The sequence below is a fragment of the Allofournierella sp. CML151 genome, assembly GCF_027853465.1.
In the GTDB taxonomy this organism is placed as follows: Bacteria; Bacillota; Clostridia; order Oscillospirales; family Ruminococcaceae; genus Allofournierella.
Genome location: NZ_JAPNNW010000009.1, coordinates 1 through 57,671, shown reverse-complemented (window position 1 = coordinate 57,671; position 57,671 = coordinate 1). Strand labels below are relative to the sequence as shown.

At 53.3% G+C, this 57,671-nt stretch carries 49 protein-coding genes, 1 tRNA gene and 1 pseudogene (1 of these 51 running past the window's edge); 12 read left to right on the top strand and 39 right to left on the bottom strand.

The features are described 5' to 3' along the window. The 24 genes and pseudogenes from drmD to PH256_RS08140 form a co-directional block, all read right to left on the bottom strand. Positions 1-2,575, bottom strand: partial view of a DISARM system SNF2-like helicase DrmD gene (drmD, locus tag PH256_RS08255; protein WP_270913744.1) — the 5' portion only. The gene continues 44 nt to the left of window position 1, outside the view; only the first 2,575 of its 2,619 coding nucleotides appear in the window; the start codon lies at positions 2,573-2,575; its stop codon lies off the left edge, out of view. Continuing rightward, the gene (locus PH256_RS08250) at positions 2,553-3,854 is read right to left on the bottom strand and encodes a DNA cytosine methyltransferase (protein ID WP_270913743.1); all 1,302 of its coding nucleotides are present in this window, start codon (positions 3,852-3,854) and stop codon (positions 2,553-2,555) included. The genes drmD and PH256_RS08250 overlap by 23 nt, the downstream gene beginning before the upstream one ends. A 25-nt stretch (positions 3,855-3,879) precedes the next feature. Then, entirely contained in the window at positions 3,880-6,729 is a 2,850-nt protein-coding gene (locus tag PH256_RS08245) for a DEAD/DEAH box helicase (protein ID WP_270913742.1), read from the bottom strand. A 1-nt stretch (position 6,730) separates the two neighbouring features. Then, complete coding sequence (locus tag PH256_RS08240; RefSeq protein ID WP_270913741.1) at positions 6,731-8,830, bottom strand: site-specific DNA-methyltransferase; 2,100 nt, start codon at positions 8,828-8,830, stop codon at positions 6,731-6,733. A gap of 564 nt (positions 8,831-9,394) precedes the next feature. Continuing rightward, positions 9,395-11,620: a DEAD/DEAH box helicase family protein gene (locus PH256_RS08230; RefSeq protein ID WP_270913739.1), complete on the bottom strand. Its 2,226-nt coding sequence runs from the start codon at positions 11,618-11,620 to the stop codon at positions 9,395-9,397. A 62-nt stretch (positions 11,621-11,682) separates the two neighbouring features. Then, a complete protein-coding gene (locus tag PH256_RS08225; RefSeq protein ID WP_118657049.1) occupies positions 11,683-11,847 on the bottom strand; it encodes a transposon-encoded TnpW family protein in 165 nt (54 codons plus the stop codon). 100 nt (positions 11,848-11,947) lie between these two features. Further along, the gene (locus PH256_RS08220; protein ID WP_270913738.1) at positions 11,948-13,810 is read right to left on the bottom strand and encodes an AAA family ATPase; all 1,863 of its coding nucleotides are present in this window, start codon (positions 13,808-13,810) and stop codon (positions 11,948-11,950) included. Continuing rightward, positions 13,807-15,303: a MobQ family relaxase gene (gene mobQ, locus PH256_RS08215; protein WP_270913737.1), complete on the bottom strand. Its 1,497-nt coding sequence runs from the start codon at positions 15,301-15,303 to the stop codon at positions 13,807-13,809. The genes PH256_RS08220 and mobQ overlap by 4 nt, the downstream gene beginning before the upstream one ends. Next, on the bottom strand, positions 15,269-15,604 hold the full coding sequence (locus tag PH256_RS08210) for a DUF3847 domain-containing protein (RefSeq protein ID WP_270913736.1): 336 nt from the start codon (positions 15,602-15,604) through the stop codon (positions 15,269-15,271). The genes mobQ and PH256_RS08210 overlap by 35 nt, the downstream gene beginning before the upstream one ends. A gap of 119 nt (positions 15,605-15,723) precedes the next feature. After that, complete coding sequence (locus PH256_RS08205; protein ID WP_270913735.1) at positions 15,724-16,038, bottom strand: hypothetical protein; 315 nt, start codon at positions 16,036-16,038, stop codon at positions 15,724-15,726. Positions 16,039-16,303: 265 nt separating this feature from the next. After that, positions 16,304-17,317, bottom strand: a complete 1,014-nt coding sequence (locus PH256_RS08200; RefSeq protein ID WP_270913734.1) for a restriction endonuclease — start codon at positions 17,315-17,317, stop codon at positions 16,304-16,306. Further along, the gene (locus PH256_RS08195; protein ID WP_270913733.1) at positions 17,314-18,408 is read right to left on the bottom strand and encodes a DNA cytosine methyltransferase; all 1,095 of its coding nucleotides are present in this window, start codon (positions 18,406-18,408) and stop codon (positions 17,314-17,316) included. Before PH256_RS08195 ends, PH256_RS08200 begins: the two co-directional genes overlap by 4 nt. A gap of 72 nt (positions 18,409-18,480) precedes the next feature. After that, entirely contained in the window at positions 18,481-18,693 is a 213-nt protein-coding gene (locus PH256_RS08190; protein ID WP_270913732.1) for a hypothetical protein, read from the bottom strand. Positions 18,694-18,704: 11 nt separating this feature from the next. Further along, on the bottom strand, positions 18,705-19,052 hold the full coding sequence (locus PH256_RS08185) for a TnpV protein (protein WP_270913730.1): 348 nt from the start codon (positions 19,050-19,052) through the stop codon (positions 18,705-18,707). Further along, entirely contained in the window at positions 19,049-20,917 is a 1,869-nt protein-coding gene (locus tag PH256_RS15265; RefSeq protein WP_333766333.1) for a recombinase family protein, read from the bottom strand. Before PH256_RS15265 ends, PH256_RS08185 begins: the two co-directional genes overlap by 4 nt. Before the next feature lie 83 nt (positions 20,918-21,000). Beyond that, a pseudogene (locus tag PH256_RS15260) lies at positions 21,001-21,960 on the bottom strand (type IV secretory system conjugative DNA transfer family protein); the annotation flags it as partial. Next, entirely contained in the window at positions 21,957-22,442 is a 486-nt protein-coding gene (locus PH256_RS08175) for a PcfB family protein (RefSeq protein WP_270913729.1), read from the bottom strand. The pseudogene PH256_RS15260 and the gene PH256_RS08175, both read right to left, overlap by 4 nt. 43 nt (positions 22,443-22,485) lie before the next feature. After that, positions 22,486-23,919: a DUF5688 family protein gene (locus PH256_RS08170; RefSeq protein WP_270913728.1), complete on the bottom strand. Its 1,434-nt coding sequence runs from the start codon at positions 23,917-23,919 to the stop codon at positions 22,486-22,488. Between the two features lie 75 nt (positions 23,920-23,994). Continuing rightward, positions 23,995-24,918 carry a ParB/RepB/Spo0J family partition protein gene (locus PH256_RS08165; protein WP_270913727.1) on the bottom strand — a complete coding sequence of 308 codons (924 nt, stop codon included), beginning with the start codon at positions 24,916-24,918 and terminating at the stop codon, positions 23,995-23,997. Beyond that, positions 24,875-25,699 (bottom strand): ParA family protein, encoded by an 825-nt coding sequence (locus PH256_RS08160; RefSeq protein ID WP_270913726.1) that lies wholly within the window; start codon positions 25,697-25,699, stop codon positions 24,875-24,877. The genes PH256_RS08165 and PH256_RS08160 overlap by 44 nt, the downstream gene beginning before the upstream one ends. Before the next feature lie 26 nt (positions 25,700-25,725). Next, positions 25,726-26,619 carry a DUF6017 domain-containing protein gene (locus PH256_RS08155; protein WP_270913725.1) on the bottom strand — a complete coding sequence of 298 codons (894 nt, stop codon included), beginning with the start codon at positions 26,617-26,619 and terminating at the stop codon, positions 25,726-25,728. Positions 26,620-26,855: 236 nt separating this feature from the next. After that, complete coding sequence (locus tag PH256_RS08150; RefSeq protein WP_270913724.1) at positions 26,856-27,158, bottom strand: hypothetical protein; 303 nt, start codon at positions 27,156-27,158, stop codon at positions 26,856-26,858. 132 nt (positions 27,159-27,290) lie between these two features. Next, complete coding sequence (locus PH256_RS08145; protein ID WP_270913723.1) at positions 27,291-27,698, bottom strand: helix-turn-helix domain-containing protein; 408 nt, start codon at positions 27,696-27,698, stop codon at positions 27,291-27,293. A 429-nt stretch (positions 27,699-28,127) separates the two neighbouring features. After that, positions 28,128-28,204 (bottom strand) — tRNA-Arg (locus tag PH256_RS08140). A 434-nt stretch (positions 28,205-28,638) separates the two neighbouring features. Here PH256_RS08140 and PH256_RS08135 point away from each other — a divergent pair. From PH256_RS08135 to PH256_RS08125, 3 genes are all read left to right on the top strand, one after another. Then, a complete protein-coding gene (locus PH256_RS08135) occupies positions 28,639-30,060 on the top strand; it encodes a TrkH family potassium uptake protein (RefSeq protein WP_242956097.1) in 1,422 nt (473 codons plus the stop codon). Positions 30,061-30,167: 107 nt separating this feature from the next. Further along, on the top strand, positions 30,168-31,541 hold the full coding sequence (locus PH256_RS08130) for a DUF3329 domain-containing protein (RefSeq protein ID WP_270913722.1): 1,374 nt from the start codon (positions 30,168-30,170) through the stop codon (positions 31,539-31,541). Between the two features lie 10 nt (positions 31,542-31,551). Continuing rightward, positions 31,552-32,949, top strand: coding sequence for a DUF3329 domain-containing protein (locus PH256_RS08125; RefSeq protein ID WP_270913721.1), 1,398 nt, complete (start codon positions 31,552-31,554; stop codon positions 32,947-32,949). A 62-nt stretch (positions 32,950-33,011) separates the two neighbouring features. Here the strand turns inward: PH256_RS08125 and pcp are convergent, their stop codons facing one another. The 4 genes from pcp to PH256_RS08105 all read right to left on the bottom strand — a co-directional run bounded on the left by pcp (position 33,012) and on the right by PH256_RS08105 (position 36,429). Beyond that, positions 33,012-33,656, bottom strand: a complete 645-nt coding sequence (pcp, locus tag PH256_RS08120; RefSeq protein ID WP_270913720.1) for a pyroglutamyl-peptidase I — start codon at positions 33,654-33,656, stop codon at positions 33,012-33,014. Between the two features lie 19 nt (positions 33,657-33,675). Then, the gene (locus PH256_RS08115) at positions 33,676-34,665 is read right to left on the bottom strand and encodes a peptidase (protein WP_270913719.1); all 990 of its coding nucleotides are present in this window, start codon (positions 34,663-34,665) and stop codon (positions 33,676-33,678) included. A gap of 99 nt (positions 34,666-34,764) precedes the next feature. Then, positions 34,765-35,715 carry a DUF979 domain-containing protein gene (locus PH256_RS08110; protein WP_270913718.1) on the bottom strand — a complete coding sequence of 317 codons (951 nt, stop codon included), beginning with the start codon at positions 35,713-35,715 and terminating at the stop codon, positions 34,765-34,767. 18 nt (positions 35,716-35,733) lie between these two features. Then, on the bottom strand, positions 35,734-36,429 hold the full coding sequence (locus PH256_RS08105; RefSeq protein WP_270913717.1) for a DUF969 domain-containing protein: 696 nt from the start codon (positions 36,427-36,429) through the stop codon (positions 35,734-35,736). Between the two features lie 187 nt (positions 36,430-36,616). Between PH256_RS08105 and PH256_RS08100 the strand changes: the two genes are divergently transcribed. Next, positions 36,617-36,775 (top strand): hypothetical protein, encoded by a 159-nt coding sequence (locus tag PH256_RS08100; RefSeq protein WP_270913716.1) that lies wholly within the window; start codon positions 36,617-36,619, stop codon positions 36,773-36,775. A 15-nt stretch (positions 36,776-36,790) separates the two neighbouring features. Here the strand turns inward: PH256_RS08100 and PH256_RS08095 are convergent, their stop codons facing one another. From PH256_RS08095 to pepT, 3 genes are all read right to left on the bottom strand, one after another. After that, positions 36,791-38,452, bottom strand: a complete 1,662-nt coding sequence (locus PH256_RS08095) for a SulP family inorganic anion transporter (protein ID WP_270913715.1) — start codon at positions 38,450-38,452, stop codon at positions 36,791-36,793. Positions 38,453-38,611: 159 nt separating this feature from the next. Then, positions 38,612-38,878 carry a hypothetical protein gene (locus PH256_RS08090; RefSeq protein WP_270913714.1) on the bottom strand — a complete coding sequence of 89 codons (267 nt, stop codon included), beginning with the start codon at positions 38,876-38,878 and terminating at the stop codon, positions 38,612-38,614. A 119-nt stretch (positions 38,879-38,997) separates the two neighbouring features. Beyond that, the gene (pepT, locus tag PH256_RS08085; RefSeq protein WP_270913713.1) at positions 38,998-40,218 is read right to left on the bottom strand and encodes a peptidase T; all 1,221 of its coding nucleotides are present in this window, start codon (positions 40,216-40,218) and stop codon (positions 38,998-39,000) included. Between the two features lie 235 nt (positions 40,219-40,453). Here pepT and PH256_RS08080 point away from each other — a divergent pair, with 235 nt between their 5' ends. From PH256_RS08080 to PH256_RS08045, 8 genes are all read left to right on the top strand, one after another. After that, positions 40,454-41,500, top strand: coding sequence for a polysaccharide biosynthesis protein (locus PH256_RS08080; RefSeq protein WP_087183405.1), 1,047 nt, complete (start codon positions 40,454-40,456; stop codon positions 41,498-41,500). A 21-nt stretch (positions 41,501-41,521) separates the two neighbouring features. Next, positions 41,522-42,646, top strand: a complete 1,125-nt coding sequence (locus PH256_RS08075; protein WP_270913712.1) for a polysaccharide biosynthesis C-terminal domain-containing protein — start codon at positions 41,522-41,524, stop codon at positions 42,644-42,646. 25 nt (positions 42,647-42,671) lie between these two features. Beyond that, a complete protein-coding gene (wecB, locus tag PH256_RS08070) occupies positions 42,672-43,811 on the top strand; it encodes a non-hydrolyzing UDP-N-acetylglucosamine 2-epimerase (RefSeq protein WP_270913711.1) in 1,140 nt (379 codons plus the stop codon). Between the two features lie 30 nt (positions 43,812-43,841). After that, the gene (locus tag PH256_RS08065) at positions 43,842-45,074 is read left to right on the top strand and encodes a glycosyltransferase family 4 protein (RefSeq protein WP_270913710.1); all 1,233 of its coding nucleotides are present in this window, start codon (positions 43,842-43,844) and stop codon (positions 45,072-45,074) included. 1 nt (position 45,075) lies between these two features. Then, on the top strand, positions 45,076-45,795 hold the full coding sequence (locus PH256_RS08060) for a glycosyltransferase family 2 protein (RefSeq protein WP_333766330.1): 720 nt from the start codon (positions 45,076-45,078) through the stop codon (positions 45,793-45,795). Then, positions 45,792-46,160 carry a DUF2304 domain-containing protein gene (locus PH256_RS08055; protein WP_087183409.1) on the top strand — a complete coding sequence of 123 codons (369 nt, stop codon included), beginning with the start codon at positions 45,792-45,794 and terminating at the stop codon, positions 46,158-46,160. Before PH256_RS08060 ends, PH256_RS08055 begins: the two co-directional genes overlap by 4 nt. 122 nt (positions 46,161-46,282) lie before the next feature. Continuing rightward, positions 46,283-47,758 (top strand): MBOAT family O-acyltransferase, encoded by a 1,476-nt coding sequence (locus PH256_RS08050; RefSeq protein WP_087183410.1) that lies wholly within the window; start codon positions 46,283-46,285, stop codon positions 47,756-47,758. A gap of 63 nt (positions 47,759-47,821) precedes the next feature. After that, positions 47,822-49,096 carry a hypothetical protein gene (locus PH256_RS08045; protein WP_270913709.1) on the top strand — a complete coding sequence of 425 codons (1,275 nt, stop codon included), beginning with the start codon at positions 47,822-47,824 and terminating at the stop codon, positions 49,094-49,096. A gap of 75 nt (positions 49,097-49,171) precedes the next feature. Here PH256_RS08045 and PH256_RS08040 read toward each other — a convergent pair whose 3' ends face one another. The 8 genes from PH256_RS08040 to PH256_RS08005 form a co-directional block, all read right to left on the bottom strand. Beyond that, entirely contained in the window at positions 49,172-50,197 is a 1,026-nt protein-coding gene (locus tag PH256_RS08040; RefSeq protein WP_270913708.1) for a siderophore ABC transporter substrate-binding protein, read from the bottom strand. Between the two features lie 40 nt (positions 50,198-50,237). Beyond that, entirely contained in the window at positions 50,238-50,990 is a 753-nt protein-coding gene (locus PH256_RS08035) for an iron ABC transporter ATP-binding protein (RefSeq protein WP_270913707.1), read from the bottom strand. A 2-nt stretch (positions 50,991-50,992) separates the two neighbouring features. Then, entirely contained in the window at positions 50,993-51,970 is a 978-nt protein-coding gene (locus tag PH256_RS08030; RefSeq protein WP_270913706.1) for an iron chelate uptake ABC transporter family permease subunit, read from the bottom strand. Beyond that, positions 51,967-53,004 (bottom strand): ABC transporter permease, encoded by a 1,038-nt coding sequence (locus tag PH256_RS08025; protein ID WP_087183415.1) that lies wholly within the window; start codon positions 53,002-53,004, stop codon positions 51,967-51,969. Before PH256_RS08025 ends, PH256_RS08030 begins: the two co-directional genes overlap by 4 nt. A 191-nt stretch (positions 53,005-53,195) precedes the next feature. Then, the gene (locus PH256_RS08020) at positions 53,196-53,663 is read right to left on the bottom strand and encodes an S-ribosylhomocysteine lyase (RefSeq protein WP_270913705.1); all 468 of its coding nucleotides are present in this window, start codon (positions 53,661-53,663) and stop codon (positions 53,196-53,198) included. Between the two features lie 14 nt (positions 53,664-53,677). Beyond that, a complete protein-coding gene (gene yfcE, locus PH256_RS08015; RefSeq protein ID WP_087292455.1) occupies positions 53,678-54,220 on the bottom strand; it encodes a phosphodiesterase in 543 nt (180 codons plus the stop codon). Further along, entirely contained in the window at positions 54,217-55,554 is a 1,338-nt protein-coding gene (locus tag PH256_RS08010; RefSeq protein WP_270913704.1) for a hypothetical protein, read from the bottom strand. Before PH256_RS08010 ends, yfcE begins: the two co-directional genes overlap by 4 nt. A gap of 73 nt (positions 55,555-55,627) precedes the next feature. Beyond that, the gene (locus tag PH256_RS08005) at positions 55,628-57,253 is read right to left on the bottom strand and encodes a phosphotransferase (protein ID WP_087183419.1); all 1,626 of its coding nucleotides are present in this window, start codon (positions 57,251-57,253) and stop codon (positions 55,628-55,630) included. Positions 57,254-57,671 lie beyond the last annotated feature (418 nt).

Below are 57,671 nucleotides of genomic sequence, written 5' to 3'. Positions count from 1 at the left end.
CCTGAGCTTGATTAAATTTGTCAATCTCAGCTTGGGCTTCGTCTTGGATTACTTTCTGGCGCTTAGGCATCTCTTTCTGAAATTTGTCCATTCGTTTCTTGGCCTCTGCAGTTTTCTTGCGGATATCCTTTTTTTCCAAAATATCGGTGGCCATCACTTCAGCAAAGATCAGGTCTTCAACTTCTTTCTTAGCCTCATCGAACTGAACTTGCAATTGCTCCAATTGTACGACAACCCAGTTTTCAATTTTTTTCTGGTTATACGTCAGAACAGGAGCAACCGTCTTATCATGTTGAGACTGAACTTCCGCAATTAAACGGTTGTAGATTTGCGAAAATCTTTCCTTTTCAGCCTCCGTCGGGTTAAAGAATCTTACATCCGAATCGTTAGCTTCTTCCAAAGCAGATACAATATCGTCCTCTGAAAAATCGATATATTCACCGTTCTCATCACAGAGTAATAATACGGGAAACAACAGCTTTGCATTGTCCAAAAACGCACCAAGGAATAAAGTTCCATGAGATGCAAATACTCGCTCGCCCCAATTATCAATCTGCCAATAATACAACTTTCGTTCCATCTCTGGTTCAGGAATTTGATTCCAATATTCGACATCACGCAAATATTTATCAATATCTGCTTTGGTTTTTTCCAAGGCTTCGCCTTTTGCCTCTTTGCTTTCTGTAAGAAGAATAGAACGCAATTCTGCAGCTTGGGCATTCTTCCTGATATCCAGCTGACGGTTCAGTGCCGCAAAGGCTTTCCTGACTTCGGTAATATTCCTACAATTCTGATAAATATCTAAAATTCGTTTTTCAAAACTCACGCCAGATTCCAATGCACCAAGTGCAACATCAGACGCGCCAAATACGCCTTCAAACAGCTCGAATTTTTTGGACAAAATATCGTATACCCGTCTATCTGCTTCATTATCGGTATTTAGCAAGTTAATAGCTACTACATCGTGCTTTTGTCCATAACGGTGGCAACGTCCAATTCGTTGTTCAATTTTCTGTGGGTTCCACGGCAGATCGTAATTGATAATGGTACTACAAAATTGAAGGTTTAAGCCTTCAGAACCAGCATCGGTGACAATTAATACTTTCGCATGATACTTAAAATAATCGACAATTGCATGTTTGTACTCTACGCTTTTGCCATAATTTGTTTTCTTGAAGTTTTTTACTTGCCAAGCTCTGAAGATTTCTTTTGTCATGACGTCGTCAAAATCTCCATTGAAGAGGAGAATGTCTTCCTCTCCATACCCGGATTTTCTGAGTTCTGCGGCGATATATTTCTGTGTACGTTTAGATTCGGTAAAAACGACAGCTTTTTCATCAAGTCTCTCGGATAATTGATGTTCAAATGCCGAGGTTAGCGCACTCTTTAAAGCCGTAATCTTGGCATTAGTTTTTATGCTTCGGGATAGTTTAAGGATACTCCTTACAATTTTGAGTTCCGCTTGAATGGCCTGCTTCTTCGCTGCGGTTTCCTCGTCGTCGTATTCATTGAAGCCGTCCTCGTCAATTTCATCCTCAACAAAGCCCCAAAATAAATCAAAGCCTTCTTGAGCATATGCGGATTTTGTCCCTTCATATAGTTTCTCAAGACGTCTCTCGAGAACTTCAAAGGTTTCAATCAGTGCATAACTGGAAGATGCAAGGAGCTTACGGATAACCAAAATAACCAGCCCACGATTGGCTGTGGGAATAGAATACAAATGGTCACATCTAAGGAAAGCATTTGTCGCATCGTAGAGTTCTTTCTCTTCTTGGCTAAGATGAAAATCCACCGTGACACATGTTCTCTTACTAAATGACATATACTTGCCGACATCTCTACGAAGTGTGCGGTACAGTACGGGGCGGAGCTCCTGCTTTAATTCGTCATAGTCTCCGCCTTCAATAAATCGTTTGTGGAATATTTTCTCTGGACCGAAAATTCTTGGATCAATAAAGGATACCAATCCATGCAAATCTGTCAAGGAATTCTGCAAAGGTGTTGCTGTGAGCAGGATTTTAGGAATCCCTTTTGTGAGATCATATAAGTTCTTAGCCCTTTTCGTCCCATGAAAAACGTTCCTAAGATTATGAGCCTCATCAATAATAAGGAAATCCCATTTAACCCGTGGGAATCTCTTAATCAACTTCGACGAATAATCATAGGAAGCTATAACAATGCTTACGCCATCTCTGTCTTCGAGACTACGTTGAATATTGACATGGTCACGTTCAACTGTGTATCGGTCCAGGATAACTGCTTGACGTCCAAACTTCTCAATAAGCTCGACCTCCCATTGTTTTCTTAGCGTTGCTGGAAGGGATATGAGAATTTTTTTAGCGCCTGAATCAATAACGTAATTTAAAACGAGACCGGCCTCTATCGTTTTTCCTAAGCCAACTTCATCTGCTAGGATTATTCCTCCAGTTTTTAAAGCCTGGATAGCCGCACAGAAGGCATTAATCTGGTGTGGATTTAGCTTAATATCTGCGTTCAGTAAGCACTTAAACGGAGACTCTGCCAATTGTTGCTTTTTGTACCAACTATATTGTTCAAGTAGGAGATTGCTTTCCATCGCTTTCCTCCACACTTAGCTCTCTGGCTATTCCTTCTGCAATTCCTTTTGCCATAAGTGCTGGAACTGCATTGCCTATTTGTATAAACTGAGCAGTTCTGGGCCCTTCAAAAAAATAATCGTCCGGGAATGATTGAATACGAGCAGCTTCTCTTACCGTAATAGAACGATGCTGGTTGATATCTGGGTGGATGAAATAATGACCATCCTTAGAAATATGGGCCAGCATGGTATGACAACACGCTTCATCGCCTTCAACAACTTTGAATCGATCCAAAAAGGATTTTCGATTTTTATGTGTCTTCAATTCATCTGGAAGATCGTTGTAATTTAATCGTTGATGGCCATCATTCCAAAGTTCAATTGCTTTCTTATAGATTTCGATGTCACGAGGTTTGTTAGGCCTTGCACAATGATGCGTTAATAAATCGCCCTCTTTACGAATGCCGGTTTCTTTAAGATATTCGCTGGCTTCTGTAGAAGCGTACTCAGTGGACCGTTCGCCTGGACGCAATGAAGGAAGGTCGCTCAAAACATCATTGACTGTCGCTTGAAAGGTCTTCGCCTGAAACTTCGGATAAGAAAGACCACTGTCTTTTAACCAACCGACAATGATCATTCTTCTTCTGTTTTGTAAAACTCCGAAATTTTTCGAGTTCTGTTCGTGGAAGTCAATTTCATATCCAACAGTACGTAATGCTTCCTGAATCTTTGTCCATGTAGCCCCCCCGTTAGCCGATTTGATACCCATAACATTTTCAAAGACAAACATCCTCGGCTGGTACTTTTGCAGAAATTTTGCATAAAGTTTATATAAATTATTTCTTGGATCAGCAGACATTGGGGTTTCCATACGCCTGCTTTGGGCTCGCCCAACTAGGGAATACGCTTGGCATGGCGGTCCACCAATGATAACGTCAACCTTTTCAATGCCTTTTTGCAAAAGGATTTCATCAATTGCATTGAACAGCCCGGGAAGGGTTTCATCAGACATAGTCTCACAACACACCGATTTCAAAAGTTCTGCCGGGATATTCTTGAGATACTCATCTCGAGAAATCTTTCCCTGAATGTAGTCGCGATATATATCTAATTTCCCTTGTTCTTTCAGATAATAGTATCCGGTTCTGGTTTCCAGTGTTCTTGCAGCATACGGATTCATCTCCACATGTGCTACAGGTGAAAATCCCGCTTGAATAAAGCCTTCGGATAGTCCCCCGGCTCCAGCAAATAAATCTATGAAGTTGTATGGAGCCTTTGCAGCATCCGTATGTTCCATGCTTAATTACCTTCCTATACGCAAATTAATCTTCAAAGACACCATCTGTGTCGAAAATGTGATCCAACTCGTCTGTATTGATGGCTGCAAGCACCTTATTCCGGATTAACCCTTTAGCCAATTCAAGCCGCTTAAAACGATTGGTTCCTGCAGAGTCTTTTGCCATACGAATTAACTGAATTCTTCCCATTCGCGTTTCTTGAGATGCATAGTGCGCGAGGCCTTTTGCCTTTCCAAGATTATCTTTAAAATCAGGATTATGGGGTTCCAAAATATCCACAATATATCCTAATTGATCATCTTTACGGATGATAAGAAAGTCAGGAAACATTTCTTTACATTTGCCTTCCATCTCGTATGGAATACGCAGCGACCAAGATTGACGAGAAGGGTTGCGCAGCCAGCACGCATAATCCGGTCGCTTCCGCTCTTCCTCAAGTACACCAAGTTCCCAACTATTCAGCTTAATTCGAGCAACCCCCTCTGCATTCGCAAAAAGGTGATCGTGGAACGCAATTCCTCCGTTTTCGACTTTTGCGCTAATAGTTTCAGGAAGCGTAAAGTTGTGTTTGCTAATCTCATCACCATCAGCAACAATATCACTATATTGCTTTTTGCACTTCTCAGGCTTTGCTGCAATATACATCCGATATTGATCATTCAGTTCATGAAATTTCGCCTCTGCATATTGGTTCAACCGCGCAATACATTCACTGTCAAAGGCAAAGAGAATGCAGTCAATCTTAAATGTATTCGGATTATCGAAATCAATGTACTTTCGACCGTAAGCCAGATGAAATCCGCAACCACCCATCTTTGCATCGGCAGCACGAAGCTGACGATCCAAATCGGTCTCCGATGTTGCAAACAAATCAACTAAGTTCTCCGTTTGTATTGCTTCGCCGAATACATCAAAGATCTGTACGGAAAGCTTCAGTTCCATGACCTGCTTCATCAGGTCATCATATTTGCCTTCTTTGCGAAGAGAATCTACATAGTTGTGAATGAGCTCAGTTACATCATTCTTTACATCATCAATTGCAGTGATACAAATGTTATACTGTGTCAGTAAACCGGCTAAACTCATCAAAGACTTGAGATAGCTATTGATCCGAACTGTACGCACCATATAAGTCAAGTAGCCTTGCTCGTTGATGAATTTCGTAATTCCTTCTCGATCAATAGTTGCAAGCAAAGATGTTTGCGGGACTATGGGCGTTAGTTCAGGTTTAATATTCTGGGAAGCCGTTGTAGTAGTACCAGAAGTTTCCTGCGTAGCTGCAGGGACCTTACTTGGGGCGGCGCCAATATCGTTATCATTCGCTTTCTCTAGTTGCACAGAAGACGTTGCCTGTACAGCTGATTCTGTACTTACAGAATCAGCTCCTTGCATAGATGGTTTTGCCATTAGATCCGCCTGAATGCCAGTCTGATAATCAAAGAAACTCATCTGGCCCGGAGCCTGCTGAACTGTTTTCTTTTTGCTTGTATGGACCGTCCATGTATCATAGGTCTGTTCTTCCATGGATTCGCCTTCAATAACGGTTGGGATTTCTCCACCCTCAGTCGCCTGAAGTTCGTCAATAACTTTCTGAACCGTATCTTTATTGAAATAAGGCAAGAACAATCGTACATCGTTCAAGAAGTCGTCAACCATTACATGACACTGCAGAGGAGTACGCACCATTCGTCCCAGTAACTGAGCAATATACGTTGCATCTTCTGCACGGCGGAATGACATCATCGTTTCTGCACGCGGGCAATCCCATCCAGTTGAAAGATTTTCCTTAAACAGAACTACGCGAATACGTTTATCATCTGCAATTTCAGAAGGCTCTACATGCGGAACAGTCAGGCCATGGATTGTTAAAATCCCTGTTGACCCAAAGGTGTGTACCACCTCATGTTCTTTGAAAGTTTCGCCAATGCGTTCCTCAATTTTTGCAATAACATCATCAAGATCAGTATCCGAAATATTCCTTCCAGAACCGGCACAAACTTGAATCACAAATACTGGATTTACATTTGAGTAGTGCTGCTCATAGGTATACTGATACCAGTGTTTACACTTTTCCATCCATTCATCAGTGGCAGCCTGGAGCACCGCCATATCACTATGTTTGGTCGGATCTTCTGGGTAAGTGATAAAGATACGATCCTTCAGTAATCCGGACTGACGGACCTGCGCGGGTGAAATAATAACTTTGTGCAGAGTGGAATTTGTACCTCTACCGACAAGAGTATCAAAGCGCTCTGCGGTTGCGCTCATACCAATGACCACCGGAATGGGGGAAAGATTATACTCGTGACTTCCCTTAATAAAGCGTTGCATAATAGTGGTAGCAGTGCCCGCTTGACGTCCTTGCATTCCGCGATGGGCCTCATCAATAACAAAATACAGACGATCCGACTTTAACTCGGCAGTATTTTCAATTGTTTCCCAAATCGTGTATTGGCGTGTATCGGAGTGGCGGCTCAAATTTCCGGCTTTGCCAAGTTTCTGTGTGTTCAAAAAGTAAATTCGGCCATCTTCCAAGACCTCCATGTCAAAAGATTCGTCTGAAATAACGACACACTGATCCAAACGAATTCTATTTGCCTTTAATTCGATTTTTTGTTTTGATTGCTCATTCAACTGAGGGGAATCGGAAAGCCATACAAAAATGGCATCCGGTTGCTCTGTAAACTGCTCAGACCCAAAGAAAATATCCTCGATAAGAGAAGACATAATGATGGTTTTACCGGATCCTGTAGGTGCCTGCAAAGAAACAACCTGAGGGATTTTCAACATGCGATAATTGTTAAGCGCCATTGCAACGCGAAAACGAAGATCATTGACGGCTTGTTTTTGGAAAGAAAATAATTCGCATATCATTTTAATTTCTCCCCCTATTTAGTCTAAAGTGATCTAGATAATCCCTAAAAAGTTGATACGTGTTTTCTACGTTTAAATCTTTTACCATCGTACGATAATGCACATCATAGTCTGTCGCCAAAAAAACTGTTTGAATTTCAGGGTATTGTTTAAGCTTTTCTCTAAATTCCGCATATGCATTTTCGTTCATAAGAATTGCAAATCTATTTTCTGGTAAAATGAGCATTGTCGGAATCATTTCATTTTCTATCGTTGGGCATGCCCCGATTGCACCAGATTTCATCCAAAAAATAGGAAGCATTTCCTTGAAGTTCATACCTAGTGCAATTGTCGTTTTGTCAAGGAAACCAAGCTGGAAGAAAGCTGCGTTGGTTTTGAACCCATCAGCAATAGGCATCTCCGTTTCCAAATAATTACCCTTCACAGGCTTGCCATTAATATCATGACCTTCAATACTACACACTGTTCTAGGCCATGTAACATATCTTGCAATCCCTAGTTTATTCCATTCCTCATCGCCTTCACAGAAATTCATAGCTCTAAGGCGTTTAGCTTCTTCTTCTGATAATTCATTATTGGTAACCAAAATGCACCGGCGCTGTCCGTTATCACTAGCATTGAGCAAATTGACTGCATGGAGCGTGGTTCCTGAGCCAGCAAAGAAATCCAGAATAAGCGCATCTGGTTTATCAGACACAAAGAAACGTATGGTATCTCTCACAGCATATAATGATTTTGGATATGAGAATCTACCATCTGGCATAAACTGTTTTAATAGTCGAGTGCCATGTTCTGTTGCATCATGCGATTTCCGATTCCATACAGTTTTGGGAAACACTGTCCTTTGCGTTGCATCAACTGGCTCCAGAATTTTTGAACCATCCTCGGCAATGCCTGTAACCAATATTTCACCTGACACAATTCTCTTCTGATCTCCTTGGCGAACATATTGAATATTCCATCTGTTTGTTTTTTTGTCATAGGTTCCAACACGCAGAAAGCCGTTTTTGAGCAGCTCCTTTGTTGTTTCTGGAATAGCCCCCCATGTTGCTTCAGAACCATCATCTTTGATTGGAAAAACAGCGATCTGTCCTTCCGGTGAGATAATATTAGCTGCTACCTCATTGGGCGCAAGGGGCTCCCCGATACTAACGATTTTTTTAGAATTCGCATCGATATAGATTGGAAAGAACTGTCCTTTGGTTTTACTTCTTGGGGTACTGGTTCGCATAAAATTAAACCATACACGGCTGATTACGCCGTCAGTCCCTTCTGAGAGCATGTTATCGTTGCTACGCGTTACCCCCATATTTCCAAATCTACATATAAAAATATATTCTTCAACTCTAGAAAACTCATTTTCTCGACTTGTTCCATTTCTACTGATAACGGTTGTTATCATCTGTATATTTGCATGTGGAAACATTTCCTCTAACAAGCATCCTAGATGAAGATATTCTTTCTCATCAATTGTAACTATTAAAACTGAACTCTCCATCTTTAAGAGCCGCTTTGCAATATATAAGCGTTTTTGAATCATGCTGAGCCATTTGCTATGACGATACAAATCTGCTCCATCAACGTAGTCATTGTTATATTTCCAATCTTTGGCCCCGGAGTTATACGGAGGATCAATATAAATGCAATCAACTTGCCCAGCATAGAAGTATTCTAGAAGCTGAAGTGCGTGGTAGTTATCGGATTCAATCAATATATGCCAAAGTTTGGAATCTGGAGCATTGCACACAGAGTCAAGCGGTTTTAGATATGGATATATAGGCTCTCCAAATTCTGCAATACGCACAATATCAGTCAGTGCAAAGTGGACGACCTCATCATGTTGATCGCGCTTGCTACAAATAGCAGTTCCTTCTTCAATTTTTAAAATAACGTAAATAGATTTATCCTCTTTGTTATCCCGACGCATGACATTGCACCCTTTTTTGATTGGCATATCATAAAGAGGAGTGCACTCCGGTAAATGCTCTTCAAAAACCAAACCCAATTTTTTCTGCTTAGAAAGTTTGTTAACTTCTCTTTGAATCCGATCTCTGAGTTCAGCATCTTGAATCTGGCTAATCAAATCGTTTATTGCTGCCATTTTATTACCTCTTATTTTTTATATATCGACCACTCTTTATACGAGCATCTTTAGGACGTTCTGCATCTTCTAGAATTGCCCCGTATGAACCAATTTTCATTGCGCTAGAAATTCTTTCTCCAGAACACAAATCGTTTATCCATCTCGGAGAAATGTTCCATTTTTCTGATATTTGGGTAATTGATAAATATCTCATGTCGTCCCCATTTCCATTCTAGCGCTTATAAACAACCATGATAATTGTACTCTAAACCTCGCGGAAAATCAAATGCTTGCAGCTTCCTGCTGCACAATATTTTGAGCACCTCACTAATTTGCAAGCAATGTTTCCTTGGCCAAGCCCTGCGAAAACTTCGTTCTCCCCAAAGTGAACAAACCGCTTGTTGGGACAATCCCAAGCCCTTATCGATCATCACTTGGTGATGGCTGCGCGTTTCTTTGAAACACTAAAACAGTACAAATAGCAATGCATATTTTCTTAAAAATTGAAGCTTCAAAGTTTAAAGCCCCGCATCAAATGCTACGGGGTCTCCTTTGTGATTTTTATCTATTTGTATATTCAACTCAGCTCATTCTTCCAAAATATGCTGTCAGCTTCTGGTCGCAAATTTGATCGACTTCGGACTTTTCTCGCTTCGTGAGCTTTTTCCACACTGCATCGTCCACCTGTATGATACCCAATGTTTTGGTATGGCGAAGCATTTGCATATCCTCAAATCGTTTAAATGGATTGGCTAGGATATTCCGTTCTGCCTCTTTGTCGGTGTAGCCACCCTTGGCGAAGATGCTGTTCTTCTTCTCTACCACCAGCCCCGCAGCACGGCGGCCTTCGTAGTAGGAACGAAAATACGAAACGATATCCGCCAACTTGATACGCCCCTTATCATCGGCATAGAGCAAAATCGCCTTGATCAGCACAGGCTTGTAGGAATAGCTCATGTCCATCTGGCGAATCATGTCCAGAAACAGCTCCTTGCGGTTGGAGTCGTCGATCAGGGTCCAGCCATATTGCGCCGCATACTTCTCCAGCGTTTCCTCTTTGAAATACTTGAAAGTCCGGTGCTCACTCATGGGAACCACCAAATCCGGCACCAGCTTTCCTTCCCGCACATACCGCTCAATGGTTTCCGTCTGTACATCCACTCGCCGGACAAACTCCATCTGAGAGATCATTCCCTCTGCCTCGTCCTGCCAGTTGAAGATGTCCACCAACTCATAATCCGTGGCATCCACCGGCCAGTCGATCAACGCTTCCGGTTTCTCTCCCTTTGCATACAGCGACGCCTCCGCTGCTCTTTCCGCGGCAGGCGCAATCACCTTTTCACCCGGTCTGTATTCCTTAAGCTTGAACAAACGATGCAGTGATTGGGGCATATTGTATTGGCTGGCGTTGTCCACAAAGTCAAAAACCATCAGGCTTTCTTTGCCCGGGTACAACCGCATACCACGCCCCAGCTGCTGCGTATAGAGCACCCGGGACATAGTGGGGCGTGCCATAAACAGGACTTCCGTTTCCGGGCAATCCCATCCTTCATTGAGCAGGTCGCAGGCACAAAGCACCTGGATTTCCCGGCTGGCAAATCGATCCTGAAACTCTCTACGCTCAGACTGTTTCATGCCGCCGGAAACAGCCGCCGCACGCACACCTGCCTCTCGGAACAACTCAGCAATCTGTTCGGCATGCTTCACCGAAGCGCAAAACACCACCGTGCGCTTATCCCGCACATATTGAAGCCAGGTATCCACGATCAAGCGGTTGCGCTCCGGCACATAAATCTTGCTTTCCAGATCCCGGATATTGTATTGTACACTGTTGAATCGCACCTTGGTCAGGTCAATGTTTGTATGGATACGGATGCAGCGAATGGGCACCAGCTCGCCGATTTCCACCGCTGTCTGAATATCCAGTTTGTGGGCAGTATTCTTGAAAATCTCTAAAATGATTTTCCCGTCATCGGTGCGCTCTGGTGTAGCGGTCAGCCCCAAAGTAAATGCCGGTTTGAAGTAGGACAAAATCTTCTGATATGTATCCGCAGAGGCGTGATGCGCCTCATCCACAATCAGATAGTCAAACGCATCGTCCCGGAACTCATCCAGATGCAGCGCTATGCTTTGTACGCTGGCGCAGACCACATGGGCGTTGGGTTGCTTCATATTTTCCACATATCGTCCCACTGTGACACTCGGCCATAGCTTGCGGAATGTCTCTGCCGCCTGATTCACCAGTTCCTGGGTATGGGCAAGGAAAAGCGTACGTCCGCCACAGTTCTTGGCATCCATGACTGCGGTTACTGTTTTTCCGGTACCGGTGGCGTGATGCAGCAGCGCGATTGTTTCGCAGTTATCCCGCATCGCCTGCAGCGATTTCAGCGCCTCGATCTGGTGCTTTTTCAAATCGAGCTGAGAACCATCCAGTTCCTTGCCGCGCTGGGCGGGGAGATAGTCCTCGATCTCTCGAAACTGCGGATGGCTTCCCAAGAAGATGCGTAGCTCATCCTTTACTCCTTCGGGCTGGACCTGCATCTGCCGTACTGCCCAACGATAAACGTCCCATCCCAGATACACCATGCTGTTTTGCTTGAGGAGATCATCATAGAATTTATCCCGAGACACAAGCTGAGGATTATGGGATGCCTCATCGTCGATTTCGATTGCGATACGGCGTCCTCCATCCTCCAGTACAAAATCCGCATAACGGCTGTCCTGATAAATATCGTAAAAATGGTACTGCGAATACAGGTACTTCGCTTTCTCTGCACCAAACGTCTCGCTGAACAATTCGATAAACAAATCCTCCGCCGCACTGCCTGATGCCAGTTGTCAAGGACTTTTTAATCATATTCAGAAAAAAGTCACATTCTGCGGACTTCCTCCCGGAGCAGACGCTTGATTTTATCCTCCATCGTCTCCTTGCTGGTCTCGCTGAAATGGACACGGACAAGATAGGTAGTCTTGCCGATGGTTCGCTTGAATGTCGGGCAAGGTTCGGTTTTCGCTGTGTTTGTGGTCTCTGTCATAGAAAATCCTCCTGTAAAAAAATCGTTGTGAGAAAAAGAAGAAGGCAAGGCGGCAACTTTAAGGTATCTATAACCACTTTGCCACCTTTGCCTTCTTGACTTATGCCCGGAGATAGCAGACCCATGAAGCACCGTTTTTTTCGGTGACAAGTCGGCTTCCCATCCGGGCTTTTGCTGTTCTGAGGGTACGGGACGATATACCCCTGTCATTGACCGCCTTTTCCAGCTCTGCACTCGGCATTTTCTTTCCATTTGCCAGTAAATCGAGTATCAGGGCTTCTGCCTGTGCGGTCTTGCTTTCGGTCTTGCCTGTGTCCGTCCCGGCAAGCAGCTCATCGGCGGTAATGTCATAAGCTCCCAACCATGCAAAGCCTTTCTCGTCTCCCAGAGAAAAGGCAAGGGACTGTCCCGGTGGGGCAAGAGAGCTTTTCTCATGGATTAAAACCCTTGTGGTGGGGCTATCTTTCAGCTTGCCGATAAAGAGCAGGCTGCGGACTGCCGCCGTAATGTCAATGGAGCCTAACCCCCTGTAAGTGCTTTGTGTTCCGGCAGCTTTGTTCAGGTGTCCGATCAGCACCACGGCACACCCGGTCTCCTGTGCAATCTCTCCCAAACTGCGGAAGATGGGTCGCACCTCGTTTGCCCGGTTCATATCCACATCAGCACCCAGAAACGCCTGTACCGGGTCGATGATAACCAGCCTTGCATGGTTTTCCCGGATTGCCCGTCCCAGCCGTTCATCGGTAAGGGTCAGCGGTATGTCCCTGTCATCAATGACCAGTACCCGGTCAAGGTCAGCTTCGGCTTCTATGAGACGGGGCTTGACGGTATCGCCCAGCCCGTCCTCGGCGGTCTGATAGATGATGTTGAACGGTTCCAGCGGTTCCATATCGGGCAGGGGCTTTCGGTTTGTACAGGCTGCCGCCAGCCGCATGGCAAAGTAGGTTTTGCCCTCGCCGGGGTTGCCCTGGATAATGGTCAGCTTCCCAAAAGGGATATAGGGAAACCAGAGCCATTCCACGCTTGTCAGCTCCACATCTGCCATACGGAGCATGGGAACAGGCTGAATTTCCGGCGGTTCACGCATGGGGATAGTCTCAGCTATGAATTTACGGTTATCTATCTCGCCTTTCTGCCGGAGAACATCATTCCAGTCCTTTCTTGCCGGGACAAGACGGACAACGGGGATTTTATCGGGAATTATCCCCAAAAGCCGCTGACAGGCTTCACTTCCTGCGGTATCGCTGTCCAGACAGAGGAACACTTTCTGTATATCCCTGCGTTCAGAGAGAAAACGCTCCAAAGCCCTGCCGGACACACCGCCCAAAGCAAGGTAGCTGCGGGACTGCCATTCCTGCGGATACAGGCAGAGGAAAGACAGCAAATCAATGGGGGCTTCAAAGGCAAAGAGCTGGTTTCCGTTTCCCACATAGCCAAAGCCATAGGACTTATCCGAGCCGGAAATGTCCTGCCGGAAACTGTCTGCCGTTCCCCGGATATGAGCATATCTTGGAATACCGCTTCTGTCCCTGCCCACAAAGACAGCGTTGTGGTGGCTGCTGTCCTCATAAATATCCCCGGAAAGAAGAAAGGTCTCAACAATCTGCTTGCTGAGACCTCGTGCTTCACAAAGATATTGAATTGTCCTGTCGGCGGTTCTGCTGGGTTTGGGAAGCCGGAACTCCATCGGCGGTGCGGTCTTGGGAGCTTCGCCATGCTCCCCGGTCAGAAGTTCCACAGCTTCGGGAAAACTCTTGCCGTAAAACTCCATGACAAAATCAATGGGATAGCCGCCCTTGCTCTGGCTGTGGCGAAACCACTTGTTGCCCCGGACAGTCAGGCTGTCATGCGCTTTCCAGCGGTATTCTCTGCCGCTTTTGATAAGCTGCTCTCCCTGCGAACGGAGAAAATCTTCCAGACTGACAGCGTTCGCCTTGTCAATCTGTGCTTGTGTATAATTCATCGGTCAATGTCCTCCTTTTTGTGTCGTGTTTGGGGTTGATTTTGGAGCGTTTGTTCCTCTGTTCGCTCGTGAAAACTGCGGGCAGTATCAATCTTCGACTTGATGCTCCAAAGCCGCTGTAAGTCCTCCCGGATGGTCTTAAACTGGGCATAGGTCTCAGAATGGGTCTTTTCCAAAGTGCTGTATTCCTCGGACAGCTTTTTCATATCCACTTTTCCGTCTGGGAACTCCTGAGACAGCCTTCGTCTGGCGGCGTAAAACTGTTTCAGCTCAGCTTCATGCGCTGCCTTGTATGCGGCTCTGGGCTTATCAAACTTGATTTTCTGCAAACCGGCAAACACAGGCTTGAGCCGCTGGAATGTCTCGCTGTCATCAGACAGGCTGCGGATGGCTTTCATACGGGCGTTCTGGCTGTCCAGCGTTGCCTTTAAGCTGTCCACGGTGGTCTGGTGGCTCTGCACCCGGCTTTCCAGATCCGCAAGGGTAGTAATGCCGTTCTCCCGGAGATAATTGAAGGTCTCGTTCATCTCTTTGAGATTGTTGAGTTTACCTTTCTGGGAGTAGGCTTTGGATTTGCGGTAGGCGTAATAGCTGCCCAGCAGAGAAGCCAGGTCTGGGGGCTTGGGCTTATCCAGCTCGGCTTTGGCTTCCTTTATCCAGTCCAGCAGGACGGCGATTTTTCCCCGGATGTCCCGGATAACGGCATTGGTGGCTTTTATCCAGCGATTGAACTCGCCTTTCTCGGTGCGGATGCCTTTTTTCTCCATTGCCCGGACAGTGGCTCCCTCATGGACAGTGGGCAAGAGGTCAAGTCCCTGCCGCTCATAGCTGCGGTGGTCGATACGGACATCAAGCCCTTTCTCGGCAAACTTGGCGTTGCACACATCAGCCCATGCCTTTCGCCAGTATTCCAGCGTTTCCGGGTCTCCCCAGTCTGTTGTGGGAACAGCGTCAAAGAGGAACTTGCCGTTCTGGTCACGGATGCGGTTTCCGTCCTCGTCCAGCCGGTACACTCGGTGCTGCTTAAAGCCCCATGTCCCGTCCGGGTTCATGGGACGGATGGGGCAGAGAAAATGGAAGTGGGGGTTGGGTGTGCCGCCTTCCTCGGTCTCCTTTTCGTGAAACGCCACATCCACCGTCATGCCCCGGCTCACAAAGTTGTCCAACAAAAATTTCCTTGCCAGAGCTATATTTTCCTCAAGGGAAAACTCATTCTGCAAGGAAACTTCAAAGCTGTATGCAAGCTGGGCTTTCTTCCCATGCTCGGCGTGTTCTACGGCGTTCCAGAGGGTTTCCCGGTCGGCAAACTCCCTCGGCGCATGGGGCGGCAGGAGAATTTCGGAACAGATGACGCCTTTCTTTCTGGTGTAGTCGCTGTCCTCGCCGTAGTAGGCGCTGTGGAGCTTTTCCCCGGAACGGTAGGCAGCGGAAGCCACAACCGATTGCCCCTCGCTGCGTTTAATCTGGTCTGCTGTGAAATGGAACAGAGCCATCTTCTGCGTCCTCCTTTCGGCTGACAAAGCTGCGGAGTGTGTGCTGTACCTCCGGCAGAGAAAAGACCATTTCCAGCAGTTCATACATTTCCTGCTTGGGCAGTCCCTTGAACATCGGGGCAAGGCTTTCCACCGTACCGCCGATGTTGCACAGCTCATGGGTGCGCTTCGCCCGTTCGCCTTTCTCGTAATACTGCTTGCGGTTTTCCAGACGGGTCAGCCTGCGCTGCTCTTGAGCAAGCCTGAGTTCTGCCCGTTCTTTCTCCAAACGAAGCTGGTCGAGTGATTTCTTGTCTGGCATAAAAATGACCTCCTTTTCTGAAAATAGGGATAAAAAAAGACCGCTGATTTCTCACACGGCGGTGTAGATCAACGGTCAGTTTTTTGGTATTTAGTTTTGATGGTTTGGTATATAGAAATTTATCTCTTCGTTTTTTTATAAACAGCAATGCCGCATATCAGATAATAAACGCAAAGGATTACTCCCAAAGGTCGCTCAACATCAATGACCTGTCCGGTGTATTGTGTGCTCATATAAATCAACACACCGCCAACAACCAAACCGCCGATGCAGCCGTACCACTTGTTTTTAAGTAGAACAAAAGATGATACGAACATCACAGCAATCCAAAGCCATACCCAAGGGTTAATCGCACCAAAATCTGCCACAAAGCCTAATACAATATATAGCAGTAGCGCAAGTGATGGTGGGACAAAATACATTATTTTCTTCATACATATACCTCAAAAACTTTCGATTTGTCTTTATCAAACTTGCTGGCGGTGAACAGCATTTTATGCTGTTTGCGGACGGCAAGTCCACAGGGGATAGCCGCATAAGCGGCGCAAGGGGGTGTAGCCACCTTGTCGGAACGAAGTGACGGAACATTCTCGGTCTGCCGGTTTTCCTGCTGACAGAGAATGAAGCGCCGCAGGACGCACGAATACTTCCGGCAGGAGAGTATAGAAGTGCGCCCTTTAGTTCCTAAAGGGTTTTGAACTACTCAAGAAACAAGCTCTTTGATGGAGTCCATTCTGTTGCAAGCTCGTCTGCCTTTTCGAGCCAACGTTTGATTCTTTTTTCTGGCGGAACACTCTCACCCCAATATTCAACGAACAAAGCGTCATCCATGCGGAGAGCTGCCGCTTTCATTTCATTTTCTATGAGTTTTAAGGCTCGTTCAATATAGATACCTCCCTCATCATCGTTTTTAGGGTTAGCAACGCTACCAGCAGAAAATAAATCTCGTGCCTGATGGCACAATACGCCGTGATAGGTTAACAGATAGAGTACCATATCATCGTATTTGTTTCGTGACCGCCCTGATTTAACAATGCTTGGGCAAAGCAACGCCGCTTCTGCTCTAAGGTGAGTTTTTTCTTCCGTTGTGAGGTTTGTATAAAGACGTGCCTGAACTGGTGTCGTATGTTCATCTGAATCTTCTTTATCTTCAACCCACCACAAGCGTCCATCGGGATGTATCTTTCTTGCGTAGGCTCTGATGTACTTCATCTTATCCTGCATATCGAGCTTTCTGAAGTCATCATATCGAATACCCATCTGTGCAAATAAGGATTCTTTAACGTCAGCTTTTTCAGAAGGAAGTTCAATTTCAAAACGAGGTACATGGGATGTTCTGACATGAATAACGCTCTGTTCGTACTCGCCCCAGCGTACCTCTGGGACTCCACCCATTTTCCCAAACACTACATAAATATGTTTGACTTCATCAATACGCTGGGTTTCGAGAACGCTATTTGCAATACTACGCCAAGTATCGTTCAGAGTGAATTTTACTTCAACACCATATTCGCCCATTGCAATGTCAGGAAATGCTTGCGGGTGTGGGTTAAAATCAATTTGAAAGGTCTGATTGTCCTTTGTAATTTCACTCAGAACTTCTCGCACACGGTTCTCAAATTGAGCAGAAGTCTTAAATCCCGTAGCTCGGGCTTCATCTGTCAAGTGGGCACAACATATGTTTAATATTTCTTCAAATTCATTTTTTGTCATACTCTATTCTTATTCCCTTCGATAACATTTTTTACAGAATTAGCTATATGCCATGCAAGTACAGGCGGGACAGCATTTCCAATCTGTCTTTCTGTTTCCCGCAATCCGCAAGGGAAAGAAAACGAATCAGGGAAAGACTGAATACGAGCCGCTTCTCGCATGGAAATTCTACGGGGAAGTGCATAATGAAATTGTATATTTCCATGACACTCTGCCCGCATAGTATAGCCAGGACGATTGGCAACTAAGCGGCGGTTTCCTTGCTCTCCACTTACTTTTGCTTTGCTCCAAATATGGGAAAACGCTTTATCTTGCGGATGTTCTTCCAAATCATGTAGTGCTTCGTAGGCTGTGATTGGTGCAAAGACACTTGGCTTTGGAGGAACAAAGTTAGGCAACCCCTTTTTTGTTCCAACAAAAAATACTCGTTCTCTTGTCTGCGGTACACCGTAATCCTCAGCATGGTATAGTTGGTAACTTAGGTTATATCCCAGAGAATTAAAATCTTCAAGTATCTTATTAAGCGAATACTCATTTTGCTTGAGCAACAGACCACCTACATTTTCTGCGATAAAGGCTTTAGGTTTTATTCTTTTTACCGCTTCGACGATATAGGTATACAGGCTGCTTCTTTTCCCATTTACACCAAGCATTTTCCCGTTGATGGAAATATCCTGGCAAGGGAACCCCCCGACAACGATATCTGCCGATGCAGGAAGATTTTCTATCTGTTCCTCAATGTCACCTTCAATGATATAGTCACCGAAGTTTTCTCGATAGGTCTTACAAGCTGCCGGGCTGATTTCATTTGCCCAGATGATTTCAAAACCTGTCTTGGCATAGTGCTTTCCCAAGAAATCAAAGCCGCCTATGAGACCTAAATCCATGCCGCCACAACCAGAAAATAAAGATACAACAGTGATATGTTTTGTTGTTATCCGTCGTTTTGTTGGATATTCTTCCTCACTATCTACAGTCCAATTTCTCCCGATTTTTTTTGCTGTTTTAAGTGCACCACTCTCCGCAAGGCGTCGGAGCGTATCCCCGCTTCTGTTGTGCATTCTTGCGTATTCTGTAAGAGCGATAATCATATAATCACCTCAATCTTATTAGGTTTAATTATACACGCTATCGTGTGTTGTCGCAAGTGCCTAATTGTAAATTTACACAAAACAATCTGCTGATTGAAATTCAAGGACGGAGTAAGGCAGATGGAGTGTGTAACTATCTATGACTTCGATCCGTCTGAACAGTCCTGAATCATCGTTTCTGAACTGCTCTAAATGACTAATTGCATCGTTAAATGAGTGATAAAAATATTCTTCGTTCTCTTTTTTATCCATGCGGATAAAACGCACAATATAACCGTTATCCATGTTAATCCTCCTCAATCATAAATCAGCTCAAGCTTCACAATTTCCTCTGCTTGTGCCTTGCAAGCGTTCATCTGCCGAACCCATTCCATTTGATTTTCAGCTTTCAGCTTTTCGGTAACGCCATATTGTTTCGCCAGCTCTGGTACGATCAGTTCAATACGGTGTTGCGCCGCTTCCTCAATCTCGGCACAATGCTCATGGAGTTTTTCGGTCAAGACAAGTTCGTTATACAAGATAGGGCGAAACTGCTGTAAATAGGATTTGCGGAGCCTGCCATAGTGGCCGATGGGCTTCTTCACCTTGCGAATTTTAATGTCGGGAATAAGATAATCCCCATTCTGTGTGTAAGTGATTTTCATGTTGTCTGCGCTCCTTTCTGCGGCTCTCGTTGCGGCAAACTGCTGACAGGGACAAATACCCCTCTGGCAATATCTTCTGAACGGATAACAGCTTTTTTGGCGTCAACCTCTGCCTTTTTCTTTGCTTTGACTTTCTCCTCATACCGTTTCTGCGCTCCGCTGGCTTTTCGCTTCAAATAGTTCTGGTGGAGCCTGTCCTTGCGTTCCTCACGCTTGCGGAGTTCTTCCAGTTCCTCCGGGGTCAGCTCTACTTCGCCAAATGCCGGGGGAACAAACCTACCCACAAAATTGAAATAAACCTCAATTTCCTGTGTGGTCTGGGTGCTTCCCTTGCGGTCACGCTCATGGACAAGGATTTTGTCGATAAACTCGTTGAGCATGGTAATGGTCAGGTTGTCAAAGCTCTGGTACTTGTCAATCAGGCAGATAAAACTCTCCGCTGATTTCTTGTTTTTCTCAAAGGCAGACAGGCTGGCTTCCAGAGAAGAAATTTCCTCGGTCAATTCGGCTTGCTCCTTGCCGTACTGTGCGTCCAGCGTGGCATAGCGGCTGTCCGGCAGCTTGCCCAGAATGTTGTCCTCATAGATTTTACAAAGCAGGACTTCCAGTTCTTTCAGCCTGTTTCTGGCGGTGGCAAGGTGGGTCTTTTTCTTTCGGACTTCCGCTATCTGCTGGCTGTCCTGCGCTTCCTGAACCACCCGGATAAACTCGGCTCTGTCATGCCTTGCATACGCCGCAATGGCTTTCAAAAGCTCGGAAATCAATTCCAGAACCACCGATTCATTGATACGGTGCTGGGTCTTGCACAACACGCCCACCGGGACTTTGCTGTACTGGGAACAGGTGTACTGGGAAATCCGCTTGCCGTTGTTGGTGCGGTGGACATACATCTTGCCGCCGCAATCGGCACAGTAGAGCAGCCCCGTCAGCGGTGCGGTCTCGCCCCAGCCATTGGGATAGCGGCGAACATTGCTGCGGATTTTCTGCACAAGGTCAAAGGTCTGCTGGTCGATGATGGCTTCATGAGTATTCTCAAAAACTGTCCATTCGTCCTCGGAAACATAGTGGCTTTTCTTGTCCTTGTAGTGCTTGCGGGTCTTGAAGTTGACCGTATGCCCCAGATATTCACGCTTTTTCAGAATTTCCACCACCGTAGAGGAACCCCAGCCGTAAATATCCTTGAAAGTCTTGTTCTTGTTCACGCCCTCGCCATGCTGGGCAAGATAGGCAGAAGGGATAAGGACTTGTTCCTCGGACAGCTTTTTGGCGATCTGGTATGGTCCCAGCCCGTCAATGGTCATCTGGTAGATACGCTTCACAACCTCGGCGGCTTCCGGGTCAACCAGCCATTTGTCTCTGGTCTCATTCCAGAGGTAGCCGTAAATGACTGTCCCTGTCAGGTGCTTGCCGGATTTGCCCTTTGCCTGAAAGGTGGAACGGATTTTCCGGCTTGTGTCACGGCAGTAAAATTCGTTCATGATGTTCCGAAACGGCGTGAAATCATCGTCCCCTTTGGCACTATCCACACCGTCATTGACCGCAATCAGACGGACGCCTTTCTGCCGGAGAATTTCCATAATCTGACCGACTTTCAGATAGTCACGACCCATACGACTCATGTCTTTTAGACACAAATATTCCACATTACCTGCCTCGACCTCTTTCATCAGAGCCATAAAGCCGGGACGGTCAAACCGGGTTCCGCTAATGCCATCGTCCGTAAAGTGGACGGGGTTCGGGAAACCATGCTGGGCAGCATAGCTTTCGAGGAGCTTTTTTTGATTGGCTATACTGTTGCTCTCGCCCTGCTGGTCGTCATCACGGCTGAGACGCTCATACAGGGCAGTAATCTTTCTCTTGCTCATTTTCTTGCACTCCTTTCTCACAAGCTGTGTGCTTTAAGCGGATTCCTAATCAACTGATTAAGAAGTCTCTTAAAGCATACAACACCTGCAGCCAGCTTGAACTTTGCATATTGCCGGACCGCAAAGTGGTCCGGCTTCTTCTTTTTCAGGTCCTCAAACATCAGATCCACCGAGTTCTGGAAGTCCTCATCGTCCTCTCGCACCTCCATGGCGTTGATGAACTCAATCAGTGTGGCGAAGTTCTGCTCCTCCTTCGGTGCCTCATAGTGGATATATCCGATGAGAGCACAGTAAAGAAGTGTTTCTGCCTTATCCCAGAAGGGGTCACCGCCTTTGCCCTCTCCTTTGGTGTTTGCCATCAGTGTGGTGGTCAGCTTCAGGATATCCTTTTCGCTGTGAATATACGCGAAGGGATTGTAGTGCATGGATTTGCGAAAATTGATGGTATTGAATATCTTGATGCGATAGTTCGCATGAACAAACGCATTGCCCACCTCAAGGAGCGTAGTCCCCTTCGGATCGGTCAGCACATACGAGCTATGCAGCTGGAGCAGGTTAGGCTTGATCCAGAAGCGCGTTTTACCGGAACCGGAACCGCCGACAATCAGAACATTTTTGTTCCTGGCATTGGCGGAATTCTTCGGGCGGTTGCTCATCATCAGCCGCTCTGTTCGGGTCAAAATCACATTGTTCGCAAAGACCGGGTCAACAAATGGCTCAATATCCTTTGCGGTCCCCCAGCGGGCTGAGCCGTACTCGCGGTTGTGCTTGTAGTTTTTGGCGTTCTTCCCTCGGAGATAGACAGCCACCCGCAAACCTGCACCGCAGATCAGGCCCACCATCAGGTCAACGGGGTGAAGGCTGGGAAACGGATTGCCAAAAGCAATGCCGATCTCCTCAAAGAAGGACAGCAGTTTCTCGGACGCCTCCACGCCCTCTGCCATGCGCCAGGCTTTTCCTAGGTTGGTGCAGAGCAAACCGACCACGATATACGGGAGAGCAAGAATCAGGAGCTTTTTCAGCTTAACAGTATCCAGCTTCATCGTGACTGCTCCCTCTGCTTTTCTCTGTTCGTAACCTTGGCCGGGATATCGCGCACCACATCCATCAGCTTGTGCAGCGTTTTGAGAACACTCGGGCGCTTGTTCCGGGTCAGAATCTCTGCAGAGTAGGCATTGAATGCGGCCGTCATGGCATCCGTATCCCTTGCTTTAAAGAACACCAGATACTTGGGCGGCAACACAGACTTATCCTTGGTGATTGCATAATCGACGCCGTATTTTCGGGCATACTTCTCAAAGCCCTTCAGATCCGTTTGGGCGATGTCGATGTTTGTAACGCCCTGATTCTGGCCGATGAGCTCCTGAATCGTCTGCTTGCCGACGGGCTTTTTCATTGCCGATTCCTGAGACTTGCGCCGGATATAGGCGAGTCCCTTCAACGCAAGCCGGAGAATACCGCGCGCTGTGATCTTGGTCGTGCTGATGGCCAAATTCACCGTTCTGTTTTCTACTTCCTCCTGCATAGATACCAACTCCTTCTATCACTTCCAGGGGTATAACGCGCTCTCAGTGGCTGTCCCTTTCCGGCATTTTGCGCCTGGGTTTCTCCCCCATTTCTTCCTTTGCTCTGACTGCATCACGCATCTGAAGCACCTCTTCCGGGACAGGGATTGCCATAATACTGCGCCCCATCTTCACAAAGGTCTCCGGCTGATGGAACAGTCCCTCGAACTTGCCGATCTGCTCCTCAGTCAGGGAGCCGAAGTTATCCTCGGTGAGCCCAGCAACCAGAAAGGGGCCGGCAATGATGTCATACACTTCATTGTTTTCATCCCGAAGCGCCCGGTTCAGGGGAAGGCCAATGAGCTTACCTTCCTCATTAACAATCAGTCCCACACGGTCCTCAAAGGGATAAACCACCTCAATGTCGCCGCCAACCGCATGCTGTAGATCCTCCAGCTCGGTACCGATCTCCACCACCCTCGGCCGCTCCTCCGGCTCCACCAGAAGAACCTTGATGGTCTCCCTGGCGAGTGCTTCCTCAACCACTTTATCAAAGGACTCATCTGTGAGAATCTCTTCCTTCGCCGCCTCGCGTGCCTCAAAGGTCCGGGCATTTTCAAAGATGTGCGCCTCGTTGTCGTAGTGATACACATTGTCGGAAAGGCGCTCCGCCGGGGAAACTTCCGTTTCGTTGACACCCCGCACCATTTCCTCCAAATAGCCGAGCTCCATGCTTCCGTCGTCGGCTACGAGCAGGACCTCATGAACCGAGGAAGGCAGGACGTAGAAGTCACCGCCCAGTGCTTCTGCCGCCTGATCCAGAAAACCCGGATATTGAATCACACCGGCACCATTCTGTCCACCCTCCACGGTGGCCACCCACAGGGGAGAAGGCTCATTCATGGGAACAAGGCCGCTCATGTCCCCCATCATGTCACGCATAACATCGTTCATGTTATGAAGCTTTGCCGGGCGATTCTGCACGGCAGCTTTCATGGCATCTTCGTGGAGCTGGTCTGCCGTGATGTCATAAACGGCCAGCATTTCGTTGGTAACGAGAATACTGGCCGAGCCATACACGCTGCTTTCCTCTTCGAAGCGGTAAACAAGGGCCATGTCCTCCACATTTTTGTGGGGAATCTGAGCCAGCTTTTCCTCGTTTCCGGCAACGGGGACCAGATCAACGGTCAGGGCATCCTTCATCCGGTCATAATCCTCCAGCACACGGGCATCATAGTGCGGCATATGGCGGACTGCCGAGACAACGGAGCGCTCGATGCTGTCCATCACGTCCTCAAGGAACATCCCAAAGCCTAGCGCTTTATAAAAATCCTGCAGGTTCAGGGTTACTCCGATTTCGCTGTTTTCCGGGCGGACGGCCATGCCGGTGTAGGACTCCCCCTGCAGCTTGGATACCTCCTGCTTACTGATATCAAAATCCGGGAAGCGGTCGCGCATCTCTTTGATCGCTTCATTCATAAACGTTTCGAAATCCATAGGTGCTCCTCCTTTTCATGACAAATAAAATAAGCGCCTCTGAATTTCTTCAAAGACGCTGACAATATTGATGGTTCATCGTTCCTGGTCCCGGGCCTTCTTTTTCTGCCATTGATCCAGAAGCTTGAGAATGGTGTCCTGCATCTGCTGCGTTGTATAGGACTTGGGAAAATACTTCCTCAGCTGCTCATTCCGAAAGGTCACGCGCTCCAGATCTCCCTTCTTCACTTCGTTCATGATTTCCCGGGCGGAATCCAAGGTGAAATCACCTTCCTGCGCCAGCTTTTTCAGACGCTGGGCTTGAGAGAGTGAGGGCGCAGCCTGCACCTCATCCATAGCCGCCAGGAAGGTCTCCTGTTCCTCCGGCGCAAGATAGGACAGCTCCACCGCCGGGTTGAAGGAGATCTGCTTCTGATCCACCATTTCAAGCAGCTCGGGGATAAGGTTGGTAAGGCGGATGTAGCGTTTTACATTGTCTTTACTCATACCTGCGGATTGACCAATGATTTCTGTCGACAACTTCGGTGCAATTTGCACCGAAGTCAAATCAGATCGCTGTCCTTGATGGCTAAGCGCATCAAGTTTCATCTTGAAAGCAAAGGCTCTCTCGCTAGGCAGAATGTTTTCTCGCTGAAGATTGGAATCGACCATGAGCACCGTGGCCGCGTCATCGTCCATCTGCCTTACCAGCACCGGAACCTCTGTGAGACCTGCCAGCTCTGCGGCATGTGCCCGGCGATGCCCGGAGATAATCTCATAGCCGCCATCCTCCAAGGGTCTTGCAATCAGCGGGGTCAACACACCGTACTGTGCAATGCTTTCCGTTGTTCTCAGCATGGCCTCATCATCAACCACCTTGAAGGGATGATCCTTAAAGGGAATCAGCTCGCTGATGCTGATATTCTGCACACGCTCCAGCTGCTTCTCGGCACGGCTTTCATCCGTTTCAAAGATATCATCGTAGCTGGTCAAGCTGATGCTTCCGCTTCTTTTCGGCATTGGTCAACACCTCCTTTGTCAAACTCCGGTAGGCATCAGCCACCTTCCCGCCGGGGTCATGCTTGAAAATGCTCACGCCTTCCGCACTGATTTCAGCAGCACGGACGGAGCGCGGAATATCCGCTTCAAACACCTTCAGCTTACTGCCGTAGGTATCGCGAATCAGAGTGCTGATCTCCTTCGCAAAATTGGTGCGGAAATCCACCATGGTCAGCAGAATCCCTTCCACCTTCAGCTTCGGATTGATCTGCCGCTTCACCTTGTTGACGGTCTGCAGCAGCTGCTCCAGACCTTTTGCAGACAGATAGTTTGCTTGAACGGGAATGAGCACCTGGTCAGAGGCGGCCAGAGCATTCACCGTAAGCATCCCAAGCGACGGCATACAGTCCAGCAAAATGAAGTCATATTGGTTTTTGAGCGGCTCCAGAACCTGCCGCAGGACCGTTTCCCGGCTCATGGCATTGACCAGGGCCACCTCCATGCCGGATAACGTGATGTTGGCCGGAATCAGGTCCACACCTTCTTCGTGGGAAAGAATCCCTTCTTTCGGTTCGACGGGTTGGTCCTGTATGACCTTTGCCATCCGATCAGTCAGCGTAACCGGAAGCTCATCCGGCCTAGGATGCCCGAGAGCAATGGTCAGGGACGCCTGCGGGTCCGTATCCACAAGCAGTACTCGTTTTCCTTCATTGGCAAGGCCAATTCCCAGATTTTCGCAGGTGGTCGTTTTCCCGGTTCCGCCTTTCTGATTTACAACAGCCATAATCGTGGCTTTCGACATAAAAACATCACCCCTTCCATTTCAAACTAGGCCAAGCCCTTGGCCATATCATGCTGTACCCAGTTCTGGTAGTAAGCATTCATGGTGATCGGCGCGTTATAGAGAACTGCCAGCATATACTGCTTCATGTCCCTCACGCGGGTTGTGTTGTTTGCCAGGGTCAGCAGGGCATATTTGATATGCTCTGAATTCAGCTTCATGAATCGGCTTTTCACAATCTCTGTGGGCATATCCTCGCGATTGATGCGAATGGTCTTTTTACCGGAGCAGCAGACCTCAACCATGAGATCCACCATTGCGGAAAGCGCCTCCTGATCCAGAGAGGAATCCTGAGCGAGCGTATCCATCTCAAGGGACTCTCTGAAATAAGCCTGATACTGGGCGAGCATTCGCATCGCTTCGTTTCTTTCCCCAACAGTTCTGTCGGAAGAGAAAGAATCGATATCGCTATCCTCTGTATTGCTTGTATCAGTATTTCTTCTGTGTTCTTCTGCCATTTCCGGAGATGTGCTTTCGGCATTTCCGGAAGTGTGCTTTTGACAGTTCAGGAAATGTCCTTCCCCATGGCTTTCCACCGATATGAAGTTTTTCACATAAATCAGGTTTGGCTTTCCGAGCCCTTGACGCTTGCGTTCAATCAAACCAACCTTTTCCTCCAGATCGGACAGCAGCTGGATTGCCTTTTTGTTCCCGCAGTTCATGTCAGCCATAATTTCTTCAATCGTGTAGATGATATACACACGGCCCTGCTGATCGATCCAGCCGTTCTTCGCAGAGAGTGTGACGCGATCCAGCAAGATTCCGTACAGGGTTTTCGCCTCTGCTGAGAGCACGCGGAACCGGTCATCCGTAAAAAGGACCTTCGGGATTCGGTAGAAGGCAAACTGTTCTGACTGAATCCCATAAAAATAATCAAACACGCATCGTCACCACCTGCTTTCAGGAGAATTTATCCCGCTTCAGGGGCTTTTGGCGGAACACGTCCGTTTGCTTGCCATACGGGCATCTGGAAAACTGACACCGGCGATATTTGAAATCCGGACGATAGTACACGCACCGCTTGCAGCTGCCGGGCCATTTTTCGGGCTTATCCTGCACCGCAGCTCTCACCGCAGCTCTGGACAGCTTCTCGTATCTGCGCAGCAGTTCTTCCCGCTTACCCATTTACCGCACCTTCTCTCTGTGCCCGGTTGATTCTGGTAGCCCGCAGCCAAACGTCCAGCTCCTGATAGCAGACAGCACTGACGCAGGGCTGCCCTTTTGCATAGCAGCAGCCTTCGCACTTCTTTTCCTGCGCCGTCATCACAGCTTCGGCCAGATAGTAGCAATTCTGCTTGCCGAGGATGCAGCCGACCTTGCGGTTTTTCCAGAAAAAGCATTTGCGGCAGGTGTCGGGCCTGTCCGCATAGTACCGAATTCCATCAATCAGAATGATTTTGCGCTTTGCTTTTTTGCTCATTTCGATATCCTCCTTGGTTTGATCCGTTTCCGGCATCATCCGAAAACGACAAAAGCCCTGTGGTGAGGGTCAGTCACCACAGGGCTATGTAAGATATCGATATTTCGTTTTCACGGGCACTTGAAGCCGTAATTATTTCTCTTCACTCTTCTGGGACAAGGAAGAGACAGCGAGACAAGCCAATCCGATTCCGAGCATCCCCATTCCAGAAGTTGCATCCAATTCATTTAACACGGACAGCACAGCCACTCCAACACCCATTGCCAGAGCAACTGCTTTCATAATCAAATGGACCATCGGCATGATATTTTTCTTATCTGCTTTCTGCGAATCCGCCTTGACCTGCATCAGTTCATCTACGCTTATGTCAAAACACTCCGCAAGCTTTGGGATCGTAGTTACATCCGGACAAGATAAATCTCTTTCCCATTTGGATACGGCCTTATCCGTTACCCCCATTTTTTCAGCCAGTTCAAGCTGAGTCATTCCATTTTCTTTTCTCAATGATGCAATCATCATGCCAAGCGTTTTCTTTTCCATTTGCTTCAGGCTCCTTCTTTTGATGTCTGCATCATATCACTTTATCCATGATTTACTCAAGCGACCACCAGTTTAGTTCGGTAGACCTGTGGTTTACCTGCTTTTCGGTACGGCTTTCTTTCTAATCCTGGCGCTTGTTTTTAGAAATCCAAAATTTCTCTGTCCGGGCTGCTAATGCATTTAGAAATCCGTCCCTCAAGCCCCTCCTCCAGCATACCAGATTTGCGTGGTCGTAAACGCAAATTTGTCATGGATTCACACCCAGATTCACCGGTTCTAAGGGAACCATACGCCTTTTTTGGCAGGCGGGCTGTTTTCGGTTTGTTTTTCTCATTAGCAGAAGTCCCTGTTTTTTAGCAGACCATCAATTTTATCTTACTTTCATTAGCAAAAGCGCGGAAGATTTTTTGCAATCTTCCGCGCTCATTTTGGTGTCCCCGCCCGGGCTTGAACCGGGGGCCTCGGGCTTAGGAGGCTCGCGCTCTATCCAACTGAGCTACGGAGACTTATATCGATTTTTCCTTGATTCTATGCGGTTTTTCGCACTTCGTTCAAGGTGACGATCTGCCTTTTGGGCACCCGATTTGCACAGGCATTTTTGTAAGATTCTTCCATCTCTCCACCACCCCAAAATAGGCAGTCACAACTCCATTCGAACCATTCTCAAAATTTGAAAAAACTCGTTTGTCGTAAGGTAACCTATTTCTTAGGAGAGGGCATACATTTTCCACACGTGTCAGCCTGTGACGGTCAGCTTCACTGTGCCTGCTTCCAGCTGATTTTTCCGCCCGCTTTGTGCATACTGTAATATTATATCAGTCAAAGCAGGCAAAATCAAGTTGAAATACCTTTTATAAACGTGTATATTATAAGAACATAGTAGAATTGCGTTCGTGCGCCCTGACAGCGGCGCCGGGTGCTTACAAGGAGGAAAACGACCGTGGAACAGGATTCCAATTCCTTTCAAACATCGCAGCTGGGCCGGTTGATCAGCCGGACCGCTCCGCCCCCGAAAAAACGCCGCCGGCTGGAGAGCCTTTCTCCCACCCGGCTGATCGTTTCCAGCTTTCTTGTGGTGATTGTGACCGGTGCGCTGCTGCTCATGCTGCCCTTCGCCACCCGCAATGGCATCACGCCGGTACAGGCCTTCTTCACGGCCACAAGCGCCACCTGTGTGACCGGTCTTGTGGTGCTGGATACCTACCAGGGCTTCACCACGTTCGGCCAGACAGTCGTAATTTGCCTGATTCAGATCGGCGGCCTGAGCCTTGTCACACTGGCCAGCTTCTTCACCCTGGCTCTTCGCCGCCGGGTTGGTTTCCGCTCCATGAAGCTGGCCAGCGAGTCCATCGGCACCTCCAATGTAGCGGAGGCCCGGGGCCTGCTGCTGGTGGTCATGAAGCTTGCCGCCTTCTTCGAGGGTCTGGGCTTTTTGCTGCTGCTGCCGGTCTTTGTTCCGGAATATGGCGCCGAGGGCATTTTCATCTCGATCTTTTTGTCCATCTCCGCCTTCTGCAACGCCGGTTTCGATATCCTGGGACGCACCCAGAGCTATGTGAGCCTGATGGGCTATGCCTCCAACTGGTATGTGCAGGGCATCATCATGTTCCTGATCGTGGCCGGCGGCCTGGGCTTTCTGGTCTGGCATGATCTGGGCCAGTGGCGCAAGACACATCACCTCTCCATCCACACCAAGGTGGTACTGTTCTGCACCATCCTGCTGATCGTGGGCGGCACCGTGGGCTTTGCTTTTCTGGAATGGAACAACCCCGACACACTGGGCGGTATGTCCGCCGGTGACAAGGTTGTAAACAGCCTGTTCCAGTCCATCAGCGCCCGAACCGCTGGCTTCAACACCATTGATCTGGCTTCCATGGGCTCCATCACCAAGTGCATGCTCTGCGTGCTCATGTTCATCGGTGCTGCGCCCGGCGGTACCGGCGGCGGTATCAAGGTAACCACCTTCAGCGTGATTCTGGTCACCGTGGCCAGTGTGGTCACCGGCCGGGAAGACGCTCAGATCTTCCGCCGCCGCATCGACAAGAAAACCGTTTACCAGGCCCTGAGCATCTCCATGCTGAGCCTGGGTGTGGTGATCCTGGTCACACTGATCGTCTTCTTCAATTGCGGTGAGCTCATCAGTCCGCTGGACTGCCTGTATGAGGTAGTCAGCGCCTTTGGCACGGTGGGCTGCTCGGTGGGTGTGACCGGCGAGATGCATGCACCTGCGCTGATCATCACCATGGTTACCATGTTTATCGGCCGTGTGGGCCCGGTCTCGCTGGCGATCAGTCTGGCCAGCCAGCGCCGGGAGCAGGGCAAGTTCGACATTCTGCCCGAGGGCAAGATCAGCGTGGGCTGATTCCGATCCGGGCGCAGCGCATCTGCCTGCTGCCCGCCATTGAATAAGGAGGAACTGATCTCTTGCGTGGATCTCATTCGTTTTCTCCCCGGGCGCTCTTTCGGCCTGTGGGGTTGATTCTTGCGGCTGTTTTTCTGGTGATGCTGGTGTTCAACCGGCTCACCCCGTTAATCTCCGATGACTACTCCTACCTGCTGAAGTTTCCCACCCACGAGCCGGTGGAAACCTTTTGGGACATTGTTGTTTCCCAATATTACCATTATATGCAGTGGGGCGGCCGAACCATTGCCATCGGCCTGAACCAGATCTTCCTGTGGCTTGGAAAATGGGTCTTCAATCTGGCCAATGCTGCTGCATTCACCTTTACCGTCTGGCTGTGTGCCAAACTTGCCGCCGGGCAAAAGTCGATTCATCCTGCCTTTTTGCTGGTGGTGCTGGGTCTGTTTTTCCACTTCAACCCGGCGTTCGGCGCGGTCAACCTGTGGATGTGCGGCTCCTGCGTTTATCTGTGGCCCCTGATGCTGGGTCTGGTCTTTCTTCTTCCCTACCGGCTGCAGCTGGACCGGGATCTCTCCTGGAGCAAAGGTGCTGCCGTGGGCATGTTTTTCGCAGGCATCGCCGCCGGATGGGGCAATGAAAATACCAGCGGCGCGGTGCTGCTTGCCTGCCTGGTGCTCTGCGTGCTCTCCCGCCTGCTGCTGGGCCGCGCGTCTCTTTGGCAGCTGACCGGTGCAACGGGCTGTCTGGCTGGCTTTCTGCTGCTGATGTGCGCACCCGGCCAATGGGTCCGGGTGGACCGGTTCGGGGAAGACTCCATCAGTATCTTCGCTCTGCTTCTCTCTCGCGCGATGAACGCCACCCATACTCTGCGGCTTTACGGCATGACGCTGGCTCTTCTGTTTGCCGCTGCGTATGCCGTGCTTCTTCTGTGCCGTCCCTCCCTGCGGGCGGCACTGTTCCCCATTTTCTGGTTTGTACTTGGTCTGGCTGCAAATTATGCGCTGATTCTTTCGCCCATTTACTATGTGCGCTCCTTTTACCCGGTCCTCGCCTTCTGGGTCATCGCAACCGGCAGCGCACTCACCGGTCTTGTTCAACATCTGCCCACCTTCGGCAAATTCCCTCAGGGAGTTTTTGCGGGAGTATTGTGCGTTCTGCTCTGCTTCGATCTTGTGGAGGGCGGCTACGATATTCTGAACTATTCCATCATGCGGCAGGTGCGTGAGGATACCATCCTCACCCAGGTAGCCGAGGGCGAAAAAGACGTCGAAACCTATGCCATCTACCCCTACACCCGTTTCTGCGGTGCATACGGCCAGCCGGACCTGCGGCTGGATAAAGACAACTGGGTAAATGTGAACATGGCGCTGCATCTGGGCGCGGACTCTCTTGTGGTCACCGAGCAGCACTATTATCCGTTCCCCGGCTATGATGATTTTTCCAACACGGTAGAAACCGAACTGAGCTATGCTCTGGAGTAAAGGAGGCGCTATGAAGCCGATCGAATCCAATGCCCGGCTGAACTGTCGGCTTTTCTGGCTGCTGGCGGCTGCCGCAGCGGTGGTAATGCTGCTGTTCAACTGCCTCACTCCCTTTGTGGCGGATGACTTCACCTTCACCTTCAGCTACCGCACCGGCGAACGGCTCACCGGCCTGTGGGATGTGCTGCAGAGCCAGACCTACCACTACATGACCTGGAGCGGCCGGTTCCTCATCAAGAGCCTGGACCAATGGTTTACCATCCAGCCGAAGCTTCTGTTCAACGTGTGCAACACACTGGTTTATGTGGGGCTTGCGCTGGTGGTTTATCTTGCAGCAAAGGGCCGCCGCGCTCCTGCCGACCCCCAGCTGCTGCTATTTATCTTTCTTAGCTTCTGGATGGTCTCGCCGGTGTTCGGCCAGACCAATCTGTGGATGTGCGGTTCCTTCAACTACCTGTGGGCCAGCTTCTTCTGCCTGGCCGCGGCGCTTCCCTTTGCACTGCAGCTGCACCACCCGTTGCAGACACGCCGCTGGCGGGCGCCCGCCTGTTTTCTGGCAGGTCTGGTGGGCGGCTGGAGCAGCGAAAACACAAGCGCCGGACTGCTTGTACTGATGGTTCTGGTGCTTTGCTGGCAGCTGTTCCGGGAGAAAAAAGCTCCCCTGTGGATGTTCACCGGTCTGGTGGGCGGGCTTTTCGGCTTCGCTCTGCTGATTCTGGCACCGGGCAACTACCAGCGGCAGGATGCCGCTCCCGATCCCCGGGGTCCGGTGACCATTCTGGCCACTCGTTTTCTCACCGCTTTGAACATGCTGTGGGACTATGGTCTGCCCCTTCTTCTGATCTTCGCGGTGCTCTTCTGGCTGCTGTGGCTGCAAAAGCCCGCACCGCAAGCCCTGTTCCTGCCGCTGGCATTGTTTGCGACGGGGCTGGGCACAAACTTCGCCATGGTACTCTCGCCAGTCTACTACGAGCGCTCCACCCATGGTGTATTTGTTTTTCTCACCGCCGCCTGTGCCGCCGCGCTGGCCGGACTGGACCGCAGCCATCTTCGGAGCGTACTTGGCGGTGCAGCCGCCGGGCTGGCACTGGTCGCCTGCTTCCAGCTTGTGTGGGCAGGCTACGACATCGCCAGCTTCTGGATGATGCACCGCACCCGGGCGGCTGAGTTTGCGAGCCTGAAGGACCAGGGACAGACTCAGGTGGTAAGCTATTCCATCGAGTGCTACACCCGCTGGTGCGCCGGTTACGGCCTGCCGGACCTGCGCACTGATCCGGAGGACTGGATCTGCTCGGATATGGCCCGTTATTACGGCTTTGAGAGTCTGGTGGCCGACGAAGCCCACACCTATCCCTTTCCCGGCCGCACCAACAATGCGCTGGAAACCGGCCTTCCGGAGGAAAGCTGAATCGAAACAACGTAAAAATGCCCCCGAAGCGGATGGCTTCGGGGGCATTTTGCATGCTTGGATCAGTGGGTCTCGCCCATGGTAACCTTAGCGTCCTCGGTATTCTGCGCCGCTGCCTCAATGCCATATTCCAGGCCCTTGGCGATCAGGTCCAGGGGCATGAAGGGGGTGCCGTTGGGCTTACCCACCACCTGCCCATTCTCATAGGGCACATGGATGAATCCAGCACGCACGCCCGGAAACTTCTTCGCAGCCAGATACAGCACGTTGTACATGATGCTGTTGCACACATAGGTGCCTGCGGTATAGGAGATGTGCGCAGGCACGCCGTTCTTGCGCATGTTCTCCACCATGGCCTTCACCGGCACAGTGGCAAAGTAAGCGGTCTCGCCGTCCTCCCGCAGGGGCTCGTCGAAGGGCTGCTCGCCGTCGTTGTCCGGGATGCGGGCCTCAGCCAGGTTGATGGCCACCTTCTCTACGGTCATGCAGGACCGGCCGCCGGCCTGGCCCACATTGATCACGATGTCGGGCTTATGCTCCTCCATCGCCTGCTCCACCACCTTGGCACTGCGGGTGAACACAGTGGGAATCTCCAGCTTGATGATCTGGGCCCCGGCAATCTGATCGGGCAGCAGCTTCACCGCCTCAAACGCGGGGTTTACGGCCTCTCCGCCAAAGGGATCGAAACCAGTTACCAGTACTTTCATTTGTACAGCACTCCTTTGCTCAATAGATAAAATCAGGTTCCGGCACAATGATCTTGCCTTCCTGCATGATCTGCCGGTTGTCGGTGTAGATACTGGGGCTGTGGGCCACCAGGTCAAAATGGCCCTTGGCGTTCTGGATGCCGCCCAGCGCGATATTCCGCCCCAGGCCAATGTGGAAGGTGCCATAGGCGGATTCATCTTCAATATAACAGTTTCCCTCGCATTTGGAAAGTGAATTCAAGCCAATGCCCAGCTCCCCCGCAATGCAGATGCGCGGGTCCTGGTACTGGTCCATATAGGCCCTGAGTCGATTTCCGGTGGGGTTGTCCTCGATCTCCACGATCCACCCGGCCTCAAACCGCACCCGCACCGGGTCTTCAGCACGGCCGATGTAGCCCAGTGAACCGTCCACCACCATAATACCGTTGGTACAGGTCTCCTCAATGGGCACATATACCTCGATGCTGGCGGAGGAATAGTCCTTGCTGTCCTTCAGCACACCGTTGAAAAAGCCCGGTTCCCGGCCCCGTTTCCCCACCGTCAGGTCAGTCCCTGCCGGGGTTGTGATTCGGATGCGGGTGGAGTTTTTCAGGTATTTCATGATCACCTTGGAAAGCATGCGGCTTTTTTTGGTGTCCATCATCAAAAAGTCGTAGCGCAGCATGGAGCGGCCGTCATTGGTGGAAAGGGGCAGCGACAAAAACTTCTTATGCCTGCGGATGGCCCGCTTGGCCGCCTTGGTGGTGACCAGAGAATACTCGGTGGCGGCAATGATGGTGGTGTAGGGGTCGAAAATCTCCTCGTTGTCATCGAAGAACATCCCCACGTGCATGCCCTTGTTTTCCACCAGCAGCACCGACACCGACCGGGTAACGGTGGAGGCCTGGCGGCGCAGTGCCTTGGCCTCCTGCTCATATTCCTTGCTGGTCACAATGAGCAGCCGGTCCCAGGGCTTGAGCCGGACCCATTTGTGAATGATGATGGAGGCGCCCCGTTCCATTTTGCGCATGATGAGACCCTTCCTTTGCGACGGAGTTTTGTGAAAAAGAGCCGTAAAGCCCGGCAGGGAAAGACTGCGCTTTCCCCGCCAGGCTTTCGTTTTTTATGATTACTTGAATGCGATCATGAAGCAGATCTGGATGGTGATCATAATGATGGCCACCAGCACCTGATTCTTGATAACGCCCCAGCGGTCCTTCATATCCAGAATGGCCACGGGAACGATGTTGAAGTTAGCGGCCATGGGGGTGCACAGGGTACCGCAGAAGCCGCAGGTCAGAGCCAGCATACCGATGACCACCGGGTTCGCGCCATAGGCCAGCACGAAGGGGCCGCCGATGCCCACGGTCATCACGGTGATGGCCGCGTAGGCGTTGCCCATGATCATGGTGAACAGCATCATACCGATGGCGTAGACCACGATGCCCAGGTTCACGTTGCCCTCAGGCACCACATTGCCCACCAGACCGGCCACCACGTCGCCTACACCGGCAGCGGTAAACACGCCGCCCAGGCAGCCCAGCAGCTGAGGCAGCATGCACAGGGGGCCCATCAGGGACAGGAAACGCTCGGAGTCGTCCAGGAAGACCTTGGGCTTGTTGTCCCGGGAATAAACCATCAGCAGCACCATGGAGATGGCCACGCCGATGGTGATGCCCACCATGGAGCTCACGTTGGAGAACAGGGCGAAGAACAGCGACATCACCGCAACGGTCAGAGCGGGCACGAAGATCTTCATACCGATCTTGCTGTACTGGGCCTTGGTGTATTCCTTGGTGGGAGCGTTCACCCGGCCAACCTTCACCTTCTTGAAGATGGCAGGCATGCACATCACGATGACCAGTGCGCCGGAGACCTTGGGAGGCAGCCAGCTGCCCAGAGCGGTGACCACGCCGAAGGAGCACCAGAAAATGGCAGTGCCGATGCGGGAGGGGTTTTCCTTATCCAGCAGGTTCTTGATGCCTGCATAAAAAGCGATCAGGCCAACGATGATCCAGACCACGTCCAGCATAACGGTGTTGAACATTGCCGGGACCTGCAAAAATTTCATGTCAATCATCCTAGTGTTCCTCCCCGTTTACTTCTTCGCCTTGGTGTTCTGGTCGCCGTAGTATTTCTTGGTGAGCTTCTTGTCCTTCATGATGAACAGCACGCTCGCCAGAACAATGGCGATGATGGCGATGGGCGGCTCGGTCACAGCCAGATCCACCAGCTCAACCTCATAGCCCAGGGACTGCAGGGTAGTCTGCACCAGAATGCCGCCGGAGCCGCCCACAAACAGCACCTGGCAGAAGAACCAGGCAATGTTCTCCATGGCGGAGGCCATGCCCTTTACGTCTTCCATGTGCTCTTCCTTGGGCTCATGACCCTGGTTCTTGATGGCCCCCTCGGCCATGGGCAGCAGCACGGGACGGACAAAGCCTGCAACGCCACCGAAGCCCACGTTGAAGGCACCGAAGAAGCCGCGCAGCACGCCGTACGCGCAGACCAGTTTGCCTGCGGTGGCGCTCTTTACCTTCCGCATCAGGTCAGCCGCAGCCTCACGCAGGCCGTTGCGCTCCAGCACACCGGTGATGAGCAGGATCATGATGAAGATGGCCATGGAGCGGTTGGCCACGAAGTTGACGCCCAGCTGCTCCAGCAGGCCGCCCACGCCCAGACCGCTCACCAGCGCGGTGGACACCGCCGCCAGGAAGATGATCAGGATCGAATCCAGCTTCAGCGCGAAGCCCGCGATCACGATCACAACGCCGATCAGTTTGATAAGTTCCATTTGCTTGTTTTCCTCCTTTGATACACTCGCGATTATTTTTCCGGGATACCGGTTCCCGCCCGGTCAAAGCCGCATCTTTTCCCCGACCGAACCGGGTCCGCAGCCCGGTAAAATCCCATCGGAACGTTTTTGTTGAACGTGCCTAAATGCGGTACGTCCAGTCGACAAGATTTCAACATTTTAAACTATGAAAGTCAAGCTGGGATTCCATTTTCTGACGCTTTTTCACAAATTCTCAGCACGCAACGCTGCATTTTCCAGGCTGCCGGAAAAACTGGAACAAAAAGCAAACCAGGCGGCGGGCCATGCAGCCCGCCGCCTGGTTCCTCTTTGTGTCTTTGAATAACTATGCTTTTCCCGCTTACAGCTGCACCGGGGTATCCACCAGAGGCAGCTGCTCCATGGTCTCGATGGCCTCGATGGCATCCCAGGCGAAGTTTTCCTCACCCAGTGCCGCCGCAAAGCCGGTGCGCTCCATCTCATGCTTCACGTTGGGCTGCACACCGCTGAACATCACCCGGATGCTGCGGCTGCGCAGATCGGCCAGCAGGGTCTCCAGCTCACTGATGGCGCTCTCGTCGATGTAGGGCACACCGCGCACCGAGAAGATCACGCCATGGGTCTCCTCACCCAGCTGCAGCATGGCCTGGGTCAGCTGATCCTGGGTACCGAAGAAGAGCGGGCCGGTCAGGTAAACCACCTTCACGTCGGTGCGGATCTGATCGGTACCGTCGGCGTTTTTCCGCTTCACGTCGCTCACCGCAATCTTCAGATCACAGCTCTTCAGCACGAACAGCAGCATGGCCGCCACTATGCCCACCAGAATGGCGATGACCAGATCGAACAGCACGGTGGCCACCATGGTCACCAGGAACTGAGCCGCGGCGGACTTCAGCCGCTTGCGGAAGATTTCCCGGATGGCTGCCCAGTCGTTCATGCGCCAGGCGGTGACCATAAGCACACCCGCCAGGCTGGCCAGGGGGATACGGCCCATCACGCCGCCCAGCAGGAACATGGACAAAATCAGGGTGATGGAGTGAATCACGCTGACCATACGGGTACGGCCACCGCTCTTGATGGCAACCGAGGTACGGGCGATGGCCGCGGTGGCGGGAACGCCGCCCAGAATGGGGATGATGATGTTGCCGATGCCCTGGGCCACCAGCTCGCGGGTGGAGTTCAGGGGCTCGCCCTTCATCCGGCCGGCGGCCGCGCCGCACAGCAGGCTCTCGATCATGCCCAGGGCCGCAATGGAGATGGCCGGGGCGATCAGGTTAGGCAGGGTGGAGATATCGATGCCGTTGAGCAGCAGGCTGTCCGGCGTCATGAGCTTCTGGGGGATGGCTCCCACCTCCGCCACGGCGGAGCTTTCAGCCGCAGGATTCAGAATGAAGTTCAGCACCACAGCCACGATGATGGCCACCAGCGAGCCAGGCAGATACTTGGCCAGCTTTTTGGGCCACAGGATCATCACCGCCATGGCCAGCACCGCAAACAGCACCGCCTGGCCGTTGGGGGAAAAGCCCAGCTCCCCATAGGAGAGCAGCTTCTGGATGGCGTTCTCGCCCTCGCTCACGGTGCCGAAGAAATTATCCACCTGGCCCAGAGCAATTACAATGGCAATGCCGGAGGTGAAGCCAGTGATAACCGGCACCGGAATGATGGACACCAGCTTGCCCACCCGCAGCACAGCGGCCACAAGCAGGATCACGCCGGTGAGCAGGCCTGCGGTGAGCACGCCCTGCACCCCGTACTTGGCCGAGATGCCGATAAGAATGGCCGCCATGGCGCCGGTGGGGCCGCTGATCTGGTAGGACGCACCGCCCAGAATGCCGATCACAATGCCCGCCACGATGGCGGTGATCATACCGCTGGCCGCGTCCGCGCCGCTGCTTACGCCGAAGGCCAGAGCCAGGGGCAGAGCCACAGCCGCAACAGTCAGGCCTGCCATCAGGTCCGCCAGGAACGCAGCACCGTTGTAGCCGGAAAATTCGCGCCGGAGATCCCCAAGATAGGTTTTCATTTTGATTCTTTCCTTCCTCTGTTTTTACCGCCCGGACACAAATATTAATAGGGTCCGCAAGTTCAGCCGGGCAGCCGTTTTCAACCATACACCCGGCCGTGTGGTTTGTCAACCAAAACCGTCCGTTTTTTTCGTATTGCAGAAAAACAGGAAGTCTGTTCAGAAATCCCCCATATCCAGCAGGCTTTTCGCCTGCTCCAGATCGTCCTTGTCCACATACAGCTGGTAGCAGGTGGCATCCACCGCATCCTTGGTGCGGAAGTGGTTCACGTAACTGCGCTCCAGCCATTGCTCGGTATAAAAGATCTGGTGCTCCGCCAGCTTTTGCCGGGCCACAGCCAGCGTATCGACCCGATAGCTCTCAAACACCAGTCGTTTGCGCCATCCCCAGGTAAGGCGCTGCTTCCAGGTGCGGGTATCTTTCATGATCATTCCTCCTTGCCGTTGGTGCCGTTTCCTTCAGTATCGCATGCGTCCGGAGGGCTGTAAAGCCATCTGCACAAAAAAGCCCGCCTTTTTTCGAAAAAGGCGGACTTTTTGCAAGCTTACTGTTCAGCGTAGATGGAGATGATGTTCAGGATGATCTGCACGCTCTGGTCCATCTTCTCGGCAGTGATGTACTCACAGGGGCCGTGGAAGTTGAAACCACCGGTACCCAGGTTGGGGCAGGGCAGTCCCATAAAGGACAGGCGGGCGCCGTCGGTGCCGCCGCGGATGGGAACGATGCGGGCTTCGAGGCCAGCCTCGCGGATTGCCTTCTCCGCGTTCTCGATCAGGTGGAAGTGGGGCTTTACCTTTTCCTCCATGTTGTAGTAGCTGTCCTTCAGCTCCAGCACCACGGTGCCCGCGCCGTGCTCAGCGTTCAGGCGGGCGGTGATTTCCTCCATCAGGGCCTTGCGGGCGGCGAACTTTTCGCCGTCATGGTCGCGGATGATGTAGTGCAGCTTGGCGGTGGTCACATCGCCGCTCATCTGGCACAGGTGGAAGAAGCCCTCAAAGCCCTCGGTGTGCTCGGGCACCTCTTCGGCGGGCAGAGCAGCGGCGAACTCCATGGCGATGGTCTGGGCGTTCTTCATCAGGTCCTTGGCGCTGCCGGGATGCACCGAAAAGCCGTGCACGGTGACCACCGCGTCGGCGGCGTTGAAGTTCTGGTACTCCAGCTCGCCCACGTCGCCGCCGTCCACCGTGTAGGCGAACTTTGCGCCGAAACGGTCCACGTCAAAGAAGTCGGCGCCCTGGCCCACCTCTTCGTCCGGGGTGAAGCCGATGCAGAGCTTTCCGTGGGGGATGTTCTCCTTCTGAATACGCTCCACCGCGGTCATAATCTCGGCGATGCCGGCCTTGTCGTCCGCGCCCAGCAGGGTGGTGCCGTCGGCGGTGATCAGGGTCTGGCCCTTCCAGTTGGCCAGCTCGGGGAATTTTTCCACGGTCATGTACTCGCCGGTACCGGCAAACAGCACGTCGCCGCCGTCGTAGTTCTCAAACACCTGGGGCTTCACGTTCTCGCCGGGGGCGGCGGGAGCGGTGTCCATGTGAGACACAAAGCCCAAAGCGGGCTTTTCCTCATAGCCGGGGGTGGCGGGCAGAGTGCCGTACACATAGCACTTCTCATCCACCGCGGCATCGGCCACGCCCAGCTCCTTGAGCTGCTCCACCAGCAGGTGGGCCAGATCAAACTGGCGGGCGGTGGTGGGATGGCTGGCACTCTCCTCGTCGGAGGTGGTGTAGATGGTTACATACTTCAAAAAGCGTTCATACGCGCGCATGATTACACGTCCTTTCTTTTGCGGCCGCTGCCCCGCCGCGGGGGCCGGAGGCCGCCTTGTAAGCTGCCTTTTATTCTAGCACAAAGCGGACAAAATAAAAAGTGCCCGCTGCATCCGCCCTCGGGCAAACCGGGTCGAAATACTTGGAAAACAGGCATATTTATGGTATTCTTATAACGTATATGAGCATTTTGCCCCGCGTGGCTTGCAATAGGAATAGAACGGAGGCCTTTTTATGGCAAACAGTTATTTCACCAACAAAACCCTTTTGATCACCGGCGGCACCGGCAGCTTCGGCAACACGGTGCTCAAGCATTTCCTGGCCAGCGACATCGGCGAGATCCGCATCTTCTCCCGCGATGAGAAAAAGCAGGATGACATGCGCCATGAAATCCAGCAGAAGCACCCCGAGCTGGCGGGCAAGCTGCGCTTTTACATCGGCGATGTGCGTGAAATCGACAGCGTGCGCAGCGCGGTGCGGGGCGTGGACTACATCTTCCATGCCGCAGCCCTGAAGCAGGTGCCCAGCTGTGAGTTCTTCCCCATGGAGGCCGTGCGCACCAACGTAATCGGCACCGACAACGTGCTCACCGCCGCCATCGACGCGGGCGTGAAAAAGGTGGTCTGCCTGTCCACCGACAAAGCCGCCTACCCCATCAATGCCATGGGCATCTCCAAGGCCATGATGGAAAAGGTGATCGGCGCCAAGGCCCGCACCGTAAAGGCAGAGGATACCACCATCTGCTGCACCCGTTACGGCAACGTGATGTGCAGCCGCGGCAGCGTGATTCCCCTGTTCATCGACCAGATCAAGGCCGGCAAGCCCATCACCATCACCGACCCGGACATGACCCGCTTCCTGATGAACCTGGACGAGGCGGTGGACCTGGTGCAGTTTGCCTTCGAGCATGCCAACCCGGGCGATCTGTTCGTGCAGAAGAGCGACGCCTCCACCATCGGCGATCTGGCCAAGGCGGTGCAGAAGCTGTTCGGCGACACCGGCACCCAGATCATCGGCACCCGCCACGGCGAGAAGCTGTACGAGACCCTGATGACCAAGGAGGAGCGCATCCGCAGCGAGGACATGGGCGGCTACTATCGCGTGTCCGCCGACGGCCGCGACCTGAACTACGACAAGTTTGTGGTGAAGGGCCAGGTGCACACCGAGGCCGACGAGGCCTACACCAGCCACAACACCCGCCGCCTGAACGTGGACGAGACTGTGGAGAAGATTCTCACCACCGACTACGTGCGCGAGGCTCTGGAAGGCTGGAACAAATAAACGAAAAAGGAAGCCATTGCAATGGATCTGAATACCCCCATCCTCATCACCGGCGCGGGCGGCTTCATCGGCAAAAATCTGGTGGCCACCCTGAAAACCGCCGGTTATACCGATCTGATGCTCTTTGAGCGGGACGACACCCCCGAGACCCTGGCGGAGTATGCCGCCAGAGCGGGCTTTGTGTTCCATCTGGCGGGCATCAACCGCCCCAAGGACCCCAGCGAGTTCTACGCGGGCAACGCAGGCCTCACTGAGACCCTGCTCAGCCTGCTGGACAAGGCGGGCAACAAGGCCCCGGTGCTGGTGACCTCCAGCACCCAGGCCGCGCTGGACAACGACTACGGCAAAAGCAAAGCCCAGGCCGAGCAGGCTATCTTTGCCCACGGTAAGGCCACCGGCGCGCCGGTGTATGTGTTCCGTCTGCCCGGCGTGTTCGGCAAGTGGTGCCGCCCCAACTACAACAGCGTTGTGGCCACCTTCTGCCACAACTCCGCCAACGGCCTGCCCCTCTCGGTGCGGGACCCAGAATACCGGCTGCCGCTGGTTTACATCGACGACGTGGTGTCCAGCTTTGTGGGCGCACTGGACGGCAATTGCACCCGCGAGGGCGACTACTGCGTGGTGCCGATGGTGCACGAGACCACTCTGGGCCATCTGGCCCAGACCATCGAGGGCTTTGCCAAAAACCGCGAGACCCTGGACGTGCCGGACCAGACCCCCGGCAGTCTGGAGCAGAAGCTTTACTCCACCTGGCTGTCCTACCTGCCCGCCGACCGGTTCTCCTACCCGCTGAACATGCACTGCGATAACCGGGGCAGCTTCACGGAATTTTTGCACACTCCGGCCCACGGCCAGGTGAGCATCAATATCTCCAAGCCCGGCATCGTGAAGGGCAACCACTGGCACCACTCCAAAAATGAGAAGTTCCTGGTGGTAAAGGGCACCGGCGTGATCCGCTTCCGTGCGCTGGACAGCACCGAGGTCATTGAATACCACGTCTCCGGCGACAAGCTGGAGGTGGTGGACATTCCCACCGGCTACACCCACAACATCGAGAATGTGGGCCAGGACGATATGGTCACCGTGATGTGGGCCAACGAGGTCTTCGACCCGGACCACCCGGACACCTTCTTCCTGCCTGTCTGATTCTTCATAAAGGAGAGCGCTTTTTATGAGCAAACTGAAACTGATGACCATCGTGGGCACCCGGCCGGAGATCATCCGCCTTGCCGCCGTGATCAAAAAATGCGACAAATACTTCGACCAGATTCTGGTGCACACCGGCCAGAACTACGACTACACCCTGAACGGCATCTTCTTTGAGGATCTGGGCCTGCGGGCACCGGACCACTACCTAAACGCGGTGGGCGAGGACCTGGGCGAGACCATCGGCAACATCATCGCCAAGAGCTACAAGCTAATGGTGGAGCTGAAGCCGGACGCCCTGCTGATTCTGGGCGACACCAACAGCTGCCTGTCCGCCATTTCCGCCAAGCGGCTGCACATTCCCATCTTCCACATGGAAGCGGGCAACCGGTGCTTTGACGAGTGCCTGCCTGAGGAGACCAACCGCCGCATCGTGGACCACATCGCGGACGTGAACCTGTGCTACTCCGAGCATGCCCGCCGTTACCTGAACGCCGAGGGCACCGCCAAGGAACGTACCTATGTGACCGGCAGCCCCATGGCCGAGGTTCTGCGTGCCAATCTGGAGCAGATTGAGGCCTCCGACGTGCTGGAGCGGCTGGGTCTGGAGCCCAAAAAGTACATGCTGCTGAGCGCCCACCGGGAAGAGAACATCGACACCGAGAAAAACTTCGTGGCCCTGTTCACCTCCATCAACGCGCTGGCGGAAAAATACGATATGCCCATCCTCTACTCCTGCCATCCCCGCAGCCGCAAGCGGCTGGAGGCCATGGGCTTTAAGCTGGATGAGCGGGTGCGGCTGCACGAGCCTCTGGGCTTCCACGACTACAACCACCTGCAGATGAACGCCTACTGCGTGGTGAGCGATTCCGGCACCCTGCCCGAGGAATCCAGCTTCTTCACCAGCATCGGCAAGCCCTTCCCGGCGGTGTGCATCCGCACCTCCACCGAGCGCCCCGAGGCACTGGACAAGGGCTGCTTCATCCTGGCAGGCATCACCGCCGGCGGTGTGGAGCAGGCTGTGGAAACCGCCGTGGCCATGAATGACAACGGCGACATCGGCATTCCCGTGCCCAACTATGTGGAGGATGTGTCCACCAAGGTGGTCAAGATCATCCAGAGCTATGTGGGCGTGGTCAACAAGATGGTGTGGCGCAAATACTAAAGCCGCCCCCAAAACAGGAGCGTTTACACGGTGAAACGAATTTTAGTGGTGAGCCAGCACTTCTGGCCGGAGCCCTTCCGCATCAACGATATTGTGGAGGGCTTTGTTGAGGACGGCCTGGAAGTGGACGTGCTGTGCGGCCTGCCCAACTACCCCAAGGGCGAGTGGTTTTCCGGTTACAAGTACACCGGTCCCCGCCGGGAGAAATACAAAGGCGCGCGGGTGTTCCGGGCCGGAGAGATCCCCCGCAAGGGCAATTCCGGGGCCATGATCTTTTTGAATTATGTGAGCTGGCCCTTTTTCGCCCTGTTCAGCCTGTGGCGGCTGAAGGGCCGATACGATGCGGTGCTCTGCTACAACACCAGCCCGGTGCTGATGAACTTCCCGGCCATTGTGTATGCAAAGCTGCACCGCATCCCCTTCACCAGCTACGTGCTGGACATCTGGCCGGAAAACCTGTACAGCGTACTGCCGGTGAAAAATGGCCTGCTGCGCCGCATTGCCAGCGCGGTGAGCGACTGGCACTACAAGCGTGCGGAGCAGCTCATCGCCATGAGCCCTTCTCTGAAAGAGCGGCTGATGGAGCGCACCGGCAAACCCGCGAACCGGGTGGCAGTGATCCCCCAGCACTGTGAGGACTTTTATGCCATCCCGCAGCCGGATGAGGCGCTGGCAGCCCGATATGCCGGCCGGTTCAATCTGGTATTCACCGGTAATTTCAGCCCGGCCCAGAGCCTGGACACCGTGATCAGGGCCGCGGTGAAGGCCCGGAGCATGGGCGCGGAAAATCTGCGCCTGCTGATGGTGGGCGACGGCATGAGCCGGGATGCGCTGGAGGCGCTGACCGACGAGCTGGACGCCCGGGACACCGTGGTGTTCACCGGCAGCGTACCCCCGTCGGATGTGCCCCGCTACACCACTCTGGCCCACGGGCTTGTGGCTTCTCTGAGCGCCAGCCCGGACCTGGGCATGACGGTGCCCGCCAAGATCGCCAGTTATATGGCGGCGGCAAAGCCGCTGCTGGCCAGCATGGACGGCGAGGGCGCCCGGGCGGTGGAGACCTCCGGATGCGGCTTTGCAAGCCCCGCCGAGGATTCCGAGGCACTGGCGAACAACATGCTGGCCCTATATCAGGCCAGTGAGGCCGAGCGCTCCGCGCTTGGACAGAAGGCCTTTGCCTGGTACCAGGCAAACTACCGCCGCCGGGCGGTGCTGGACCAGCTGGAAGCGTTTTTGATTCTAGGCGAAAAAACAAACGTTTGAGGTGAATCCCTTGAAGGTACTCGTGATCATTCCCTGCTATAACGAGGCGGAGAACATCTGCCGGGTGGTGCAGCGGCTGAAGGCCACCTGCCCGGATGTGGACTATCTGGTGGTGAACGACTGCTCCACCGACGACAGTGCCCGCATCCTGCGGGAAAACGGCTACAACTATCTGGACCTGCCGCTGAATCTGGGCATCGGCGGCGGCGTGCAGAGCGGTTATCTGTACGCCACGGCCAACGACTATGACATCACCGTTCAGATGGACGGCGACGGCCAGCACGATCCCAAATATCTTTATGACGTGATCCGCCCCGTGGCCGAAGGCAAGCTGGATATGTGCATCGGCAGCCGCTTCATTAAAAAGGAGGGCTTCCAGACCAGCTTCATGCGGCGGGTGGGCATCCGCTTCTTGAGCTTCATGATCCGGCTGCTCACCGGCCAGCGGGTACTGGACGTAACCAGCGGTTACCGGGCCTGCGGCAAGCAGATGACCGCCCTGTTCGCCAAACACTACGCCCAGGACTACCCGGAGCCGGAGGCCATCGTGACGGCCATCTGCAACGGCTACAAGGTGGGCGAGGTGCCGGTGGTCATGGAGGAACGCCAGGGCGGCGTGTCGTCCATCCGGGCCTTCAAGAGCGTATACTACATGATCAAGGTCAGCCTGGCGCTCATCATCCACCGGCTGAGCGCCAATCAAAAAGGAGGAAAAGGATGAGCCCGGTATTCCAAGGCCTGCTTTTGGTGGGCGATCTTGTTTTTCTGTTTCTCATCTTTGTAATGGTCAAGAACGGCCGGCTCAGCGTCCGGTTCAGCCTGCCCTGGCTGGCGCTGGGTGCCGGAATGCTGGTGCTGGCCATCTGGCCGGAGGCAGCCAAGATCCTGCGCAGTCTGGTGCAGGTGGAGGTGGTCTCCAACATGGTGTTCATCATGCTGTTCTGCTTTGTGCTGCTGGTGTTGCTCATTCTGTGTGCAGTGGTCAGCGAGTACAACGAGCGGCTCAAGCGCCTGACCCAGACAAACGCTATGCTGGAGCATCGGGTGCGCCAGCTGGAGGAGCAAGTGCGCCGCACCGACCCGTAACAAGGGGCCGGTGCTTTGCATCTGTTCTGAATGAAATCAAGCGGCGGCAAAATCCGCCAGGGCGTACCAACGCTGTTTGCGGCAGCGGACTGGAATCTCCAACCACAGTGTGAGGTGTGTGCATGGATTTTAACACATTGATCTTTCTGGGCTTTTTTGCGGGGGTGGCGGTGCTCACCTACTGTGTGCCCCGCCCGGCAAAGCCTTACCTCTGGCTGCTGGCCAGCTATGCCTTTTATCTGTACAAGCCGGAAAACGCCCGGCTGGTGTTCATCCTGATCAGCGTGACCGTGGTAACCTGGGTGTGTGCCCTGGCCATGGACAGCGTTCCCCAGCAGGCCACCCGCCGACTGTTTCTATGGGTGTCGCTGGGTGTTTGCTGCGGATTTCTGTTCTTCTTCAAATACTTCAATTTCTTCGGCGAGCTGCTGGGCGGGATCACCGGCCTGTTCGGCGGCGAGGCCCCTCATCTGGACCTGATCGCTCCGTTGGGCCTTTCCTACTTCACCTTCCAGAGTCTGGGGTATGTGATCGACGTATACCTGCACCAGACCAAGGCCGAGCGCAATCCGCTGAAATACGCGCTGTTCGTGAGCTTTTTCCCCTGCATCTTCACCGGTCCCATCGAGCGCAAGGAACATCTGATGCCCCAGTTCGACCATCCCCGCCGGTTCGACTACAACCGGGTGGCGGGCGGTTTGTTCCGGGTGCTGTGGGGTTATGTGAAAAAGATGGTCATTGCCGATAACATCGGCGTATTCGTGCGGGCAGTGTACTCCGCGCCGGACAAGCACACCGGCCCCTACCTGCTGGCAGCCAGTCTGCTGTTCAGCTACCAGATCTACATGGACTTCTCCGGCTGCTGCGACATTGCCATCGGCGCAGGCCGGATGCTGGGCTTTGATCTTTTGGAGAACTTCAACCGGCCCTTTGCCGCCAAAACCTACACCGAACTGTGGAACCGGTGGCATATGAGCCTGACCAACTGGTTCAAGGACTATATCTTCACTCCCCTCTCCTTCTATAACCGAGGCGCGGAAGGCTTTCTGGGCAAGCTGCAGGGCTGGTTCAACATCTTCATCATCTTCCCCATCAGCGGCCTTTGGCACGGCGCCAGTCTGGGTTATGTGATCTGGGGTGTTCTGAACGGCCTGTTCATGGTGGTGGGCAAGGCCACCGCAAAAAAACGCCGTAAACTGGCCAAGAAAAACCCGCTGTATCAGGTTCCCCACCTGCAGGGAATCCTTCAGCGGTGCTGTGTGTATCTTTTGTTCACCGCCTGCATCGTCTTCTTTGCGGCCGATCTGTACGGCGGCAAGGCGGGCACAGTGTTCGCCGGCCTGTTCACCGGCTGGGGGCAGGCAGGTCTCGGCCAGCTGGCCAGCGGCTTTGCGGCGCTGGGCCTGGGCGGCGGTACCGTTCTGATGCTGGTGGCCAGCAGCCTGGTTGTGGAGCTGATCGAGGCCCGCGGCCCGGTGGCCCAGTGGATTCGCACCCAGCGGGCCTGGGTGCGTTGGCCGTTGTACTACGCGCTCTGCCTGCTGCTGCTGTTCTTCGGCGTATTCGGCCAGTCGGCCTATATCTACCAGCAATTCTAAGGAGGTGCGGCGATCTTGACCAATCAACCCAAGCAAAAAAAGAAGCACAGCCTCCTGCGCACCTTGCTGTATCGTTTTTTTACCGGGCTGGAGATTGTGATCAAATTCTGCTTTTTTATCCCCATTCTGCTGTTCATGGTCTGGTTCAGCCATAAAGTGGACATCAGCGGCCTGTTCCAGGGTGAGCTGGCCCCCCGTGAGGTTGCAAACATGCTGCTGGCGGGTGACACCGTATCCAACTACGACAAGATGGATGAGCGGGCGGTACTGAAGCTGTATGTGCAAAATCTGCCCGAGGACCAGGTGCCGGACACCGTGGCCCTGGGCTCCAGCCGGGTGCTGCAGCTGCGGCAGGATCTGGTGGGCGGCAGCTTCTTTAACATGGGCCTGAGCGGCGCCTCCGCCATGGACATCATGAACTGCTTTTATCTGCTGGACAAGGAGGGCAAGCTGCCCAAGAATCTGATCATCGAGGTGGACCCCTGGCTGTTTAATGGTGACAGTGCTGCTGATCTGAACAAAAAAGCCGACACCGAGCTGTTCAGTGAATTTCTTCAGAAGGGTCTGGGTATGACCAGCGACTACGAGGAGCCGGACAAGCTGGAATTGTGGAAGGCGCTGATCGACCCGGCCTACTTCCAGGGCAACGTGAAATATGCCCTAAAGCAGCGGGCCACCGGTGAAGCCACCACCGAGGATGGCGAGAGCATCCCCTTCCAGGCGGTGACCGGCGACCTGGATTCGCTGGACAACAATGTGAAGGAGCCGGATGGCAGCGTGCTGTATCAGGCGGATTTCCGCAACTGGGATTACGACCAGGTGATGGCCGAGGTTTTGGACCAGGCGGGCACACTGGACGGCCTGCACGGTTTCTCCCAGATGGACCCCTATTGGACCGACCTGTTCGAGCGCTTTGTGAGCTATGTACAAAGCAAGGATGTGAATGTGGTCTTCCTGCTCACCCCCTATCACCCCTTCATCATCAAGCACGTATACAACAATCCTCAGGGCTTTGAGGGCTTCTTCGAGGTGGAGCCCTGGCTGCGCAGCTTCGCCGAGGAGCACAATATTCCTCTGTACGGCAGCTACCATGCCAGCCGCATCGGCGTGCCGGAAAGCCTGTTCTACGACGGCCTGCACTGCAAACCGGAGGCACTCAAGCTGTATTTCCCCGGTATCGAGGCCGCTCTGCAGGGCCTGCAAACCTCCTATGAGGCCCAGTATCTGGAAACCTACGGCGCCGACAACGCCGATCTGGTAACCAATGCTCTGGTGGGCACCACCGCCGACTGCCTGGTGGTGGGCGAGGAATGGTTCGCCGCGGCCAGTGCCAGCTGATTTCTCCATTCACAACATAAAAAAGACCCGTTTCACAGCGCTGTGCAGGCGCGTGAAGCGGGTCTTTTCTTGTTTTTAAACGCTCAGCCCCAGGCCGGTCTCCAGGTCAGACAGCATTCGATCCAGCGCGGTGACACCGCCCTCTGCGGTGTACCACACCGCCGGGTTGGCCAGATAGATTACATGACCGTCCTGAGCTGCCTGGGTTTTGTTCACCAGCTCGTTGTCCATGATCTCCTGGGCCAGCTTGGCACCGTCGGTTCCAATGGCCGCGTCACGGTCCATCACAAAGATGTACTGGGGGTTCTTCTCCATAATGAACTCAAAGGAAGCCTCATTGCCGTGGGTGGAGGTATCAATGTTGGCATCCACGCCAATGTTCTCGAAGCCGATTTCCCGGCCGATCAGAGAGCAGCGGCCGTCGTTGCCCAGCACATTATAACTGCCGCTGGTGCACATGCCCACAATGGCAGTCTTTCCGGCGGCGAACTCCTGCAGAGCGGCGATGCGGCCGTCAAAGTCCGTCATCAGTTCTTCCGCCTTGCTTTCCAGACCGAACAGCGAAGCCACAGCGGCAGTGTTCTTACGCACGCTCTCCACCACGCCCAGCTCAGTATCGGTGGAAAGATAGATCACCGGCGCGATCTCGCTCAGGGCATCGTAGGAGGTGGCCAGCCGGCCGCCGATGAAGATCACGTCCGGCTCACTGGCCATCACTGCCTCCAGATCCGCCTCCTTGATGGTGCCCAGGTTGGCCACCGCTTCGTTCTCCATATAGCTCTGCAGGTAATCCAGACTGGTGGAGGCGCTGCCCACCACCCGGTCCCCCAGGCCCAGTGCATCCAGAATATCCAGGCTGGCCATATCCAGCACCGCAATCCGCTGCGGGTCATAGGGCACCGTCAACTCCACTGCTTCCTTGCTGCCATTCAGGCTCTGGATGGTCACCTCCTGCTGTACAGCGGAGGAGGAAGCGGATGCGGCCGCCTCGCTTTCACTTTTGGGAGATGCCATTGCGGCCAGGTCCGCCGCGATGGCCCCGCAGGCGGTCATGGAAAAAGCCAGCAGGCCGGCAAGTGCCAGGGAAAGATATTTTTTCATGGGGAATTTCTCCTTTGATCTTCTTTATTTTTGTGCGCGGTCAGTAATAGATGGACAGCGGCCTGCCCTTCACGGTCTGAACCTCAAACTCCACCCCGTAAATGGCAGACAGATTCTCCTTGGTGATCACCTCGTGCACCGGGCCGAACTTGGCGATGCCGCCGTCCTTGAGGGCGCAGATGTAATCGGAGTAGAAGGCCGCGTAGTTGATCTCGTGCAGCACCAGAATCACAGTTTTGCCCAGCTCATCGCACAGGCGGCGCACCGTCTTCATCAGGTTGGTGGCGTGGTAGATGTCCAGATTGTTGGTGGGCTCGTCCAGCAGGATATACTCGGTATCCTGGGCGATGACCATGGCGATCAATGCCCGCTGCCGCTGCCCGCCGGAAAGCTCATCCAGAAAACGATCCTGGAACTCCTCCAGCTCCATATAGGCAATGGCCCGGTCGATGATTTCTGCATCCTCGGCGGTAATGCGGCTGCCGGAATAAGGGAAGCGGCCGAAGGCCACCAGCTCCCGCACGGTGAGCTTCATCTGAATGTTGTTGGACTGGGTGAGAATGGCCAGCCGCCGGGCCAGCTCCCGGCTCTTCCAATGGCCGATGTGGGTGCCGTCCAGCTCCACCAAACCCTCGTCCTGAGCGATGAGCCGGGAGATCATGCTCATCACGGTAGACTTGCCCGCCCCGTTGGGGCCGATCAACGAGGTCACCTTGCCCTTCGGAATGGAAAAGCTTACCCCATCCACCACAGTTCTGCCCTGATAACGTTTGGTCAATCCTTGAATGTTCATGGTCACACCTTCTTTCTTGCCAAAAGCAGATAGAGGAAATAAAGTCCGCCGCCCACCGTGATGAACACGCTCACCGGCACGGCGTAGGAATAAACATGTTCCACAATGAGCTGGCCGCCCACCAGCACCGCCATGCCGAACAGGGCGGAACCGGCGATCAGCTGAGTATGCCGGTAGGTGCGCAGCAGCTGGCGGGAGAGATTTGCAATGATCAGCCCCAGAAAAGAGATGGGGCCCACCATGGCAGTGGCTACCGCGATGCAGAGGGCTACCCCCAACAGCAGGCGGCGGATGCAGCGGTCGTAATCCACTCCCAGATTGATCGCCTGGTCCTTGCCCAGGGTCAATACATCCAGCAGAGCCAGCTCCCGCCGCAGGGCAAAGGCCACCCCTGCCAGCAACAGCACCGAGAACAGCAGAATCTCGGAATTGATGTTGCTGAAGCTGGCCACCAGGGTGCTCAGCAGGCTGTCGTACTCATTGGGGTCCATCACCCGGGTGAGGGTGGTCTGGATGCTGCCGAAAAAGGAGGTGAGCACCGTGCCTACCAGCAGCACATACAACACGTTGTGGCGGGTCATGCGGAAGATCCAGCTGTACAGCACCGTGGCCGCAATGCCCATCAGCACCACGTCCACCCCGAAGGCCAGATTCGCGTTGGTAGCGACCACACTGGCCGACCCCAGAAAGAATACCACCGCAGTGTGGATGAGAGTGTACAGGGCGTTCATGCCCAGCAGGCAAGGGGTCACGATGGTGTTGTTGATCACCGATTGGAACACAATGGAGGCCCCGCCGATGGACACCGCCGTGACGGCCATGGCCGCCAACTTCGGGGCGCGGATCTTCATGGAGTAGGCAAACAGGCGGGCGTTGGCCGGGTCGGTGTTGACCAACAGATAGCCTGCGGCACAGATCAGCGCCAGCGCTGCCAGAATCAGCAGTTTACGCCGGTTGGACCGGATGGCAGCAGTATTCATGCTTCGCAGCCTCCTTCCTTTGCCGGTATGGGGCAGCAGCTTTGCGCCGGAGCCGTCAGCCGGATGGCCTTGCGGCCGTTTCGCAGCCGGTAGAACAGCAGGGCAATGAACAGCACGCTGCCCAGAATGCCCACAATCAGCTCGATGGGCAGCTCATAGGGCGCAATCACCACCCGGCCGATCATGTCGCACACCAGCACAAAAATAGCGCCGAACAGAGCGGTATCCACGAGGGTCCCGCGAATCTTATCGCCCTTGAACAGGGCCACCAGATTGGGCACAATGAGTCCGATGTAGGAAATGGAGCCCACAACTACCACCACACTGGCGGTGATCATAGCCGAGATACTCAATCCCATGAACAGTACCAGATTGTAGGGCACGCCCAGGTTTTGGGAAAAATCCCGGCCCAGACCCACAATATTGAAATGGTTGGCGAACACAAAGGCCAGCACAATCAGCGGAGCGGTGAGCCAGACAATCTCGTATCGGCCCTTGATGACCAGGGAAAAATGCCCCACCAGCCAGGAGGACAGCGCCTGGGTCATCTCGTACTGATACGCGAGATAGCTGGTCACACCACCGATCACATTGCCGAACATGATGCCCACCAGCGGTACCATGACCGCATCCTTGAACTGGATGCGCTGAATAAACCACACAAACACCCAGGTGCCCGCAATGGCGGCGGCAAAGGCGAACAGCGCCCTTCCCCACAAGGTGGAATTCGGCAGGAACAGCAGGGCAAACAAAATGCCCAGCTGGGCAGATGAGATGGTCGCCCCGGTGGTGGGGGATACAAATTTGTTGCTGCACAGCTGCTGCATAATCAGCCCCGCCACACTCATGCCCGCGCCGGTGCACAGAATGGCCAGCAATCGTGGCAGGCGGGACAGAAGAAAAATTTCCCAGGTGTGGGCATCTCCCTGCAAAAGTGCCCCCAGCTCCAGATCGATCACGCCTACGAACAGGGATGCGGCAGCCAGTATTGCCAGAATCGCCGCAAGCACTGCAGTGATCCGGTTGGATTTCATGGATGGTACCCTCCTTATTGCTCAACAGTTAGTATAAGCTAACTTTATTGCATAAAATAAGCGCGTCCCTCGGCAATTTGTCTTCTGTGCCGGGCACCGCGCATTGCATGAGTGAGTATATCATGAAAAAAAGCAGCCGCGCAATCAATTTGTTGCGCGGCTGCTTTTACAATTTTGCTGTTTAAACAAGTTTAGGCCTGATAATCATACTGCAGCATGGGCACGGTCCAGTGCTCCAGAACCTTGCACATATCCGCCGCCGTGGCCTTGGCGCCGGGCAGGTCGTGCTCCAGGTAGTTGCCACACTCCTTGCGCTCGCTGCCGGGGATCTTGCCCTCAAACTCAGCAATAAAGGCGAAGCACTCCCGCACCAGATCAATGGCCTGCTCCCCGCTCATGGCATCCCGGGTGAGGAAGTAAAAGCCGGTACGGCAGCCCATGGGGCCCACATAGATGATCTGGTCGCTGTAGGCGGAGTTACGCACATAGGTGGCGAACAGATGCTCGAAGGTGTGCATGGCAGGATTCGGCAGATACACGCCCCCGTTGGGCTTGACCATACGGATGTCGTAGGTGATCACGTCGCCGTCCACCCGGGAGATATACATGCCCTTTTCCAGCTTGTCGTGGTCGACGGTAAAGCTTGCGATGGTTTTCATGGGAATCCTCCTGCTCAGTAGGCAATGCTGCCCAGCACCTGACCGTCGATGGTCTTGGTGGTGAACAGGCCGTTTTCATAGATCATATAGCTGTGAGAGCCGTCCTTGGGGATGGATACGCTGCCCGGGTTCAAGATCAGGGTATCGCCCTGCCATTCGGCGTGCTTCACATGCACATGACCGAACACGAAGGCGCTGTGGGCAGGCATGGGAGGCAGGTTTTCCGGGTTGAACTTGTGACCGTGGGTGGCAAACAGGCATTTGCCCTCCTCCAGCCAGAGGGTGGTGTAATCCGCCATCACCGGGAACTCCAGCACCATCTGGTCCACCTCGGCCTCACAGTTGCCCCGCACCGCGATGATCTTTTCCTTCAAGCCGTTCAGCATGGGGATCACCTTTTTGGGGGCATAGCCCTCGGGCAGGTCGTTGCGGGGACCGTGGTACAAAAGGTCGCCCAGCAGCAGGATGCGGTCCGGCTGCTCGGCCTGGATGCGCTCCATCAGTTTTTCACAATAATAGGCCGAACCGTGCAGGTCGGACGCAATCAGAAGCTTCATATGGTTACGACTCCTTTGGAATGGATTTTCGCTTTTTCCTTTGCCTTTTTAAAGCCGGGCTGGCGACGGGGCCAGAAAATCACTCCGCACAGCAGCCAGATGGTCACATTCACGCAGGCCCACATCACATGGGTCTCCATGGTGGCGTGGCAGAGCATCACCAGGCAGCACACCGCCTCGGCGGCCAGGCCCTCTTTGAGCAGCCGCCATACCAGCAGGGCAAAGCCCAGCCAGATCAACGCACTGGCCACCGGACCGGCCACAATCCAGTAGTGCAGGTAGGCATTGTCCACCAGCATTTCCTCCCCGGGCATCTGGCCCGCAATGGCAAAGGGCATGGTGGTAAGGCCCTCCCAGCCCAGCGAGATCCGGGTACTGAGCAGGCCATCCAGCCGGGCCAGCAGCGGGTTCTCCGGGTTCCAGCCAAGGGCAAGGCCCATGCTGGCGGCGAAAGCAAGCAGCGGTGCGGCCGTGAGCAGCAGCCGCACCGGCAGCGGCCGCAACACGCCAGGCCAGACACGCACCACCAGCAGAGCTGCAATGAGCAGTGCCAGGCACATGGTGGCGGCACGGCTGTCCGGTCCGAAGTTACACAGCAGTGCCAGAGCTGCCAGCAAAGCAAAGTCAAACCATTTCAGCCGCTTTGCTCCACGCAGGCACACGTACATCAGCGCCAGCCCCAGCAGGCAGGCACCGAAAAAGTTGTACCATCCATAGCCGAAACTGTTCCGGTAGCGGCCGGTGCCCAGCTCCTGCACGGTATCGATCACACCGGCCAGCGAGCTGATGGCCACAACCGCCACACTGAGCGCGCCCACCGGCAGCACTACCTTCAGCGCCCGGCGCAGCGGCACATCCTTGGCCGCCAGCGCAAACAGCAGCGCCATCATCATCCATTTGTCGTGGTTGTTCATGAATACCCAGCGGATCACAAACAGCACGCAGAAGGCGGCGGCCAGCTGGCGGCCGTCATATCGGGTACAAAACAGAATTTTAACCAGCAGGCAGAGCGCCACCAGATGGTCCAGCGCCATGGTACCGTATTCAAACAGCCAGGGCAGCCGGTCCCGGTACAGGCTGTTCACAAAAAAGATTTCGAACTGGTAAACCGCAGCGGAAACGGCAAACAGCCAGGGAGCCAGCGCCTGCCGCGCACCGCTCAGCCAGTCGCCAAACAGCTGCCGCTGCACAGTCAGCTGCCTGCCCAGGCCGAACCAGGGCGCCTCCATAGGGCGGCGCATCGTCTGCCAGGCATACCACATGCAGCCCAGTGCGAGCCCCAGTACGGCCAGATCTGCATAGCCGTAAAGGCAATCGATAATAAAAGAATGCAAGGTTCCTTCTCCTTTAAAAACAGGGTGGCAGAGCCCGCACTGCAGGCTCTGCCCTATGCCGCGCTCAGGCGGCTCAGCTGTATTTCTTCACGATGGCCTGCATGTCCTCAAACTGCTGCTCCATATCCTGCACCAGCTTGAACTGAGTGCGGGCACGCACCAGGTTGTGGGTGGGATACTGGGTCTTGAAGTAGGTATCCCCCTGCAGATAGTCGGTCAAAAAGCGCATGCCGCATTCCAGCGTGATGATCTTGGCGCCCCAGGCAAGGTTCGCCTTCTCATTCTCGGTGAGTACATCGCCTGCGGTCTCCAGATAGCCCTTGGTATAAGCCTCGAACAGATCGATGTCGAAGCTCACCTTGGACAGATCCGGCTCATCCTCGGCGGCATGGGTGGCGCCGAAGCGGATGGAATCACCAAAGTCGTTGAGGGCAAGGCCGGGCATGATGGTATCCAGGTCGATGATGCAGATGCCCTGGCCGCTCTTCTCATCAAACAGGATGTTGTTCAGCTTGGTATCGTTGTGGGTAACCCGCAGCGGCAGGGTGCCCGCCCGCAGCTGGCTCATGAGCACGCTGCAGTCCGCCGCATGGTCCAGCACAAACTGGATCTCGTCCTTACAGGTGCGGGCGCGGTTTTTCACATCCCGGCGCAGCGCCTGTTTAAAGTTCTTCAGCCGGTCCTCGGTGTCGTGGAACTTGGGAATGGTCTCATACAGGGTATCGGCGGGATAGCCGTCCAGCTGCTTGAGGAAGCGGCCGAAGCTGCGGGCAGACTGATAGAACTGTTCCGGACGCTCCACACTCTGGTAGCACACGGAATCCGGGATGTAATTGTAGCACCGCCAGGGCAGGCCGTCGGTATCCTCGTAATAGTTTTCCCCGGCTTTGGTCTTGATATAGCTCAGGGTTTCCCGGTCCGGGTCGCCGCCGGCGGCGCGGATGCTCTGGCGCAGATACTCGGTCACGCCGAAGATGTTCTCCATTACCTCGCGGGGCTTTTTGAATACATGGATGTTGATGCGCTGCAGCACATAGCTCAGCTCTTCCTCGCCGTTCTCGCCGGGCATGAACACCGCGTAGGTCTCGTTGATGTGGCCCGCGCCGAAGGGCTGCACATAGCTGCACTGGTTGCCGAAGCCGAAGGCATACAGCGCGTCTTCCAGCATGCGGCTGTCCACACCGTCGATCTTGCGGCGCTTGGCGAAGATCACCTCGCCCGCCTCCACCTTACGGTGTGCCTCCACATGGCAGTTGGCCTTGACCACACTGCCCAGACCGATGTGCGCACCCTCGTCCACCACGGTATCGTGGTCGATAATGGCGCCGCTGTTTACCAGGCAGCCCAGACCCAGCCTGGTGTGGGTGTTGATGACGGCACGCTGCATCACGAAGCTGCCCGCGCCAATCTCAGCACTGGGACTGACCACTGCGCTGGGATGGATGATGGTGGGCACCACAAAATCGGCCTCCAGCAGCTTTTTTACCCACTGCAGCCGCATCTTGTTGTTGCCGAAAGCAGCCACCGCACAGGGGTATTCCTTGCGGAAATCTTTATAGTCCACCAGCTTGCCAATCACGCAAGCCTCTTTGCAGGCATCGTCCAGCATGGCAATTTTATCAAACTGGCGGGTCGCCATGGCGGATTCATAGACCATATGGCCAAAACCGCCCGCGCCCAGAATCAATAGGTTCGGCATTGGGTTGTTCCCCTTTCTGTTCTGCCCGGCCGCCGCATCCGTTACGGCGTATCCGGGGAAAATCTGTCAGAAATCAATGTAATTCTATTATAGTAAAAGAAACACCCCAATACAAGGGCCAACGTGACACAAGAAACCAACGCCGGAAAAGGCCCGCTTTCGCGAGATTGCAGCGTCAAAGCCCCTTGACAACCACCAAGGGTGCCGGGGCGGCGCAAGCCGCGAAGAACCCAGTGGGTTCTTCGACCGGCCAGGGCGGTCTGCGAAGCAGAGCGGGCGCATGCTTGACGCGCCCGCAGCCCACTGCGGGTCTTTTCCTTGCAATCCCATCAAAATCGGGCTTTTTCCGGTGCTATGCAGTCCGGGGCCGCGAAGCGTCCAAGACCCCGGTGGGGTCTTGGACCGGCTGGGCGGTCTG

Bases quoted from the DNA above. Each gene is read 5' to 3' on its own strand.
- PH256_RS08250 (WP_270913743.1), bottom strand. From the start codon at position 3,854: ATGGAACATACGGATGCTGCAAAGGCTCCATACAACTTCATAGATTTA.
- PH256_RS08245 (WP_270913742.1), bottom strand. From the start codon at position 6,729: ATGATATGCGAATTATTTTCTTTCCAAAAACAAGCCGTCAATGATCTT.
- PH256_RS08240 (WP_270913741.1), bottom strand. From the start codon at position 8,830: ATGGCAGCAATAAACGATTTGATTAGCCAGATTCAAGATGCTGAACTC.
- PH256_RS08225 (WP_118657049.1), bottom strand. From the start codon at position 11,847: ATGACAGAGACCACAAACACAGCGAAAACCGAACCTTGCCCGACATTC.
- PH256_RS08220 (WP_270913738.1), bottom strand. From the start codon at position 13,810: ATGAATTATACACAAGCACAGATTGACAAGGCGAACGCTGTCAGTCTG.
- mobQ (WP_270913737.1), bottom strand. From the start codon at position 15,303: ATGGCTCTGTTCCATTTCACAGCAGACCAGATTAAACGCAGCGAGGGG.
- PH256_RS08210 (WP_270913736.1), bottom strand. From the start codon at position 15,604: ATGCCAGACAAGAAATCACTCGACCAGCTTCGTTTGGAGAAAGAACGG.
- PH256_RS08205 (WP_270913735.1), bottom strand. From the start codon at position 16,038: ATGAAGAAAATAATGTATTTTGTCCCACCATCACTTGCGCTACTGCTA.
- PH256_RS08200 (WP_270913734.1), bottom strand. From the start codon at position 17,317: ATGACAAAAAATGAATTTGAAGAAATATTAAACATATGTTGTGCCCAC.
- PH256_RS08195 (WP_270913733.1), bottom strand. From the start codon at position 18,408: ATGATTATCGCTCTTACAGAATACGCAAGAATGCACAACAGAAGCGGG.
- PH256_RS08190 (WP_270913732.1), bottom strand. From the start codon at position 18,693: ATGGATAACGGTTATATTGTGCGTTTTATCCGCATGGATAAAAAAGAG.
- PH256_RS08185 (WP_270913730.1), bottom strand. From the start codon at position 19,052: ATGAAAATCACTTACACACAGAATGGGGATTATCTTATTCCCGACATT.
- PH256_RS15265 (WP_333766333.1), bottom strand. From the start codon at position 20,917: ATGAGCAAGAGAAAGATTACTGCCCTGTATGAGCGTCTCAGCCGTGAT.
- PH256_RS08175 (WP_270913729.1), bottom strand. From the start codon at position 22,442: ATGCAGGAGGAAGTAGAAAACAGAACGGTGAATTTGGCCATCAGCACG.
- PH256_RS08170 (WP_270913728.1), bottom strand. From the start codon at position 23,919: ATGGATTTCGAAACGTTTATGAATGAAGCGATCAAAGAGATGCGCGAC.
- PH256_RS08165 (WP_270913727.1), bottom strand. From the start codon at position 24,918: ATGCCGAAAAGAAGCGGAAGCATCAGCTTGACCAGCTACGATGATATC.
- PH256_RS08160 (WP_270913726.1), bottom strand. From the start codon at position 25,699: ATGTCGAAAGCCACGATTATGGCTGTTGTAAATCAGAAAGGCGGAACC.
- PH256_RS08150 (WP_270913724.1), bottom strand. From the start codon at position 27,158: ATGAGCAAAAAAGCAAAGCGCAAAATCATTCTGATTGATGGAATTCGG.
- PH256_RS08145 (WP_270913723.1), bottom strand. From the start codon at position 27,698: ATGGAAAAGAAAACGCTTGGCATGATGATTGCATCATTGAGAAAAGAA.
- PH256_RS08125 (WP_270913721.1), top strand. From the start codon at position 31,552: ATGAAGCCGATCGAATCCAATGCCCGGCTGAACTGTCGGCTTTTCTGG.
- pcp (WP_270913720.1), bottom strand. From the start codon at position 33,656: ATGAAAGTACTGGTAACTGGTTTCGATCCCTTTGGCGGAGAGGCCGTA.
- PH256_RS08115 (WP_270913719.1), bottom strand. From the start codon at position 34,665: ATGCGCAAAATGGAACGGGGCGCCTCCATCATCATTCACAAATGGGTC.
- PH256_RS08110 (WP_270913718.1), bottom strand. From the start codon at position 35,715: ATGATTGACATGAAATTTTTGCAGGTCCCGGCAATGTTCAACACCGTT.
- PH256_RS08105 (WP_270913717.1), bottom strand. From the start codon at position 36,429: ATGGAACTTATCAAACTGATCGGCGTTGTGATCGTGATCGCGGGCTTC.
- PH256_RS08100 (WP_270913716.1), top strand. From the start codon at position 36,617: ATGAAAGTCAAGCTGGGATTCCATTTTCTGACGCTTTTTCACAAATTC.
- PH256_RS08095 (WP_270913715.1), bottom strand. From the start codon at position 38,452: ATGAAAACCTATCTTGGGGATCTCCGGCGCGAATTTTCCGGCTACAAC.
- PH256_RS08090 (WP_270913714.1), bottom strand. From the start codon at position 38,878: ATGAAAGATACCCGCACCTGGAAGCAGCGCCTTACCTGGGGATGGCGC.
- pepT (WP_270913713.1), bottom strand. From the start codon at position 40,218: ATGCGCGCGTATGAACGCTTTTTGAAGTATGTAACCATCTACACCACC.
- PH256_RS08080 (WP_087183405.1), top strand. From the start codon at position 40,454: ATGGCAAACAGTTATTTCACCAACAAAACCCTTTTGATCACCGGCGGC.
- PH256_RS08075 (WP_270913712.1), top strand. From the start codon at position 41,522: ATGGATCTGAATACCCCCATCCTCATCACCGGCGCGGGCGGCTTCATC.
- wecB (WP_270913711.1), top strand. From the start codon at position 42,672: ATGAGCAAACTGAAACTGATGACCATCGTGGGCACCCGGCCGGAGATC.
- PH256_RS08055 (WP_087183409.1), top strand. From the start codon at position 45,792: ATGAGCCCGGTATTCCAAGGCCTGCTTTTGGTGGGCGATCTTGTTTTT.
- PH256_RS08050 (WP_087183410.1), top strand. From the start codon at position 46,283: ATGGATTTTAACACATTGATCTTTCTGGGCTTTTTTGCGGGGGTGGCG.
- PH256_RS08040 (WP_270913708.1), bottom strand. From the start codon at position 50,197: ATGAAAAAATATCTTTCCCTGGCACTTGCCGGCCTGCTGGCTTTTTCC.
- PH256_RS08035 (WP_270913707.1), bottom strand. From the start codon at position 50,990: ATGAACATTCAAGGATTGACCAAACGTTATCAGGGCAGAACTGTGGTG.
- PH256_RS08030 (WP_270913706.1), bottom strand. From the start codon at position 51,970: ATGAATACTGCTGCCATCCGGTCCAACCGGCGTAAACTGCTGATTCTG.
- PH256_RS08025 (WP_087183415.1), bottom strand. From the start codon at position 53,004: ATGAAATCCAACCGGATCACTGCAGTGCTTGCGGCGATTCTGGCAATA.
- PH256_RS08020 (WP_270913705.1), bottom strand. From the start codon at position 53,663: ATGAAAACCATCGCAAGCTTTACCGTCGACCACGACAAGCTGGAAAAG.
- yfcE (WP_087292455.1), bottom strand. From the start codon at position 54,220: ATGAAGCTTCTGATTGCGTCCGACCTGCACGGTTCGGCCTATTATTGT.
- PH256_RS08005 (WP_087183419.1), bottom strand. From the start codon at position 57,253: ATGCCGAACCTATTGATTCTGGGCGCGGGCGGTTTTGGCCATATGGTC.